This is a genomic window from Erwinia sp. V90_4 (assembly GCF_029967685.1).
GTDB classification, from domain to species: Bacteria; Pseudomonadota; Gammaproteobacteria; order Enterobacterales; family Enterobacteriaceae; genus Erwinia; species Erwinia aphidicola.
Map to the genome: position 1 here is coordinate 341,555 of NZ_JASCAQ010000001.1, position 57,671 is coordinate 399,225.

At 57.3% G+C, this 57,671-nt stretch carries 47 protein-coding genes, 2 tRNA genes and 1 pseudogene (2 of these 50 running past the window's edge); 29 read left to right on the forward strand and 21 right to left on the reverse strand.

All coding sequences use genetic code 11. The features are described 5' to 3' along the window. On the forward strand, nucleotides 1-211 hold the final stretch of the coding sequence (locus QLG07_RS01630; RefSeq protein WP_048915734.1) for an acyltransferase family protein. 884 nt of this gene lie to the left of the window's left edge; only the last 211 of its 1,095 coding nucleotides appear in the window; the start codon falls outside the window, past its left edge; it ends in the stop codon at nucleotides 209-211. A 143-nt stretch (nucleotides 212-354) separates the two neighbouring features. After that, nucleotides 355-1,428 carry an acyltransferase family protein gene (locus QLG07_RS01635; protein ID WP_282468298.1) on the forward strand — a complete coding sequence of 358 codons (1,074 nt, stop codon included), beginning with the start codon at nucleotides 355-357 and terminating at the stop codon, nucleotides 1,426-1,428. A 59-nt stretch (nucleotides 1,429-1,487) separates the two neighbouring features. Here QLG07_RS01635 and pcaD read toward each other — a convergent pair whose 3' ends face one another. The 4 genes from pcaD to QLG07_RS01655 are packed head-to-tail and all read right to left on the reverse strand — an operon-like array spanning nucleotide 1,488 to nucleotide 4,802. Then, the gene (pcaD, locus tag QLG07_RS01640) at nucleotides 1,488-2,243 is read right to left on the reverse strand and encodes a 3-oxoadipate enol-lactonase (RefSeq protein ID WP_282468299.1); all 756 of its coding nucleotides are present in this window, start codon (nucleotides 2,241-2,243) and stop codon (nucleotides 1,488-1,490) included. Nucleotide 2,244: 1 nt separating this feature from the next. Further along, the gene (gene pcaF, locus QLG07_RS01645; RefSeq protein WP_282468300.1) at nucleotides 2,245-3,447 is read right to left on the reverse strand and encodes a 3-oxoadipyl-CoA thiolase; all 1,203 of its coding nucleotides are present in this window, start codon (nucleotides 3,445-3,447) and stop codon (nucleotides 2,245-2,247) included. After that, nucleotides 3,440-4,102, reverse strand: coding sequence for a 3-oxoacid CoA-transferase subunit B (locus tag QLG07_RS01650; protein ID WP_230050333.1), 663 nt, complete (start codon nucleotides 4,100-4,102; stop codon nucleotides 3,440-3,442). The genes pcaF and QLG07_RS01650 overlap by 8 nt, the downstream gene beginning before the upstream one ends. A gap of 4 nt (nucleotides 4,103-4,106) precedes the next feature. Continuing rightward, complete coding sequence (locus QLG07_RS01655) at nucleotides 4,107-4,802, reverse strand: 3-oxoacid CoA-transferase subunit A (RefSeq protein WP_048915739.1); 696 nt, start codon at nucleotides 4,800-4,802, stop codon at nucleotides 4,107-4,109. Nucleotides 4,803-5,011: 209 nt separating this feature from the next. On the opposite strand from QLG07_RS01655, the gene QLG07_RS01660 reads away from it, so the two are divergent. Genes QLG07_RS01660 through catA form a run of 3 tightly spaced genes read left to right on the forward strand, consistent with a single transcriptional unit; the run spans nucleotide 5,012 to nucleotide 7,392 of the window. Next, nucleotides 5,012-6,121 carry a muconate/chloromuconate family cycloisomerase gene (locus tag QLG07_RS01660; RefSeq protein ID WP_282468301.1) on the forward strand — a complete coding sequence of 370 codons (1,110 nt, stop codon included), beginning with the start codon at nucleotides 5,012-5,014 and terminating at the stop codon, nucleotides 6,119-6,121. 17 nt (nucleotides 6,122-6,138) lie between these two features. After that, nucleotides 6,139-6,429, forward strand: a complete 291-nt coding sequence (catC, locus tag QLG07_RS01665; RefSeq protein WP_282468302.1) for a muconolactone Delta-isomerase — start codon at nucleotides 6,139-6,141, stop codon at nucleotides 6,427-6,429. A 42-nt stretch (nucleotides 6,430-6,471) separates the two neighbouring features. Further along, a complete protein-coding gene (catA, locus tag QLG07_RS01670) occupies nucleotides 6,472-7,392 on the forward strand; it encodes a catechol 1,2-dioxygenase (RefSeq protein ID WP_099753909.1) in 921 nt (306 codons plus the stop codon). A 48-nt stretch (nucleotides 7,393-7,440) separates the two neighbouring features. Here catA and putA read toward each other — a convergent pair whose 3' ends face one another. Beyond that, a complete protein-coding gene (putA, locus tag QLG07_RS01675; protein WP_282468303.1) occupies nucleotides 7,441-11,391 on the reverse strand; it encodes a trifunctional transcriptional regulator/proline dehydrogenase/L-glutamate gamma-semialdehyde dehydrogenase in 3,951 nt (1,316 codons plus the stop codon). Nucleotides 11,392-11,823: 432 nt separating this feature from the next. Between putA and putP the strand changes: the two genes are divergently transcribed. The 6 genes from putP to phoH all read left to right on the forward strand — a co-directional run bounded on the left by putP (nucleotide 11,824) and on the right by phoH (nucleotide 18,161). After that, nucleotides 11,824-13,308 (forward strand): sodium/proline symporter PutP, encoded by a 1,485-nt coding sequence (gene putP / locus QLG07_RS01680; RefSeq protein ID WP_048915744.1) that lies wholly within the window; start codon nucleotides 11,824-11,826, stop codon nucleotides 13,306-13,308. A 204-nt stretch (nucleotides 13,309-13,512) separates the two neighbouring features. Continuing rightward, nucleotides 13,513-14,346: an iron uptake transporter permease EfeU gene (gene efeU, locus QLG07_RS01685; protein WP_282468304.1), complete on the forward strand. Its 834-nt coding sequence runs from the start codon at nucleotides 13,513-13,515 to the stop codon at nucleotides 14,344-14,346. Nucleotides 14,347-14,401: 55 nt separating this feature from the next. Further along, on the forward strand, nucleotides 14,402-15,529 hold the full coding sequence (efeO, locus tag QLG07_RS01690) for an iron uptake system protein EfeO (RefSeq protein ID WP_282468305.1): 1,128 nt from the start codon (nucleotides 14,402-14,404) through the stop codon (nucleotides 15,527-15,529). Between the two features lie 6 nt (nucleotides 15,530-15,535). Beyond that, nucleotides 15,536-16,819 carry an iron uptake transporter deferrochelatase/peroxidase subunit gene (efeB, locus tag QLG07_RS01695; protein ID WP_282468306.1) on the forward strand — a complete coding sequence of 428 codons (1,284 nt, stop codon included), beginning with the start codon at nucleotides 15,536-15,538 and terminating at the stop codon, nucleotides 16,817-16,819. A gap of 276 nt (nucleotides 16,820-17,095) precedes the next feature. Further along, nucleotides 17,096-17,308, forward strand: coding sequence for a hypothetical protein (locus QLG07_RS01700; RefSeq protein WP_048915748.1), 213 nt, complete (start codon nucleotides 17,096-17,098; stop codon nucleotides 17,306-17,308). A gap of 64 nt (nucleotides 17,309-17,372) precedes the next feature. Next, nucleotides 17,373-18,161: a phosphate starvation-inducible protein PhoH gene (phoH, locus tag QLG07_RS01705; RefSeq protein WP_048915749.1), complete on the forward strand. Its 789-nt coding sequence runs from the start codon at nucleotides 17,373-17,375 to the stop codon at nucleotides 18,159-18,161. A gap of 50 nt (nucleotides 18,162-18,211) precedes the next feature. Here phoH and QLG07_RS01710 read toward each other — a convergent pair whose 3' ends face one another. Together QLG07_RS01710 and QLG07_RS01715 are read right to left on the reverse strand one after the other, a co-directional pair. After that, complete coding sequence (locus tag QLG07_RS01710) at nucleotides 18,212-18,952, reverse strand: NADPH-dependent oxidoreductase (protein ID WP_282468307.1); 741 nt, start codon at nucleotides 18,950-18,952, stop codon at nucleotides 18,212-18,214. Nucleotides 18,953-19,431: 479 nt separating this feature from the next. After that, nucleotides 19,432-19,519, reverse strand: a tRNA-Ser gene (locus QLG07_RS01715). 364 nt (nucleotides 19,520-19,883) lie between these two features. Between QLG07_RS01715 and phoA the strand changes: the two genes are divergently transcribed. After that, nucleotides 19,884-21,287, forward strand: a complete 1,404-nt coding sequence (gene phoA, locus QLG07_RS01720; RefSeq protein WP_282468308.1) for an alkaline phosphatase — start codon at nucleotides 19,884-19,886, stop codon at nucleotides 21,285-21,287. A 565-nt stretch (nucleotides 21,288-21,852) separates the two neighbouring features. On the opposite strand, the gene QLG07_RS01725 is transcribed toward phoA, so the two are convergent. After that, nucleotides 21,853-21,940, reverse strand: a tRNA-Ser gene (locus QLG07_RS01725). 231 nt (nucleotides 21,941-22,171) lie between these two features. On the opposite strand from QLG07_RS01725, the gene QLG07_RS01730 reads away from it, so the two are divergent. The 4 genes from QLG07_RS01730 to QLG07_RS01745 all read left to right on the forward strand — a co-directional run bounded on the left by QLG07_RS01730 (nucleotide 22,172) and on the right by QLG07_RS01745 (nucleotide 26,005). Beyond that, on the forward strand, nucleotides 22,172-23,638 hold the full coding sequence (locus QLG07_RS01730) for an oligopeptide:H+ symporter (protein WP_253539066.1): 1,467 nt from the start codon (nucleotides 22,172-22,174) through the stop codon (nucleotides 23,636-23,638). A gap of 88 nt (nucleotides 23,639-23,726) precedes the next feature. Then, nucleotides 23,727-24,665: a glyoxylate/hydroxypyruvate reductase GhrA gene (gene ghrA / locus QLG07_RS01735; RefSeq protein WP_048915752.1), complete on the forward strand. Its 939-nt coding sequence runs from the start codon at nucleotides 23,727-23,729 to the stop codon at nucleotides 24,663-24,665. Between the two features lie 14 nt (nucleotides 24,666-24,679). Next, nucleotides 24,680-25,417, forward strand: a complete 738-nt coding sequence (locus tag QLG07_RS01740; RefSeq protein WP_282468309.1) for a phosphatase — start codon at nucleotides 24,680-24,682, stop codon at nucleotides 25,415-25,417. 36 nt (nucleotides 25,418-25,453) lie between these two features. Further along, nucleotides 25,454-26,005, forward strand: a complete 552-nt coding sequence (locus tag QLG07_RS01745) for a molecular chaperone (RefSeq protein ID WP_253539070.1) — start codon at nucleotides 25,454-25,456, stop codon at nucleotides 26,003-26,005. A gap of 36 nt (nucleotides 26,006-26,041) precedes the next feature. Here QLG07_RS01745 and QLG07_RS01750 read toward each other — a convergent pair whose 3' ends face one another. Together QLG07_RS01750 and QLG07_RS01755 are read right to left on the reverse strand one after the other, a co-directional pair. Continuing rightward, nucleotides 26,042-27,415: a CoA transferase gene (locus QLG07_RS01750; RefSeq protein ID WP_282468310.1), complete on the reverse strand. Its 1,374-nt coding sequence runs from the start codon at nucleotides 27,413-27,415 to the stop codon at nucleotides 26,042-26,044. A gap of 19 nt (nucleotides 27,416-27,434) precedes the next feature. Then, a pseudogene (locus QLG07_RS01755) lies at nucleotides 27,435-28,340 on the reverse strand (EamA family transporter). A 241-nt stretch (nucleotides 28,341-28,581) separates the two neighbouring features. Here QLG07_RS01755 and QLG07_RS01760 point away from each other — a divergent pair. From QLG07_RS01760 to QLG07_RS01770, 3 genes are all read left to right on the forward strand, one after another. Then, the gene (locus QLG07_RS01760) at nucleotides 28,582-29,307 is read left to right on the forward strand and encodes a glutamine amidotransferase (RefSeq protein ID WP_282468333.1); all 726 of its coding nucleotides are present in this window, start codon (nucleotides 28,582-28,584) and stop codon (nucleotides 29,305-29,307) included. 210 nt (nucleotides 29,308-29,517) lie between these two features. After that, complete coding sequence (locus QLG07_RS01765; protein WP_282468334.1) at nucleotides 29,518-31,038, forward strand: aldehyde dehydrogenase family protein; 1,521 nt, start codon at nucleotides 29,518-29,520, stop codon at nucleotides 31,036-31,038. A 211-nt stretch (nucleotides 31,039-31,249) separates the two neighbouring features. Next, nucleotides 31,250-32,674, forward strand: coding sequence for a cytosine permease (locus QLG07_RS01770; RefSeq protein WP_282468311.1), 1,425 nt, complete (start codon nucleotides 31,250-31,252; stop codon nucleotides 32,672-32,674). 33 nt (nucleotides 32,675-32,707) lie between these two features. On the opposite strand, the gene betA is transcribed toward QLG07_RS01770, so the two are convergent. Both betA and betB read right to left on the reverse strand, forming a co-directional pair. Continuing rightward, the gene (betA, locus tag QLG07_RS01775) at nucleotides 32,708-34,384 is read right to left on the reverse strand and encodes a choline dehydrogenase (protein WP_282468312.1); all 1,677 of its coding nucleotides are present in this window, start codon (nucleotides 34,382-34,384) and stop codon (nucleotides 32,708-32,710) included. 19 nt (nucleotides 34,385-34,403) lie between these two features. Next, nucleotides 34,404-35,873 (reverse strand): betaine-aldehyde dehydrogenase, encoded by a 1,470-nt coding sequence (gene betB, locus QLG07_RS01780; protein ID WP_282468313.1) that lies wholly within the window; start codon nucleotides 35,871-35,873, stop codon nucleotides 34,404-34,406. 200 nt (nucleotides 35,874-36,073) lie between these two features. Here betB and QLG07_RS01785 point away from each other — a divergent pair, with 200 nt between their 5' ends. The 3 genes from QLG07_RS01785 to QLG07_RS01795 all read left to right on the forward strand — a co-directional run bounded on the left by QLG07_RS01785 (nucleotide 36,074) and on the right by QLG07_RS01795 (nucleotide 40,965). Continuing rightward, nucleotides 36,074-37,657: a BCCT family transporter gene (locus QLG07_RS01785; RefSeq protein WP_282468314.1), complete on the forward strand. Its 1,584-nt coding sequence runs from the start codon at nucleotides 36,074-36,076 to the stop codon at nucleotides 37,655-37,657. 1,022 nt (nucleotides 37,658-38,679) lie between these two features. After that, entirely contained in the window at nucleotides 38,680-39,657 is a 978-nt protein-coding gene (locus QLG07_RS01790; RefSeq protein ID WP_282468315.1) for a glycosyltransferase family 2 protein, read from the forward strand. Nucleotides 39,658-39,663: 6 nt separating this feature from the next. Beyond that, the gene (locus QLG07_RS01795) at nucleotides 39,664-40,965 is read left to right on the forward strand and encodes a flippase (RefSeq protein WP_187498058.1); all 1,302 of its coding nucleotides are present in this window, start codon (nucleotides 39,664-39,666) and stop codon (nucleotides 40,963-40,965) included. 10 nt (nucleotides 40,966-40,975) lie between these two features. On the opposite strand, the gene QLG07_RS01800 is transcribed toward QLG07_RS01795, so the two are convergent. After that, nucleotides 40,976-42,310, reverse strand: coding sequence for a sodium:proton antiporter (locus QLG07_RS01800; RefSeq protein WP_282468335.1), 1,335 nt, complete (start codon nucleotides 42,308-42,310; stop codon nucleotides 40,976-40,978). 86 nt (nucleotides 42,311-42,396) lie between these two features. After that, nucleotides 42,397-42,963: an NADPH-dependent FMN reductase gene (locus tag QLG07_RS01805; RefSeq protein ID WP_282468316.1), complete on the reverse strand. Its 567-nt coding sequence runs from the start codon at nucleotides 42,961-42,963 to the stop codon at nucleotides 42,397-42,399. A gap of 236 nt (nucleotides 42,964-43,199) precedes the next feature. Between QLG07_RS01805 and hemB the strand changes: the two genes are divergently transcribed. Continuing rightward, nucleotides 43,200-44,180, forward strand: coding sequence for a porphobilinogen synthase (gene hemB / locus QLG07_RS01810; protein ID WP_048915774.1), 981 nt, complete (start codon nucleotides 43,200-43,202; stop codon nucleotides 44,178-44,180). A gap of 123 nt (nucleotides 44,181-44,303) precedes the next feature. On the opposite strand, the gene QLG07_RS01815 is transcribed toward hemB, so the two are convergent. After that, nucleotides 44,304-45,767 carry a HAMP domain-containing sensor histidine kinase gene (locus QLG07_RS01815; RefSeq protein ID WP_282468317.1) on the reverse strand — a complete coding sequence of 488 codons (1,464 nt, stop codon included), beginning with the start codon at nucleotides 45,765-45,767 and terminating at the stop codon, nucleotides 44,304-44,306. After that, complete coding sequence (locus tag QLG07_RS01820) at nucleotides 45,764-46,492, reverse strand: response regulator transcription factor (protein WP_282468318.1); 729 nt, start codon at nucleotides 46,490-46,492, stop codon at nucleotides 45,764-45,766. The genes QLG07_RS01815 and QLG07_RS01820 overlap by 4 nt, the downstream gene beginning before the upstream one ends. Before the next feature lie 149 nt (nucleotides 46,493-46,641). Here QLG07_RS01820 and QLG07_RS01825 point away from each other — a divergent pair, with 149 nt between their 5' ends. From QLG07_RS01825 to QLG07_RS01835, 3 genes are read left to right on the forward strand one after another with little or no spacing between them, the layout of a single operon-like run. After that, nucleotides 46,642-47,259 (forward strand): cytochrome b/b6 domain-containing protein, encoded by a 618-nt coding sequence (locus QLG07_RS01825; protein WP_282468319.1) that lies wholly within the window; start codon nucleotides 46,642-46,644, stop codon nucleotides 47,257-47,259. 9 nt (nucleotides 47,260-47,268) lie between these two features. Then, entirely contained in the window at nucleotides 47,269-48,060 is a 792-nt protein-coding gene (locus QLG07_RS01830; RefSeq protein ID WP_282468320.1) for a molybdopterin-dependent oxidoreductase, read from the forward strand. Between the two features lie 60 nt (nucleotides 48,061-48,120). Continuing rightward, complete coding sequence (locus QLG07_RS01835; protein WP_282468321.1) at nucleotides 48,121-48,402, forward strand: pentapeptide MXKDX repeat protein; 282 nt, start codon at nucleotides 48,121-48,123, stop codon at nucleotides 48,400-48,402. Nucleotides 48,403-48,511: 109 nt separating this feature from the next. On the opposite strand, the gene QLG07_RS01840 is transcribed toward QLG07_RS01835, so the two are convergent. From QLG07_RS01840 to QLG07_RS01850, 3 genes are all read right to left on the reverse strand, one after another. Then, the gene (locus QLG07_RS01840) at nucleotides 48,512-49,075 is read right to left on the reverse strand and encodes a pentapeptide repeat-containing protein (protein ID WP_282468322.1); all 564 of its coding nucleotides are present in this window, start codon (nucleotides 49,073-49,075) and stop codon (nucleotides 48,512-48,514) included. Nucleotides 49,076-49,701: 626 nt separating this feature from the next. Beyond that, the gene (locus QLG07_RS01845) at nucleotides 49,702-50,004 is read right to left on the reverse strand and encodes an EthD family reductase (protein WP_048915778.1); all 303 of its coding nucleotides are present in this window, start codon (nucleotides 50,002-50,004) and stop codon (nucleotides 49,702-49,704) included. A 63-nt stretch (nucleotides 50,005-50,067) separates the two neighbouring features. Beyond that, complete coding sequence (locus tag QLG07_RS01850) at nucleotides 50,068-50,892, reverse strand: helix-turn-helix domain-containing protein (RefSeq protein ID WP_282468323.1); 825 nt, start codon at nucleotides 50,890-50,892, stop codon at nucleotides 50,068-50,070. 205 nt (nucleotides 50,893-51,097) lie between these two features. Between QLG07_RS01850 and QLG07_RS01855 the strand changes: the two genes are divergently transcribed. Genes QLG07_RS01855 through QLG07_RS01865 form a run of 3 tightly spaced genes read left to right on the forward strand, consistent with a single transcriptional unit; the run spans nucleotide 51,098 to nucleotide 55,733 of the window. After that, a complete protein-coding gene (locus QLG07_RS01855) occupies nucleotides 51,098-52,672 on the forward strand; it encodes a sugar hydrolase (protein WP_282468324.1) in 1,575 nt (524 codons plus the stop codon). A 39-nt stretch (nucleotides 52,673-52,711) separates the two neighbouring features. After that, nucleotides 52,712-54,106, forward strand: a complete 1,395-nt coding sequence (locus tag QLG07_RS01860) for an MFS transporter (protein ID WP_282468325.1) — start codon at nucleotides 52,712-52,714, stop codon at nucleotides 54,104-54,106. A 25-nt stretch (nucleotides 54,107-54,131) separates the two neighbouring features. Next, on the forward strand, nucleotides 54,132-55,733 hold the full coding sequence (locus tag QLG07_RS01865; RefSeq protein WP_282468326.1) for a carbohydrate porin: 1,602 nt from the start codon (nucleotides 54,132-54,134) through the stop codon (nucleotides 55,731-55,733). Between the two features lie 186 nt (nucleotides 55,734-55,919). On the opposite strand, the gene QLG07_RS01870 is transcribed toward QLG07_RS01865, so the two are convergent. Both QLG07_RS01870 and umuC read right to left on the reverse strand, forming a co-directional pair. Continuing rightward, on the reverse strand, nucleotides 55,920-57,116 hold the full coding sequence (locus QLG07_RS01870) for an MFS transporter (RefSeq protein WP_282468336.1): 1,197 nt from the start codon (nucleotides 57,114-57,116) through the stop codon (nucleotides 55,920-55,922). Nucleotides 57,117-57,229: 113 nt separating this feature from the next. Continuing rightward, on the reverse strand, nucleotides 57,230-57,671 hold the final stretch of the coding sequence (umuC, locus tag QLG07_RS01875; RefSeq protein WP_048915783.1) for a translesion error-prone DNA polymerase V subunit UmuC. The gene runs 821 nt beyond the window's last position; the window shows 442 of its 1,263 coding nt (coding positions 822-1,263); its start codon lies beyond the right edge, outside the window; its stop codon occupies nucleotides 57,230-57,232.

Genomic DNA, 57,671 nt, shown 5'->3' on the forward strand with positions numbered 1-57,671 from the left:
GACGCTGGCAGTGAAGTACAGCTTGTTCGACAACCAGGCCTTCTCACTGGCGTGGGCGCTGGTACTGCCAGTGTTTGCCGTGAGTATCACAACCTGCATTTCGCTGGTCGCCTGGACGCTACTTAATCGTGGTCCTGGCAAGGCGCTGTTTATCTATCCGCGCCTGTTGCGTAAACCGCAGGCGGCGGAAAAAATTGCCAGCAATGGCTGACACTGTTCTCTCTGGCCGATTTATTCGGCCATTTTTTTACCATTAAATAAATATAAAAATAATTAATCAGTATCCATTCTGGCATGACGGAGGATGTACCAGAACCCTTTACCAACATCGGACCACTACAGCTGGAGTATTTAATGAATACACCTCAGAAGAAAGAGATCGCCTGGGTAAATACCCTGAAAGGCGGTTGTATTTTGCTTGTTGTGCTATACCACGTCGTTTTACCCGGTTATGCCGAAATGGTTTCTCATCTTACTGCCGGGCTGTTACCGGCTAAATTATGGGTGGCCTTTAATAACACTTTATCTCCGTTACGAATGCCGGCATTTTTCTTTGTCTCCGGCCTGCTGGCGGCAAATGCTATTTCTAACCGGCCCTGGAAACAGGTGTTCACTTCACGCGTCACCAATCTTTTTTATCTCTATTTTCTCTGGGGCGTGATCCAGTGGCTGATGATTAATGGCGTATCCAACAATATCATGGGCGATCATCTGTCGGATAATATCAACGCCGCCTGGGCCGAAACCCCCTGGCAGTTTCTCAAGCTGATGCTGCTGGCGATGAGCTCCTCCTGGTATCTGTATGCGCTGGGGTTGTTCTTCCTGGCTGCCAAGCTGTTCCGCCAGCAAAAAACGCTGGTGATGCTGGCGGCGGTGCTGCTGAACTATGCGGCAGTTACCAAAGTGATCCCAGGCTGGGGCCCGGAAAGCCTGTCGCAATACTTTATCTTCTTCCTGTTTGGCTCATTTTACAGTGCGATCCTGATCCGCTGGAGCGAATGGCGGCGGGATAACGTGCTGCCGTGGGTGGTACTGCTGGCGCTGTCGCTGGTGCACATCTGGCTGGGCCTGGATAAGAGCCTGTTCCTGTGCGTGCTGGCAATTCTCGGCTGCATCGCCGCCTGCCGCCTCCTTAATCAGTACTTCAGCATGAAGTGGCTCAACTGGGTGGGGAAAAACACGCTGCAAATCTATGTGCTGCACCGCATCTTTATTGAGTTCTTTGGTATGTCGGCGATCCTGTTTGCCGTCAGCCATCAGCTGTTTGCCAGTAAAGCATTTTCCATGCTGTGGGCAATCGCTTTCCCGCTGGTGATGGTGGGGCTGTGCGTCGCCTGTTCGGTGGGGATTTGGACGCTGCTGAACCGCGGCTGGGGTAAATCGCTGTTTATCTACCCGAAGCTGCTGCGCATGAAGTTCGATAGCTAAGTCGCGAAGGGAGCATGCCTGAAGAGGGTCGGGCATGCCGACCCCCTGCGGCCGGTGCGTCACTTACCCAGGAAACTTATCACGCTAGTGTTAAATTCCTCTGGGCAGGCGATGTTGGACAGATGTGCCGCCGGTAGCACCTCCAGACGAGCTTTGGCGATATGCTGATGCAGCCACTGGGCCTGGACCAGTGGGGTAATGGTGTCAAATTCTCCGGCGACAACCAGCAGCGGCAGGTTAATCCGCCCGGCATCAGCATGCAGGTCAGCCTGAGCCAGGACATCGCAGCACGCGGCATAGCCGACGGCACTGCCGTGTGACAGCTGCATCACCAGTCGGCTGACTTGAGGATGCGCATGGCGGATAAATTCTGGGGTAAACCAGCGTGCGGAAGAGCCGGCAGCCACCGCTGACAACCCCTGTTCGCGTACCTGCCGCGCCCGCTGCAGCCAGGCCTCCTCACTGCCGATACGCGCGGCCGTATTGGCCACCACCATTTTTCGGAAACGGGCAGGGTAATGACGCGCCAGCCATAATCCGGTTAATCCTCCCATCGAGATACCGCAGAAGCTGGCATTTTCCACGTCGAGATGATCGAGCAGGGCGATAACGTCGCGCCCGAGGATCTCCAGATTCAGCTCACAGCTGGGTAGCGGTGTGCTGCCGTGCCCGCGTGGGTTATAGCGCAGCACGTTAAAGTCGCGGGTCAGGGCCGCCATTTGCGGCTGCCACATATCCCAGGTGGTGCCTAATGAGTTGGCCAGCACCAGCATCGGAGCTTCTTTCGGGCCATCCAGGCGATAGTCAATATTCATCTCAACTCCTTTCAATGATCAGCGCAATGCCCTGGCCGACACCAATACACATTGCGCAGAGTCCAAAGCGTGCGCCGCTTTTTTGTAGTTGCCAGGCGGCATTCATCACCAGCCGGGCGCCGGATGCGCCCAGCGGGTGGCCGAGGGCGATGGCTCCGCCGTTTGGATTAACGTGCGCAGCGTTATCGGGTAAGCCAAGATCGCGCATCACCGCCAGCACCTGGGCGGCAAAGGCCTCATTCAGTTCGATCACATCCATCTGATCCAGCCTCAGTTTTGCCTGGCTCAGCACCTTACGAATCGCACCGGCGGGGCCAAACCCCATCAGCGCGGGTTCAATGCCGCTCACCGCGCTGGAAACAATCCGCGCCAGCGGCTGCAGCTGATGCTGCTGCACGGCGCGCTCGCTGGCCAGCAGCAGGGCACAGGCGCCGTCATTCAGACCCGAAGCATTGCCGGCGGTGATGCTGCCCTGCGGATGGACCACCGGCTTGAGTTTTGCCAGCATCTCCAGCGTGGTGTGACGTGGATGCTCATCGCGCACCATGTGCAGGGCGGCCCCTTTGCGCTGAGGAATGGTCACGTCCATCAGCTGCGGTTGATAAAATCCGCTCTCCTGAGCGTCGACCGTGCGCTGCTGGCTACGCAGGGCGTAAGCATCCTGATCGGCGCGGCTAATAGTAAACTTCAGCGCGACATTTTCTGCCGTTTGCGGCATCGATTCGACACCGTAAAGGGCGTCCATTTGCGGATTAATCAAGCGCCAGCCCATGGTCGTGTCCTCCAGCTTCATACTGCGGCTGAAGGGGTGCTCTGCTTTGCCCATCACAAAAGGAGCGCGCGACATGCTTTCCACCCCGCCCGCGATCGCCAGTGAGGCTTCGCCGCTTTTGATCGCCCGCGCGGCTATGGCGACCGCATCAAGACTGGACCCGCATAAGCGGTTAATGGTGCAGCCGGGCACAGAAGCGGGTAGCCCGGCCAGCAGCAGCGCCATGCGTGCGACATTGCGGTTATCTTCCCCGGCCTGATTCGCACAGCCGTAAAGCACATCATCCAGCGCCTGCCAGTCCAGACGCGGGTAACGCTCGAACAGGGCCTTCAGCGGCAGGGCAGCAAGATCGTCGGTGCGAACCGTTGCCAGGCTGCCGTTGAGCTTGCCGAACGGGGTACGAACGGCATCACACAGCCATGCACTATTCATCAGGTCCTCCTGGGGCAAACGTCAGCGCCACCGGGGTAATTGCCTGCAGCTGCTGCGGGGTGATATCGGTTAATATCTCCCGCACCCTCAGTCCCTGCGGGCTGACATCCATCACGGCCAGATCGCTGTAAATCCGGCTGATGCAGCCAATGCCGGTCAGCGGATAGCTGCACTGCGCCACGATTTTGCACTGCCCTTTTTTCGTCAGATGTTCAGTCATTACAAATACCTGACGCGCCCCGCTGGCCAGATCCATCGCGCCGCCGACCGCCGGAATCGCGCCGGGTTTACCGGTGCTCCAGTTGGCCAGATCGCCATATTGCGACACCTGGTAAGCGCCAAGCACGCAAATGTCGAGGTGCCCCCCGCGCATCATGGCAAACGAATCCCCGTGATGAAAATAACAGCCGCCTGGCAGCAGCGTGACGGGCTGCTTACCCGCGTTGATCAGGTCTGGGTCCTCATTGCCACTGGCAGGTGCCGGGCCCATGCCAAGGATGCCGTTCTCGCTGTGCAGGAAAATATCTTTATTGGCGGGAAGATAGTTGGCGATTTGCGTTGGCAGGCCGATGCCAAGATTGACGTAGGCTCCGTCCGGGATATCGCGGGCGATGCGCTGCGCCAGCTGGTTATGCGTGAGGCGGATGAGTTGCATTGTGTCACGCTCCTGAGGCGATCGTTGCGGGGCAGAGATTGGCTGAACAGACCACGCGCTGCACAAAAATACCGGGAGTCACCACCGCCTCCGGGTCCAGCTTGCCCAGCGCGACGTGGCGGGAGACTTCAGCGATGGTGCAGCGGGCAGCCATCGCCATAATCGGGTTGAAATTGCGTGCCGCTTTGCGATAGACCAGGTTACCCCAGCGATCGCCGCACTGTGCTTTGATCAGAGCAAAGTCTGCCTTCAGCGCCAGTTCCAGCACGTACTGCCGCCCCTCAATTTCGCGCGTCTCTTTGCCCGCAGCCAGCTCAGTACCGAAACCCGTTGGGGTAAAAATGGCCCCCAGCCCGCTGCCACCCGCCTGAATACGCGCCACAAGATTGCCCTGAGGCACCAGCTCCAGCTCAATCTCTCCGCGGCGGTAGAGGTCGTCAAATACCCATGAGTCACTCTGGCGCGGAAAGGAACAGATCATCTTGCGCACGCACCCCGCTTTGAGCAGTAGCGCCAGACCCGAATCAGCGTTGCCAGCGTTGTTGCTGACCAGCGTGAGGTTCTGCGGCCGCCGCCGAATCAGTGCGTCCAGCAGCGCATAGGGCTGTCCTGCCGGGCCAAATCCGCCAATCATCAGCGTGGCACCATCGTGAATGTCAGCCACGGCTTCATCGGCCAAAAACAGACTTTTGTCGATCATCTCGCTCCTCCTGAGTTTGAGTCATCAGGGTGCTGACTTCACCGGTGAAAAAATAACCTAAAAGTGTCATTGGCACTAAAAGACGGTTTTATCGCAAGTTATGTGAGCTGGGGCGAACAGGCGCGATCTGCGCATCCTGATACCGCGGGTCAATCATTTTCAGCAGGATTTGGCTATCCCCGATCGGCAGGGTTCTATAGCGTGAAGCGATGATCAAAACTATTGAAACGCTACTTCTTGATGTTCCTGCTATCCGTCCACATCGCCTGGCAATGGCCACGCTTCGGGTGCAAACGCTGGTGCTGGTCCATCTGGTGTGTGAGGACGGGTTTGAGGGCTGGGGAGAAGCCACCACCATTGGTGGTCTGAGCTACGGCGACGAAAGCCCCGAGAGCGTCAAAGTCAATATTGACCGCTGGATGACGCCGTTACTGATCGGTCAGGATGCGCGCCGCATCGCCCAGCTGATGGCGCGCCTGAATAAATCAGTGCAGGGCAACCGCTTTGCTAAATGCGCAATTGAAACCGCCTTGCTGGACGCTCAGGCACGGCGCCTGAATATTGCGCTCAGTGAACTGCTGGGAGGACGGGTGCGCGATGCGCTACCGGTGGCCTGGACGTTGGCCAGCGGCAGCACCGATAAAGATATTGCCGAAGCCCGGCAGATGTTAGCCCTGCGCCGTCATCGTATTTTTAAACTCAAAATCGGCCTGCGCGATGTCGATGCGGACGTAGCGCACGCGCTGGCCATCAGGCATGCGTTGGGGGATGAGGTCAGCGTGCGCGTCGACGTTAACCAGGCCTGGAGCGAGCGACAGGCCGAGCGCGGAATGGCCGCACTGGAAGCCGGCGGCATTGAGGCGGTTGAGCAGCCGATTGCGGCAGAAAATCGTGCCGGGCTGGCGCGACTGGCGCGGCGTTTCAGCCTGCCGGTCATCGCTGACGAAGCGCTGAAAGGGCCGCACGATGCCTTCGAGCTTGCCCGCCATGTTGCCGCTGATGTGTTCTCGATAAAAATTACCCAGTCCGGCGGGCTGACGCAGGCGCGCCGGGTTGCCGATATTGCCCAGCTGGCAGATATCGCGCTTTACGGGGGCACTATGCTGGAAGGCGCCGTAGGCACGGCCGCCACGGCACATCTCTGCTCCACCTTCAACGATTTGAGTTTTGGCACTGAGCTGTTTGGCCCGCTGCTGCTAACCGAAGATATTCTCAGTGAACCGCTAGTTTATCGTGATTTTATGCTGCAGGTCCCGACCGGGCCTGGGCTGGGCATTGCCCTCGATCGCGACAAAATCGCGGCGCTGCGGCGCCCTTAACAGGAGGACATATCAGCATGCTGTTTCACGTAACCATGGATGTGAATTTGCCGCAGACGATGGCGGAAAATGTCGCCAGCGAACTTAAGGCACGGGAAAAAGCTTACTCTCAGGCGCTTCAGCGTGGCGGCAAGTGGCGACATATCTGGCGCATTGCCGGGCACTACTCCAACGTTAGCGTTTTTGACGTCGACAGCGTTGAGGAGTTGCACCAGCTGCTGAGTGAGCTGCCGCTTTACCCCTTTATGACGATGCAGATAGTGCCACTGTGCCGCCATCCTTCAGCGGTCCGCGTGGATGACCGTTAAAACTTTTCTCTGCCTGAGCTGTACCTGAAATGGAGCGTCAATATGAACAGCAAAGAGATCGACAACCTGGTTAACCGCTTTATCGTCAAAACCGCGAAAGGCACGGTTAACCCACGTATTCAGCAGGTCACCGTTCGTCTCCTTAGCGATCTGTTTAAGGCGATTGAGGATCTGGACCTGCAGCAAACAGAGATCTGGAAAGGGCTGGAATATCTGGCCGATACCGGTATCGCTCAGGAAATGGGGCTGCTGGCGGCGGGAACCGGACTGGAGCGTTTTATGGATATCCGGGCGGATGAGGCCGAAATCAAGGCGGGGCTGCACGGCGGCACACCGCGCACCATCGAAGGCCCACTCTATGTGGCCGGGGCGCCAGTCTGTCAGGCCTGGGCGCGACTGGACGATGGTTCTGAAGATAACCAGGGCGAAGTGCTGTTTATGCAGGGCACGGTATGGAACGAAAAGGGTCAACCGCTACCCGGCGCCAGCGTTGAAGTCTGGCATGCCAATACCCTCGGTAATTACTCGTTCTTCGATAAAAGTCAGAGCGCGTTTAACCTGCGTCGTACCCTTATTACCGATCGACAAGGGCGCTATCAGTTCCGCAGCATTGTGCCGTCAGGCTATGGCTGCCCCCCTGACGGGCCGGTGCAGCATCTGCTTAATCAGCTGGGGCGGCACGGTCGGCGTCCGGCACATATTCACTTTTTCGTGACTGCCGCCGGCTACCGTAAGTTAACCACCCAGATCAACATTGATGGTGATGAATACCTGTGGGACGACTTTGCTTTTGCCAGCCGCGAAGGCCTGGTGCCTGAAGTCCATAAAGTGAACTCGCCAGAACAGATAGCCAGTAAAAATCTGAGTAAACCCTTCACCTCAATCGACTTCGACTTCACGCTCTATCAGGAGCGCGCTGCCGTGCCTGACTCGGTCGTTGAACGCCGACATGCGCAGGGATAGATGAGACGGGTCGACCGCAGTAACCGGTCGACCCGGGCGATGTGCTGATTAACCAATCGTCATCAGACTGGCATTTCCCCCCGCCGCAGCGGTATTGACGCTCAGCGAACGCTCCAGCAGCAGGCGCTCCAGCAGCAGATTGGTTTCGCCGCGGGCAAAGCCCTGCACCGAAACAATTGCGCCATCGCGGGCCGCTACGGCCTCACACAGGCTGCGCAGCTGATCGGCATCGCCATGATAAATCACCGCATCAAAGGTGGTGCTCTCCAGCGGCTTTGCGGCCAGCGAAATACGCTGCTGCACAATCGCAGGGAGCTGCTGGCGCAGAGTGCGATGCAGATCGTCGTCCGCCCACAGCGCCTGGCTACCGACTGCCGTCACGGCCGCCAGCTGCACCAGCGCGTCCTGCTCGTTATCCGCCAGGCACAGCACCTGTTCGCGCGGCAGCAGGGCAAAGGTGTTGCGCTCGCCGGTTGGGCCAGGCAGCAGGCGCACGGTTCCGCCCTGGCCCAGCGCCTCGTAGCGCGCACAGCAGGCGGCGAGTTCCGGACGATCTTTCGCCCATTCGCTTAGCGCCTGATGCGGCGCCAGCAGAGCAGGGCGCAGAACGGCATCGACCGGGCGCTCTTTATCCTGACGATCGAGCGTCACGCGCAGTGCGCCGTCCGGGCGGTGCGACAGCAGGCGGTAAAGATAGAGCGGGCCACCGGCTTTCGGACCGGTACCGGAGAGACCCTCGCCGCCAAAAGGCTGCACTCCGACCACGGCACCGACCATGTTGCGGTTAACGTACAGGTTGCCAACGTGGGCTTTCTGCGTTACCTGAGCAATGGTCTCATCAATACGCGTGTGTACGCCGAGCGTCAGACCGTAACCGGAGGCGTTAATATGCTCGATAATCTGCGGCAGCGCGTTACGCGCATAGCGCACCACGTGCAGTACCGGGCCAAACACCTCTTTGGTCAGGTCCGTCACGCTGTTCAGCTCAATCAGCGTTGGCATCACAAAGGTGCCGGTCTGCCATTCGTGGCGATCTGCTGCCTGCGGCTGCGCGGCCTGGAACACGCTAAAGCCCTTGCTGCGCATAGTCTGGATATGCTCATCAATATTGCTTTTGGCCTCGGCATCAATCACCGGGCCGATATCGGTTGAGAAGCGCTCCGGGTTGCCCATGCGGCACTCGGCCATGGCACCGCGCAGCATCTGCAGCGTGTGCTCCGCCACGTCATCCTGAATACACAGCAGGCGCAGCGCCGAGCAGCGCTGGCCTGCGCTGTCGAACGCCGAAGCGACGATATCCGTCACCACCTGCTCGGTCAGCGCCGAGGAGTCGACGATCATCGCGTTCATGCCGCCGGTCTCTGCGATCAGCGGAGTCGGGCGGCCCTGCGGATCGAGGCGCCCGGCAAGGTTACGCTGCAGCAGGGTGGCAACGGCGGTAGAGCCGGTAAACATCACGCCGCGCACGCGCTCGTCCTGTACCAGCTGGGCGCCAACGGTTTCGCCGGCGCCCGGCAGCAGTTGTAACGCGCCAACCGGCACGCCAGCCTCATGCATAATGGCCACGGCCTGCGCGGCGATCAGCGGGGTCTGCTCGGCCGGCTTCGCCAGCACGCTGTTACCCGCCGCCAGCGCGGCAGCCACCTGGCCGCTGAAGATCGCCAGCGGGAAGTTCCACGGGCTGATGCAGACCACCGGGCCTAGCGGACGGTGGGTTTCGTTATCAAAATCGTCGCGCACCTGGCCCGCATAGTAGTGCAGGAAGTCTACGGCTTCACGTACTTCGGAGATGGCATTGCTGAAGGTTTTACCGGCTTCACGCACCAGAATGCCGATCAGTTGCTGCATCTGGCCTTCCATCATTACTGCGGCGCGTTCGAGTATCGCGGCGCGCTCCTGCGGCGGGGTGGCAAACCAGATCGCTCCTTCGCTGACGGCGGCATTGAGCGCGGCGGAGACTTCTGCGCGGGTGGCGCTGCGCACATAGCCCACCACATCTTTCGGCTCGGCGGGATTAACCACCGCCACGCTTTCACCGCTTTCCAGTTCGGCATCAATCAGCGGCTCTACCTGCCAGCTCTGGCTGGCGCTGTTCAGCAACGCGCTGGAGAGCGAGGCAAGGCGGTGCTCGTTAGCGAGATCCAGACCGGCGGAGTTCTGACGTTTCTCACCGTACAGATCGCGCGGCAGCGGGATTTTCGGATGCGGCAGACCCAGAGCGCCTTCAGCGTGCGCCAGCTTCTCGACCGCTTCCACCGGGTCGGCGACCAGCTCGTCAAGCGGCAGCGTGGCGTCGGCGATACGGTTAACGAACGAGGTGTTAGCGCCGTTTTCCAGCAGGCGGCGCACCAGGTAGGCCAGCAGGGTTTCATGCGTGCCGACCGGAGCATAGATGCGGCAAGGGCGGTTGAGCTTGCCGTCCGCCACTTTACCGACCACCTGCTCGTACAGCGGTTCACCCATGCCGTGCAGGCACTGGAACTCATACTGGCCAGGATAGTAGTTGTTGCCCGCCAGCTGGTAGATGGCTGCCAGCGTGTGGGCATTGTGGGTGGCGAACTGCGGATAGATCAGGTTTGGCACCGCCAGCAGCTTGCGCGCGCAGGCCAGGTAAGAGATGTCAGTGTAGACCTTGCGGGTGTAGACCGGGTAGCCTTCCAGGCCGTCCATTTGGGCGCGTTTGATTTCGCTGTCCCAGTAGGCGCCTTTCACCAGGCGGATCATCAGGCGGCGACGGCTGCGCTGGGCGAGGTCGGTCAGGTAGTCGATCACCAGCGGGCAGCGTTTCTGATACGCCTGAATCACGAAGCCGATACCGTTCCAGCCTTCCAGCTCCGGTTCGAAGCACAGTTTTTCCAGCAGGTCGAGCGACAGCTCAAGGCGGTCGGCCTCTTCAGCATCGATATTAATGCCGATGTCGTAGGAGCGTGCCAGCAGCGTCAGCGATTTAAGGATTGGGTACAGCTCCTCCATCACGCGCTCGTACTGGGCACGGCTGTAGCGCGGGTGCAGTGCGGAAAGCTTAATTGAAATGCCCGGACCCTCATAAATGCCGCGCCCGTTAGAGGCTTTACCAATCGCGTTGATCGCCTGCTGGTAGGAGAGCAGGTAGGCTTTCGCATCCTGCGCCGTCAGCGCCGCTTCGCCCAGCATATCGTAGGAGTAGCGGAAGCCTTTCTCTTCCAGCTTGCGTGCGTTAGCCAGCGCCTCGGCAATGGTCTCTCCGGTGACGAACTGTTCGCCCATCAGGCGCATCGCCATATCCACGCCTTTGCGGATCAGCGGTTCGCCGCTCTTGCCGATAATGCGGTTCAGTGAACGCGACAGGTTCGCTTCGTTGTGGGTGGAGACCAGGCGGCCGGTGAACAGCAGGCCCCAGGTGGCGGCGTTAACGAACATTGACGGGCTGCGGCCAAGGTGGGAGTGCCAGTTACCGTTGCTGATTTTGTCGCGGATCAGGGCATCGCGCGTTGGCTTGTCGGGAATACGCAGCAGCGCTTCCGCGAGGCACATCAGCGCCACGCCTTCCTGAGAGGATAAAGAGAACTCCTGCAGCAGGCTTTGCACCATTCCGGCGCGCCCCGTTGCACCTTTTTGGTGACGCAGCTTGTCGGCCAGCTGGTAAGCGAGGCGATGCGTGGCTTCCGCCAGCGGCTTCGGTAAACGCGCCTGCTCCAGCAGCATCGGCACTGCTTCGGTCTCCGGGCGGCGCCAGGCGGAAGTGATAGCGGCACGGGCTACGGACTGCGGCAGGATCTGCTCGGCGAAGTCGAGGAACGGCTGATGCTGTGACTCCTCCGGCGGGCGCTCATCGCCCTCTACTTGCTGGCCGTTTGACGGGATCTCCGGCAGCGCGGTGCCCTGTTCCACCTGCTGCAGATAGTTAAATATGGCCTGCTTAATCAGCCAGTGGGGCGTGCGGTCAATCTGCTGCGCTGCCAGTTTAATGCGCTCGCGCGTTGCGTCGTCCAGCTTCACGCCCATAGTGGTTGTGCCCATGCCTTACAGCTCCTGAATCAGTAATCAATATTCGATGAGGTGCAATATCACTGATGTTGCAACTTTGTGCAACCCGGTTAAATGTGACCTCGCCCTCATTCCAGAAAAGCGTCATTTTGTTAACGCGAAAAAAGCGGCATGGATATTGCTGCAAGAATCCGGCCAGTTATGAAATGTGACGTAATACCTGGTTTTAAGCGGGTGATGACCAAGGTGCAACCCGGTTAAATGTGACGCAGTGCAACCTGCTGGCATTTGAACGTAACTAGCAGGTGAAATGGCTGTGGAGGATGTGTTAAATCGTTTGTGCGTCAACGCCGATTACGGCAGGATACCGCCCCCGGCAGAAAGCCCCCTGTAAAACGTGCCCCGTTCCGGCAGTTTCACGAGCGTCTTTCGCCTGAGGATACTGATAATAAGTGGAGAATCTGAATGACTGTAAGTACGCCAATGATGGTGACATTTTGTATTTATATTCTCGGCATGGTTTTGATCGGTTTTATTGCTTACCGCTCAACGAAAAACTTTGACGACTATATTCTGGGCGGCCGCAGCCTGGGCAGCGTGGTTACCGCGCTGTCAGCCGGGGCATCTGATATGAGTGGCTGGCTGCTGATGGGCCTGCCTGGGGCCATTTTCCTGTCCGGCATTTCCGAAAGCTGGATCGCTATTGGTCTGACGATCGGCGCTTACCTAAACTGGAAGATTGTTGCTGGCCGTCTGCGCGTGCAGACCGAGCACCATGACAATGCCCTGACGCTGCCGGACTACTTCTCCAGCCGCTTCGAGGATAAGAGCAAAGTTCTGCGGGTGATTTCCGCCCTGATCATTCTGGTGTTCTTCACCATCTATTGTGCCTCTGGCGTGGTGGCTGGTGCGCGTCTGTTCGAAAGCACTTTCGGTATGAGCTATGAAACGGCCCTGTGGGCCGGTGCCGCAGCGACTATCGTTTACACCTTTGTTGGCGGCTTCCTCGCGGTGAGCTGGACCGACACCGTGCAGGCCAGCCTGATGATTTTCGCGCTGATCCTGACGCCGGTCATCGTTATTCTGGCAGTCGGTGGCCTGGGTGATTCACTGGAGGTGATCCGCGCGAAGAGCGTTGAGAACCTCGACATGCTGAAGAACCTTAACTTTATCGCTATCGTCTCCCTGCTGGGCTGGGGCCTGGGCTATTTTGGCCAGCCGCACATCCTGGCGCGCTTCATGGCTGCTGACTCCCACCGCTCGATTCGTAGCGCACGTCGTATCGGCATGACCTGGATGATCCTGTGCCTTGGCGGTGCCGTGGCGGTGGGCTTCTTCGGGATTGCTTACTTCCAGAACCATCCGGATCAGGCTTCCGGCGTGTCTGAAAACGGTGAGCGTATCTTTATCGAACTGACGCGTATTCTGTTCAACCCGTGGATTGCCGGGATCCTGCTGTCGGCCATTCTGGCGGCGGTGATGTCGACGCTGAGCTGCCAGCTGCTGGTCTGTTCCAGCGCGCTGACGGAAGATCTGTATAAAAACTTCCTGCGCAAAAATGCCACTCAGCGCGAGCTGGTGTGGGTAGGGCGCCTGATGGTGCTGCTGGTGGCGGTGATTGCTATTGCCCTGGCGTCTGACCCGAACAACCGCGTGCTGGGCCTGGTGAGCTACGCCTGGGCGGGCTTTGGTGCTGCCTTTGGCCCGGTGGTGCTGCTGTCGCTGATCTGGAAACGCATGACGCGTAACGGCGCGCTGGCGGGGATGATCGTGGGTGCGGCAACCGTGCTTATCTGGAAGCAGTACGCCTGGTTTGGCCTCTACGAAATTATTCCGGGCTTCCTGTTCGCCTGCATCGCGATTGTGCTGTTCAGCCTGCTGGGCAAAGGCCCGTCGGCGGCGGCGCAGCAGCGCTTTGATGCTGCGGAAGCGGAGTATCAGGCAGACTAACGCTCAAGGGCCAGCCCAGTCTGGCCCTTTTCTTTTACGCCCACCCCCACCGTTACATCTGCTTAATGTTTTCCCCCCTCGCAAATCTCGAAAATATCCCCCGGCTGGCTTGTATTTCTTTGGCCGATAATGATAATCGATATCGTTCGTATTTTACTTATCTTTACTGGATTTGACTGAAGTTAACAGTTAGAGGGTTATGGCATGTTTGTCCCGTTTCTCATCATGTTACGCGAAGGGCTGGAGGCGGCGCTGATTGTCAGCCTGATCGCCAGCTACCTTAAGCGTACTCAGCGCAGCCAGTGGTTCCCCGCAATGTGGATTGGGGTGTTTGCCGCTGCTGCGCTCTGCCTTGCCCTTGGCTGGTTTATCAATGAAACCACCGGTGAATTTCCGCAGAAACAGCAGGAGCTGTTTGAGGGTATCGTTGCCGTGGTCGCGGTGGTGGTGCTCACCTGGATGGTGTTCTGGATGCGTAAAGTGTCACGCAACGTGAAGGCACAGCTGGAAGACGCCGTCGACAGCGCCCTGCAGAAGGGCAATAGCAGCGGCTGGGCATTGGTGTTTATGGTCTTTCTTGCCGTGGCGCGTGAAGGGCTGGAGTCGGTATTCTTCCTGCTGGCGGCTTTTCAGCAGGACGTGGGCTACGCGCCCCCGCTCGGCGCGATGCTTGGCCTCGGCACCGCCGTGGTGCTCGGCATGCTGATCTACTGGGGCGGCGTACGCCTCAACCTGGGCAGTTTCTTCAAATGGACCAGCCTGTTTATCATTTTCGTCGCGGCTGGCCTGGCGGCGGGGGCGATCCGCGCCTTTCATGAAGCCGGTTTGTGGAATCACTTCCAGGACGTGGCATTTGATTTCAGTCACACCCTCACGACGCACAGCGTGTTTGGCACTCTGCTGGAAGGCCTGCTGGGCTACCAGGAAGCGCCGAGCGTCAGCGAAGTGGCGATGTGGTTTATCTACCTTATTCCGGCTCTGCTGCTGTTTGTTATGCCGGGACGTGTTGCAACCTCCACAGCGCCTGGCGTGCGCTGATTCCGCCGGACGGGCCTGGCCCGCCGATGATAATACTTTGACAGGGATTACCTCTATGACCATGCATTTTCGCCGTCATGCGCTGAACGCCGCGCTGCTGGCTGCTATAACGACCTCCGGCGCGGTGCTGGCGGCAGATATTCCCCAGGTTAAGGTCAGCGTAAACGACAAGCAGTGTACCCCGATGACGCTGACGGTGGACGCGGGTAAAACCCAGTTCATCATTAAGAACGACAGCCAGAAAGCGCTGGAGTGGGAGATCCTGAAAGGGGTGATGGTGGTGGAAGAGCGTGAAAACATCGCGCCGTCCTTTACCCAGAAGCTGACCGCCAACCTGGAAGCCGGGGAGTACGATATTACCTGTGGCCTGCTGAGCAACCCGAAAGGTAAGCTGATTGTCAAAGCCAGCGGCAGCAAAGCCAATGATGGCAAGCCGGACGTGCTGCAGCTGGTCGGACCGATTGCCGAGTACAAAGTGTACGTGACCAAAGAAGTCGAGCAGCTGGTTGCCAGTACCAAAGCCTTTACCGATGCGGTGAAAGCCGGAGATCTGGAAAAAGCCAAAGCCCTGTTTGCGCCAACCCGCCAGCACTACGAGCGCATCGAGCCGATCGCCGAGCTGTTCTCCGACCTCGACGGTGCCATTGACGCCCGTGAAGATGACTTCGAGAAGAAAGCGGAGGACCCGAATTTCACCGGTTTCCACCGCCTGGAGAAAGTGTTATTTGCTGATAATACCACCAAAGGGATGGATAAATTTGCCGACCAGCTGTACACAAATGTGCTGGATCTGCAGACCCGCATCAACGAACTGGCCTTCCCGCCGGGTAAAGTGGTGGGCGGGGCTGCCGGTCTGATTGAGGAAGTCGCCTCCAGCAAGATTTCGGGTGAAGAAGACCGCTACAGCCGTACCGACCTGTGGGATTTCCAGGCCAATGTTGATGGCGCGCAGAAAATTGTTAACCTGCTGCGCCCGCTGGTGCAGAAACAGAACCCGCAGCTGCTGGCGAAGGTGGACGGTAACTTTAACAAGGTGGACACCATTCTCGCCAGGTACCGTACCAAAGACGGCTATGAATCCTACGACAAACTGACCGATGCGGACCGTACCGCACTGAAAGGCCCTATCACGGCGCTGGCCGAAGACCTTTCTCTGCTACGTGGCACGCTTGGCCTGGACTAATCAGAAATGGCAAAATCCGTTGACGACGTGGCGCTGACGTCACGCCGTCGTTTACTGAAAGGAATGGGCATCCTCAGCGGTGCCCTGGCCGTGGCGGGCGGTTGCCCGGTTCATGCCGCCGCTGAAGGGGACTCTTTCTCACCGGGGGCGTTATCGCCAAATGCCCGTCAGGAAAGCCAGCCGTTTTACGGCAGGCATCAGGCCGGGATCGTCACCCCGCAGCAGGCGTCGATGATGCTGGTGGCCTTCGACGTGCTGGCGACGGATAAGACGAGCCTGCAGCAGCTGTTCAAGCTGCTGACGGCGCGCATCGCGTTTCTCACCCACGGCGGGAAAGCGCCGCGGGTGACCAACCCGCAGCTGCCGCCGATGGACTCCGGCATTCTCGGTGAGGAGATCTACCCGGATAACCTGACGATTACCGTTTCCGTGGGGCATTCGCTGTTCGATGAGCGCTTTGGGCTGCAGGCGCTGACTCCGCTTAAGCTGCAGCGTATGACCCGGTTCCCCAACGACGCGCTGGATGCCAGCCTGTGTCACGGCGACCTGCTATTACAAATCTGCGCCAATACCAATGACACGGTGATCCACGCGCTGCGCGATATCATCAAGTACACCCCGGACTTGCTCAGCGTACGCTGGCGGCGCGAGGGGTTTATCTCCGACCACGCCGCGCGCAGCAAAGGTAAAGAGACGCCGATTAACCTGCTGGGCTTTAAGGATGGCACGGCGAACCCTGATACGGCAGATACCAGCCTGATGAATTCGATTCTGTGGGTGGGCAAAGGGCAGGGTGAACCGGCATGGACGCTGGGCGGCAGTTATCAGGCGGCACGCATTATTCAGTTCCGCGTGGAGTTCTGGGACCGCACGCCGCTGCGTGAACAGCAGACCATCTTCGGCCGTGAAAAGCACAGCGGCGCACCGCTGGGTATGCACAACGAGCATGATGTGCCGGACTACAGCCAGGATCCGGATGGCGACATTATCCCGCTGGATGCGCATATTCGCCTGGCTAACCCGCGCACGCCGGAAACGCAAAACAACCTGATGCTGCGCCGTGGTTACAGCTATTCGCTGGGCGTTTCCCGTTCCGGCCAGCTGGAAATGGGGCTGCTATTTGTTTGTTATCAGCACGATCTGGAAAAAGGATTTTTAACCGTGCAGAAACGATTAAATGGCGAAGCGCTGGAAGAGTATATAAAACCGATCGGCGGGGGCTATTTCTTTGTCCTACCGGGCGTACCTGATGCACAACACTATCTGGCACAGGGATTGCTGGAAGCCTGACCTAATTAGCGGATTTGACTTAAATCCGCTAATTTTCCTTTTAACTTACGCTCCCTCAAAATGACATCAGACAATCTTAACTGATTATAAAACACCCAGTCGCTGTTTTTACTGACGCCATTGTTAATAAAGTGATATTTATAACCTGATGATTAATAAAGTATTATCGAAAGTGTCATTATACTCGTAAAAAAAGTGTTGCATTTTTTTGGTAAACTGCTGAATATGAAATTGCTGTTGATTTTCGCATATAGTTTCCCACTACGGAGATAGCGAATGCTGAAGTCCTTTAACGGACCACAAGTGAAAAAGTCATACATCGCCTTGATTCGCGAGGAGCTCATTTCCTCGGTAGCTTTCTCTTCTTTTACAATCCAACTGCTGTTCCAACACTCCTTTAAACCTTTTTTGGTGCATAGCCTGCAAGCGTATCGCTATGCATTTTTACCAACGGCTAGACCAGGCTTAAAAGGAAGCCATGACCTCTAAAGCGTTCACGTAATCGCATCGATAATAGGGATGCGGGAAATGAAACCAACTGTAAGGTGCCACTATGGGAAGACAGAAAGCAGTGATCAAAGCTCGTCGTGAAGCAAAACGTGTGCTTCGTAGCGATTCACGCAGTCACCGTCAGCGTGAAGAAGAATCGGTCACCTCGCTGGTGCAGATGGGTGGGCTGGATTCGATTGGCATGGCACGCGATAGCCGCGACCATTCACCGATTGAAGCCAGAAATGAAGCTCAGGCGCACTATCTCAACGCCATAGAAACCAAGCAACTGATCTTCGCTACGGGCGAAGCAGGTTGTGGTAAAACCTGGATCAGCGCCGCAAAAGCGGCCGAGGCCCTGATTCATAAGGATGTTGACAGGATTATAGTGACTCGCCCGGTACTTCAGGCGGATGAGGATTTGGGATTCCTTCCAGGGGATATCTCAGAAAAATTCGCCCCGTATTTCCGGCCGGTATATGACGTTCTGGTTAAACGTCTTGGCTCTTCCTTTATGCAGTACTGCCTGCGTCCCGAAATTGGCAAAGTGGAAATTGCGCCGTTTGCCTATATGCGAGGCCGCACGTTTGAAAACGCCGTGGTGATTCTGGATGAGGCGCAGAACGTCACCGCCGCCCAAATGAAGATGTTCCTGACGCGCCTTGGGGAAAACGTGACCGTCATTGTTAACGGCGATATCACCCAGTGTGATTTACCGTCCCATGTTCAGTCCGGCCTGGCCGACGCGCTGTCGCGCTTCCAGGACGACGAGATGGTGAGCGTGGTCCGTTTCGGAAAAGAGGACTGCGTGCGTTCTCAGCTCTGTCAGCGCACGCTGCTGGCTTACGGTTAATCGCTTAAGCCCTGATGAAAGCCCGGCCAGTTGGCCGGGCTTTTTTATGGCTACTCGTCAGTGCCGAAGCCCTGTTTCAGCACGGCTGGCTGCACCTGCGGGAAATAAATATGGTCGTAATAGCTGGCGGTGTTGTTACCCCAGTTATCGCCATCGGTTCGCCCGGTCTGCTGCCAGTGCGCGACCAGCACCTCGTTATACGCTTTGATCACCTCAGGCAGCATCGCGCTGTTATAGCGCTCCTCGTGGCGGAAGCCCGCCAGCGACATACGTGGTTTCTGAACGGAAGGTTGATCAACATACCCCAGCACCACCCCCGCTACCGGGAAGGTCAGCTCAGGCAGGTTAAGCAGCTCAATCATCGCCTGCGGCTCGCGGCGGATCCCGCCAATTGGCACCACGCCCAGCCCGTGAGAGCGGGCAGCGGTCATCACGGTCGCCAGCGCGATTCCGATATCGGTCGCACCGGAGATCAGGCTTTCCAGGCTCTCATGCGCGATCTGCTGTTTGCCTTCCGCCTCAATTGCCAGCTGGCTTTTGTGCATATCCAGCACAAAGGTGATAAACACCGGGGCTTTCGCGATCCACGGCTGTCCACCGGCAATTTCCGCGATTTTTGCGCGGGTGGCAGCATCTCGCACCACCACCAGCGATACCTGTTGGGAATTTACCGAAGTTGGCGCACGCCAGGCCGTTTCGACAATGTCATCAATAATCGTGTCGGCAATGGGGGTGTCAAGATAGCTGCGATCGCTGCGGTGGCTTTTCAGCAGTTGAGTGATTTCGTTCATGTGATACCTGGTGTTCTGAATATGTAGAGTGTGAAGGTAGTGAAGATCCAGGGGTAACGGCTACGCATTTTGTGCGGCAGATCACATTTTTTGCTGTAGGGGGCGACCGCTTTTCTGGTCGCCCCGCAAAACTTTTAAAGCGGCGCTGGATATTAAACAACATCCCGTTGGTCGCGCATGTGTAGGGGCGGGGCATGCCTCGCCCTCCGCGAATGCGGGTCGGGCATGCCCGACCCCTACGCAAAACGCAAAAAAAATGCCTGAACTTTCGCTCAGGCATTTCTCTTTGAATAGGGTGGTGAGAGAGGGGGACTATACCTTTAAAGCGGCGCTGGATATTAAATAATATCCCGTTGGCCGCGCATGTGTAGGGGCGAGGCACGCCTCGCCCTCCGCGAATGCGGGTCGGGCATGCCCGACCCCTACGCAAAATGCAAAAAAAATGCCTGAACTTTCGCTCAGGCATTTCTCTTTGAATATGGTGGTGAGAGAGGGGTTCGAACCCTCGATACGTTGCCGTATACACACTTTCCAGGCGTGCTCCTTCAGCCACTCGGACACCTCACCATATTTTACTGCCGCTACCCGCAGGGGGTAACGGGGCGCTACTATAGGCAGTCGCGGGTAATGGGTCAAGCAGTATTTTTCCCTGTGCTTCTATTCGCTTAAGTGCTGAGCAACCACGGATAATCTGGTGCAGCCAGTGCGCAATTCGCCATAAACGGCGAAGCTCGCCTTTTATGCCGTTAGAACGGCAGGCCGGGCTTTAAGCCGGGCTGATATCAGCAGCTAAACCCTGTGAAGCGCTCGGCCAGCCATAAGGTAAATTGACATTAATCTGTCACAAATAAGTCGCAAAGCTGAAATAGTTGTATCGCAGACTGACTCCCTGAAATCTTTAGCAAAATTTATTCATGGAGATCGCCGTTTAATGAAACATAAAGCTTTCGCACTTTCCCTGCTGACCTCACTTATCTGCTCCTCTGCCGTCGCCGATATCGCCACTTACCAGCGGGCCGCGCAGGGTGATATTACTCAGCCGGGCGGAGCACGTCGCCTGAGCGGTGACCAGACCGAGGCGATTAAAGCGTCGTTGAGCAACAGCACGGCGAAAAACGTTATTCTGCTGATCGGCGACGGCATGGGCGACTCCGAAATTACGGCGGCGCGAAACTATGCGCAAGGGGCGGGCGGTTTCTTTGAAGGGATTGATGCGCTGCCCCTCACCGGACAGTACACCCACTATGCGCTGGATAAGAAAACCCACAAGCCTGACTATGTGACCGATTCAGCAGCATCTGCCACCGCCTGGGCAACCGGCGTGAAGTCCTATAACGGCGCAATTGGCGTTGATGTAACGGGTAAAGATCATCCCTCGCTGCTGGAGTTGGCGAAAGCCGCCGGTAAAGCGACCGGCAATGTTTCAACCGCAGAGCTGGAAGATGCCACCCCGGCGGCGCAGATTGCCCACGTCACCTCGCGTAAGTGCTACGGCCCGGTCAAAACCAGCGAGCTGTGCGCCAGCAATGCGCTGGAGCAGGGCGGTAAAGGCTCGATTGCTGAGCAGTTGCTAAATGCGCGCGCCGACGTCACCTTTGGCGGCGGCGGGAAGACCTTCAGTGAAACGGCCAAAGCCGGCGAGTGGCAGGGCAAAACGCTGGAAGAGCAGGCGAAGCTACGCGGCTATCAGCTGGTGAACGATCTCGACGGCATGAATGCGCTTACCTCTGCCAGCGACGCGCAGCCGGTGCTGGGGCTGTTCGCTGCCGGGAATATGCCGGTGCGCTGGAAAGGCCCCAAGGCCACTTACCACGGTAATCTTGATGGCAAACCGATTACCTGTGAAGTAAACGCGGAGCGCCCGGCATCGACGCCGACGCTGGCGCAGATGACCGATAAGGCTATTACGCTGCTGAGCAGTAAACCGGAAGGTTTCTTCCTGCAGGTGGAAGGCGCTTCTATTGATAAGCAGGATCACGCGGCTAATCCGTGCGGGCAGATTGGTGAAACCGTCGATCTGGACGAAGCGGTGCAGAAGGCGCTGGAGTTTGCGCGTAAAGAGGGCAATACCCTGGTGATTGTCACTGCCGATCATGCGCACTCCAGCCAGATTATCGCCAACGACAGCAAAGCCCCGGGCCTGACGCAGACGCTGATCACCAAAGATGGCAGCCCGATGACCATCAGCTACGGTAATTCAGAAGAGGATTCGCAGGGCCACACCGGCACCCAGCTGCGCATCGCTGCCTTTGGCCCGCACGCGGCCAATGTCGTCGGCCTGACCGATCAGACCGATCTGTTCTATACCATTAAAGCGGCGCTGGATATTAAATAATCACGCATTTTACGGGCCGATCGAAAAAAAGGATCGGCCCCTACAGCACACAGGAAGATGTAGGGGGCGACCGCTTTTCTGGTCGCCCCGCAAATGCAAAAAAAAAGTCTGAACGTGAGTTCAGACTTTCTCTTTAAATATGGTGGTGAAAGAGGGGGATCACTCGCGCCATCCCTGGCGCTCGCCCTATACCTTTAAAGCGGCGCTGGATATTAAATAGCATCCCGTTGGTCGCGCAGGTGTAGGGGCGGGGCATGCCTCGCCCTCCGTTAATGCGGGTCGGGCATGCCCGACCCCTACGCAAAATGCAAAAAAAAAGTCTGAACGTGAGTTCAGACTTTCTCTTTAAATATGGTGGTGAAAGAGGGGGATCACTCGCGCCATCCCTGGCGCTCGCCCTATACCTTTAAAGCGGCGCTGGATATTAAATAGCATCCCGTTGGTCGCGCAGGTGTAGGGGCGGGGCATGCCTCGCCCTCCGTTAATGCGGGTCGGGCATGCCCGACCCCTACGCAAAATGCAAAAAAAATGCCTGAACTTTCGCTCAGGCATTTCTCTTTAAATATGGTGGTGAGAGAGGGGTTCGAACCCTCGATACGTTGCCGTATACACACTTTCCAGGCGTGCTCCTTCAGCCACTCGGACACCTCACCATATTGTTGCCGCAACCAGGTTGCTGACGGGCGCTAATGTAGGGAAAAGTGCGGTTGCGGTCAACTGCCTTTCGACTATTTTGAGTGCGTTTAGTCAGTTTTAACGCACTTTGCTGGTTTAAACGCCAGCCAGGTTCAGATTAGGCCGCTAAAGCCAAATCGGCGCGCATCGCCAGGCGCAAAAGGTGCATAATAACCGACTTATTTTGGCAGGAAAAACAGAGGTTAGTTGTGGACCACACCAACCGTATCCCCCAACAGCAGGTGCCGGGGGGAACCGGCGCGCTGTTCTTTATTCAAATTTTTGCCACCATGGGCTTCGCGGTGCTTTACTCCAGCCTGGTGCTGTACGCCACCAAAAAACTCGGCTTCAGCGAAGGGCAGGCCAACACCATGATGGGCGTGTTCGGCGCCTTTAACTACGGTCTGCACCTGTTCGGTGGCTACCTTGGCGGTCGCTTCCTCAGCAACCGTAATCTTTTCGTGCTGGGAATGGTGCTGCAGGTTGCTGGCTGCTGGACGCTCTCCGGCCAGAGCGCGGAAGGCCTTTACTGGGGGCTGGCGATGTTCCTGACCGGCAGCGGCCTCAATGTTACCTGCATTAATATGATGCTGACCCAGCGCTTTGCCCCGGAAGATAACCGCCGTGAGAGCGCCTTCCTGTGGAACTACGCCGGGATGAACCTCGGATTCTTCCTCGGCTTTACCGGCGCGGGCTACTTCCAGCTCAGCGAGCACTATGAAGCGCTGTTCCTGTTCGCCACTATCGGTAACGCAGTGGCCATTGTTATCTCGCTGCTGCGCTGGAAGGTGCTGGCCGATATCAGTACCCCGCTGCTGCAGGCAAACCCGCGCCAGTTCCGCTGGCGCATGCTGGCCGGGCTGGTGATTCTGGTGGCGCTGGTGCCGCTGATCCGCCTGATGCTCAATCACGCCGGGTTTACCGGGGCGTTTGTGCTGGCGCTGGGCGCAGCGATCTTCCTGCTGCTGTGCTTTACCACGCTGCGCCATCGCCCGCGTGATGAGCAGCGCCGCATGTGTGCTTATCTGATCCTCGCGCTGGGTGCGCTGGTGTTCTGGACGCTGTACCAGCTGGCGCCGATGGGCCTGATGCTGTTCACCGAGCACAATATTAACCTCCGCGTGTACGGCATTCAGGTGGCCCCGCAGTGGGTGCAGAATATCAACACCCTGGTGATTGTTTTCGGCGGGCCTTTGCTGGCTATCTGGTTCCGCAACCTGCGCGAGCGCGGCTGGCGCATCGATATCCCGCTGCAGTTCTCCGCCTCGCTGTTTATGATCGGGCTGGGTATGCTGGTGCTACCGCTGGGTATCGCGCTGGCGGGCGGGGACGGCATTGTGGCGTTCAAATGGATTGTTATCAGCTACGTATTGCAGAGCATCGCCGAACTGCTGCTGTCGCCAATTGGCTATGCGATGATCGGCAAGCTGGCTCCGGCGCGCTATCAGGGGGTGATGATGGGCTGCTGGATGATGGTGACCGGCGTCGCTTCGGTGCTGTCCGGCTACGTTTCCGCGCTGATGCCGGAAAACAGCGGCAGCACGCCGCTGCTGACTAACCCCGGCTACAGCCATATCTTCAGCCTGCTCGGCTGGGGCAGTGCGGCGGTCGGTTTAGTGCTGATCTGCCTGATCCCGCTGCTGCGCCGACTGATCCAGCAGGTCGACCGGCCATAATTCTTTTCGGGGCAGTTCTCTGCCCCAAATTTTCACTTGCCAGCCGCCGCGTTTTCCCTGAGCCTAAACAAAAAACAGGAGAGAAAACGTGGACATCCTTTTTTATCACCCATCCTTTAAGGCAGAGACCTGGATCAGCGGGTTACAGCAGCGTTTACCCCATGCACGTATTCGTCTTTGGCAGCCCGGCGACGATCGGCCGGCCGATTATGCGCTGGTACGCCAGCCGCCGGTAGAGATGTTAAAAGGGCGGGCGCTGAAGGGCGTCTTTGCGCTCGGCGCCGGCGTGGATGATATCCTCGGCCAGCTGCGCGAGCATCCGGATATGCTGGCACCCGGGGTGCCGCTGTTCCGCCTGGAAGATACCGGCATGGGCCGCCAGATGCAGGAGTATGCGGTTTATCACGTCCTCGGCTGGTTCCGCCGCTTCCCGGAATATCAGAAACAGAAAACCGAAACCCTGTGGCACCACCTGCGCAACTACGCGCGCCGCGACTTCACCATCGGTATTCTCGGTGCGGGCGTGCTGGGCAGCAGCGTCGCCAGCAGCCTGCTGGCGTGGGATTTCCCGGTCAGCTGCTGGAGCCGTTCACCGAAGCAGATTGACGGCGTCACCAGCTTCCATGGTGAAGCGCAGCTTGGCGAGTTTCTTGCCGGAAGCCAGGTGTTAATTAACCTGCTGCCGAACACGCCGCAAACCCGCGGTATTATCAACCGCCAGCTGCTCAGCCAGCTGAAGCCCGGTGCATTCCTGCTTAACCTCGCGCGCGGTGCCCACCTGGTGGAAGCCGATCTGCTGGCCGCGCTGGAAGCGGGCGAAGTGAAAGCAGCGGCGCTCGACGTGTTTAATCACGAACCGCTGCCCGCCGAACACGCGTTCTGGTCGCACCCGGATATCGCTATCACTCCGCATAATGCCGCTGTAACCTTGCCAGATGAAGCTATGGACTACATTGCGCGTTCGATTACCCGGCGCGAGAGCGGTGAAATGCCGGAAGGGCGCGTCGATATCGATCGGGGTTACTAATCAGGAGAGAACAGATGTATCCAGTTGACCTTCACATGCATACCGTTGCCAGCACCCATGCTTACAGCACGCTGCGCGACTACGTATTACAGGCGCAGACCTGCGGCGTTAAGCTGCTGGCGATCACCGATCACGGCCCGGATATGGCCGATGCACCGCACTACTGGCATTTTGTTAATATGAAAGTCTGGCCGCGGGTGATTGACGGCGTGGGCGTGCTGCGCGGCATCGAAGCGAATATCAAAAATGTACAGGGCGAGATCGACTGTAGCGGCCCGATGCTGGGTTCGATTGATATTATCGTTGCCGGGTTCCACGAGCCGGTATTTCCTCCGCAGGATGAAGCGACCCATACCCAGGCGATGATCGCCGCGATGGCCAGCGGGCTGGTGCATATTATCAGCCATCCCGGCAACCCAAATTACCCGATCGATATTCATGCGGTCGCTGAAGCTGCGGCGAAGTATGATGTGGCGCTGGAGCTGAATAACTCCTCATTTACCACCTCGCGCAAGGGCAGTGAACCCAACTGCCGCAAAGTCGCGCAAGCGGTGCGCGATGCAGGGGGCCGCCTGGCATTAGGCTCTGATTCTCACACCGCCTTTACCCTCGGTAATTTTGAGCACTGTCTGCGTATCATGCGCGAGGTGGATTTTCCTGAAGATCGCGTGTTAAATGTCACACCGCGCCGCCTACTGGACTTCCTGCAGCAGCGTACCGGTAAGGAAATAGCCGAATTCGCCGATTTGTGACAGTGTCACGCATAACTTCTTACGGAATTGAAAGACATGAATGAGTTTTCCATCATCTGCCGCATTTTAGGCTCGCTTTACAACCGCCAGCCGCAGGACCCTTTACTGGTGCCGCTGTTCCAGATGCTGCGTGAAGGTAAACTGCAACAGCACTGGCCGCTGGAGCAGGATGAGCTGCTGACCCGTTTGCAGCAGAACTGTGACCCGCAGACGCTGGCGACCGACTACAACGCCCTGTTTGTCGGCAGCGAATGCCGAGTGTCGCCTTTCGGTTCGCAGTGGGAGAATGGCCCGCAGGAAGCGGACGTGCGGGCTTTTCTTACCAGCCGCGGTATGCCGCTTAGCGATGCACCTGCCGACCATATTGGCGCACTGCTGCTGGCGGCATCATGGCTGGAAGATCAGTCCGAAGCGGATGAAATCACTGCACAGATAACCCTGTTTGATGAGTATCTGCTGCCGTGGGTGGGGGCGTTTCTGGGCAAAGTAGAAGCCCATGCGACCACCGCCTTTTACCGCACGCTGGCCGTCATCAGCCGTGAAGCGATTCAGGCGATGCGCGACGAGCTGGAAGACGATATCGCGTAGGGGTCAGGCAAGCCTGACCCGTTCATCACCGGACCATTAATCCTGCCATTCCGCCACCGCTGAACCTAACTTCGACGGCCCGCGCGACCAGTTTAGCGGCGTGCCGGGCAGCCAGAACGGCGAACGCAGCCGCTGGCTCAGGCCAAACGACGATATCAGCGCTTCGGCATCTTCATCTGGCGGCAGGCGCGTGCCCAAACCTGAGGGCTGTGCTTCCTGTGGATAGGGGGCGTCCGTCAGCAGGCAGGCGGTGCGCGCCAGCGACAGGCGAGCAGTGAAGCCGGTATTGTGCAGCAGGCGCTGGCGCAATCCTTCCAGTACCGCTGCCGCCATCATATAACCCGTGGCGTGATCCAGCGCCTGCACCGGCAGCGGGACTGGCGCATCGCTGTGCTGCCACAGGCGGCCGCGCTCGGCAATTCCGCTGGCCATCTGTACCAGGCTGTCAAAGCCGCGGCGGTTGCGCCACGGCCCGGTCCATCCCCATGCATTAAGGCTGACATCGACCAGCCCCGGTTTCAGCGCCTGTAGCGCCTCTGCATCATAGCCCAGATTGCTGAGCGCATCGGCGCGATAGCCGTGCACCAGCACGTCACACTGGCCGAGCAGCTGCTCAAACCGTTTGCGTCCTTCCGCCGATTTCAAATTCAGCCGCGCGCAGCGTTTACCCAGCGTAACTTCCTCCTCCAGCGCAGGTTCCTGCCAGTCTGGCGGATCGAGGCGCAGCACCTCAGCGCCCAGCCCGGCCAGAAAACGCGTGGCGACCGGCCCGGCGATAATACGCGTCAGGTCGAGCACGCGCACGCCCAGCAGCGGGCGTGCCGCAAACAGTCGCCAGGTGGGCGCAGGGCCACAGGCCTGCAGCGTTTGCTCAATCAGTGCTTCACGGCTGACGCTCTGCCCCTGCGGGTGCTGCTGCCACTCGCTGTGGCTGCGCAGCGCGGCGGCACAGCCTCCGGCGTCCACCACGGCCTGCTCCAGCTCCACTTTCTGCCAGCGGGCGACGGCTGCCGCCAGCTGCTGACGATGAGTCTGCTGCCCGAGTACCTGTTCCATCGCTGCACGATGATGCGGCGCATTAGTATGCAGACGCACCCAGCCATCCGCGGTGGCGTAATCCCCGGCAAGCGGATCCCACAGCGAGGGCAGCGGGCGATTAACCGGGCGCAGCGCGTGCTGAAACCAGCGCGCACACAAAGCCGCATCCAGCTCCACCGGTTGCGCGCTACCGATCAGGCTGGCAGTCGCCTGCGCCGCCAGCCCGATGCTGGTGGCCGCCAGTTCGCTGACGGGATAAGCAGAAACCAGCGCCTGTTCACCATTAATTTTCAGCTCGGGCAGCGGCGTGCTGCTGTTGCGAAGTCCCTGCCACAGCTGTTGCCACAGCGCAGCGCTCAGGCGGTTATCCATTCAACTCTCCTTCAATTAATCAGGGGCGATCCGAACGGCGGCGCACAAGGCGAAAACGTGACAGACTGGCGTGCATTTTCAGGTTGCGCAGGTTAATCACCGCGATTGCCGTGCCAATAATCACCAGCAGGCCGCCAGTGACTTTAAAGCTGTTCATGCTGTCGCCCAACACCACCACCCCCATAATCACTGCCAGAACCGGGGTCAGCAGCGAGTAGGGCATGATCAGGTTAACGTTGTAGTTTTTCAGCAGGCTGTACCACAGCGAATAAGCCACAATCGAGGAGCCGATTGCGCTGAACAGGATGCCAAACCAGCCGCGCCATGAAGAGTGTAGCAGCAGGTTAAGCTGGTCGGATTCGGTCAGCCAGGATGCGCTGGCGACGATCGGAATGGCCAGAAATGAGAGCCAGCCGGTCATGGTCAGCGGACTGATGGGCGGTGATTTTTTCACAATCATATTGCTCACCGCCCAGCCGAATGCACTCAGCAGCAGCAGAACCAGCACCTACCAATTAGGGATTGTTGGGCTTCCCGCCAGAACCACCACGCCGCTCAGTGAAATCGTAATGCCCAGCAGCTGCACCAGGCGCAGTTTCTCTTTGAGGATCAGCATCGCCAGCAGCATGGCGATAGGCGTGCCGAGCTGTACGATCACCGCCGCAGTACCGGCATCGGTATGGTTCAGGCTGACAAACAGCAGCGAAAAGTGCATAAAGCCAAACGTGAAGGCAAGCGGCACCAGGTAGCGCAGCTGCTGGCGCGAGACGCGGGTAAACGGCACCAGGATCAGCGCCACCACCACAAAGCGCAGGGTGGTCATCAGCAGCGGGGGCAGGTCATGCAGCCCCCATTTAATAGCGATGTTATTAAATGCCCAGATGGACACCACCATCAGAATCAGAAAAAAATGACGCAGGGCCACCACAAAATCCTTAGTTGAGTGATTGAGTCCCTTTCATCATGGCACGAAATGCGCCAGATGAGGCGCTGCTGACCGTCATTTTTTCAGCAGCAGGTAGTGCATAAGTGACGAAATACCGCTCTGGCTAAGCCGATGCTTTGTTTAAAGATTACCTGAAAATGTTATGAGACAGGCTGGTGACAAACTGCGATGATGATCTGCGGGCTGTTCGGCCCCAATAACATTGCCGATAAGGAGCGAGATAACAGTGAAATTGCCGTTAGCGATTATCCAGCTTGAAAGCCCGCCGCAGGCGGTTAGCCGCCAGGTTGGGGAGCAGAAGCAGTGGTTTATTGAGGCGCTGGAGCTGGCCGATGATGACTATATCGTGGTGCGCCCCGATCTTGGCGATGCACTGCCGGACGTGCAGCAGATTGCCTGCGCCGTGCTCAGCGGTTCGTGGGCGATGGTCACTGACCACGCAGAGTGGAGCGAGCGCACCGCCGCCTGGGTGCGCCATGCGGTGGCCGAAAAGCTGCCGCTGCTGGGCGTCTGCTACGGTCATCAGCTGATGGCTTACGCGCTGGGTGGCGAGGTGGGGGATAATCCTAACGGCTGGGAGCGCGGCGTAAAGCTGCTGCAAACCACCCGCGCGCAGCGTCAGGATCCGCTGCTGGCCTCTGTGCCTGAGCGCTTCACCGCGTGGCTATCACACCGTCAGTCGGTGCTGACGCCGCCGCCGGGTGCGCAGGTGCTGGCCGCCTCCGCGCAGGATGGCTGCCAGATTATTCGCTACTCTGCCAGCGCGCTGTCGCTGCAGTTTCACCCGGAATTCACCCCTGAAATTATGGCCGCCTGCCTGCATAACAGCCTCGCGCCGGGGGAAGTGCAGAAGCTGCTGACGCAACAGCCCGAACCGCACTGGCCGCGCCAGCTGCTGCGTGATTTTTTCCAACAGCCGCAGCCGCAGCAGGCGAAAAGCGCCTGATATGGGGGGCTGCCTGCAGCGGGCAGCTCCGCGCATTAACCGCCTGTGCGCCACTTCACATCACCCCGCGAAATTCCCGTTTTACTGACGTCCTCATCACAGTTTCAGCCTCTACGATCTGGCATCCTGCCGAATATCGACAAGTGTTAACATTCAGTTATCACAGTGTTAATTATTCGCCACGGCGATGACCTCAACAGGAGTACGATGATGCGCTATGCATACCCGGGCACCACAGATTCACTGATTACCCTGAAGCAGGAGTATGGCAACTACATCAACGGCGAGTTTGTCGCTCCGGTCAACGGTAACTATTTTACCAATACCTCGCCGGTTAACGGTTCGGTTATCGGCAAGTTCCCGCGCTCTGATAAAGATGACGTTGAAAAGGCGCTGGATGCCGCCCACGCCGCTGCGGAAGCCTGGGGGAAAACCTCGGTGCAGGCGCGCTCCCTGACGCTGTTGAAAATTGCCGATCGGCTGGAGCAGCATCTGGAAACGCTGGCGGTCAATGAAACCTGGGACAACGGTAAGCCGGTGCGTGAAACCATGGCGGCGGATATGCCGCTGGCGGTCGATCACTTCCGCTACTTCGCTGGCTGCCTGCGTGCGCAGGAGGGTACGGCGGCGGAGATCGATGAGTTTACCGCCGCCTACCACTTCCATGAACCGCTAGGCGTGGTCGCGCAGATTATTCCTTGGAACTTCCCGCTATTAATGGCAGCCTGGAAGCTGGCGCCTGCGCTGGCCGCCGGTAACTGCGTGCTGCTAAAGCCCGCCGAGCAGACGCCGCTGTCGATTACGCTGTTTGTGGAGCTGATTAGTGACCTGCTGCCGAAAGGGGTACTGAACGTGATCCACGGTTTCGGTAAGGAAGCGGGTGAAGCGCTGGCCTCGAACCCGCGCATCGCCAAAGTGGCCTTTACCGGGTCGACCGCGACCGGTGGACATATTCTGGAGCTGGCGGCGAAAAACCTGATCCCATCGACCGTCGAGCTGGGCGGCAAATCGCCCAATATTTTCTTCGAAGATATCATGCAGGCCGAGCCATCCTTTATTGAGAAAGCGGCAGAGGGGGTGGTGCTGGGCTTCCTGAATCAGGGGGAGGTCTGTACCTGTCCGTCGCGTGCGCTGGTACAGGAATCGATCTACGAGCCATTTATGGCGGCGGTGATGGCGCGCGTGAAAACCATTAAGCGCGGCGACCCGATGGACACCGACACCATGGTGGGCGCGCAGGCTTCGCAGCAGCAGTTTGATAAAATCCTTTCATACCTTGAAATTGCGCAGCAGGAGGGGGCTGAAATTCTCACCGGCGGCGGGGTGGAAAAACTGGAGGGCGATCTCTCGAGCGGTTACTACATTCAGCCAACGCTGCTGAAAGGTACCAATAGCATGCGCGTGTTCCAGGAGGAGATCTTCGGGCCGGTGGTCGGCATTACCACCTTTAAGGATGAAGCCGAGGCGATTGCCATTGCCAATGATTCCATTTATGGCCTGGGTGCCGGCGTGTGGACGCGCGATATCAACCGTGCTTACCGCGTGGGACGGGCTATTAAAGCCGGGCGCGTCTGGACCAACTGTTACCACCTCTATCCGGCACATGCGGCGTTTGGCGGTTACAAAAAATCCGGTATTGGCCGCGAAACGCACAAAATGATGCTCGATCACTACCAGCAGACCAAAAATTTGCTGGTCAGCTACAGCGTGCAGCCACTGGGTTTCTTCTGAGTGCTCACCCCCCAGGCCGGATCTCCCGGCCTGGTTCATATCTTAAGACCAGCTCCCATAACTTTTTAATATGACCCAGACGATTGCTGACTAAAGCCAAATATGGCACGGTGTTTTTAAGGTTGTATAGACAAGAATGCACAACCATTTTTCAACATGACGCTGTCGCCGCGCCGTTCCCGCGGTGGTGAGATCACTTCAGGCAAGGAGTTTGGATATGTCCGTCACATCATCGCGCGCGCAGCCTCAGCCACGCCGTCTTATCGAAACCCGCAGTATTGATTATATTCCCGACGCCGAGCGCCATGGCCGGGTGTTCAGCCAGTTCACCCTGTGGTTCGGCGGTAATCTGCAAATTACCGCGATAATCACCGGCGCGCTTACCGTAGTCCTGGGCGGCGATGTCGTCTGGTCGCTGGTGGGGCTGCTGGCAGGACAGGTAATTGGAGCCGCAGTGATGGCGCTGCATGCGGTGCAGGGGCCACGCCTTGGGCTGCCGCAGATGATTACCTGCCGCACCCAGTTTGGCGTTTATGGCGCGGTGATCCCGCTGCTGCTGGTCTGCATGATGTACGTGGGCTTTTCCGCCAGTGGCACCGTGCTGGCCGGGCAGGCGCTGGCGCATCTTGCCGGCGTAGGTGACCGCAGCGGCATGATGCTGTTTGCCGTGATTATCATGGTGGTGGCAACGTTGGGTTACCGTCTTATCCATGGCTTAGGTAAAGTCGCCAGCGTGGTTGGCATCCTGGCATTCTGCTATCTTTTCCTGCGCCTGTTTATGGAAAATGACGTCAGCAGCCTGCTGGCGAACCGCCATTTTTCTCTGCCGATGTTCCTGTTGGCGGTGTCGCTCTCCTCATCGTGGCAGATCGCCTTTTGCCCCTATGTTTCCGACTACTCGCGCTATCTGCCGCGCAGCGTTTCGGCGCGCAGCACCTTTCTGGCGGTGTTCAGCGGCACGGTGCTTGGCACCCAGGCTTCAATGACGCTCGGGGTGATTGCCGCAGCGCTGGCGGGCAGTGCCTTCTCGGGTAATGAGGTGGGTTATATCGTCGGGCTGGGATCGAGCGGCACGATGGCGCTGGTGCTCTATTTCGCCATCTGCTTTGGCAAAATCACCTTTACCACCCTGAATGCCTACGGCAGCTTTATGTCGCTGGCGACAATCGTCTGCGGCTTCCGCAAAAGTGCAGCGATTAGCGAGCGGGCGCGCATGCTGTTTATCATCGCTATGATGCTGGTCTCCTGCGGTATTGCCATACTTAGCGAACCCTCTTTCCTTAAGTCATTCACCCAGTTCCTGCTGTTCCTGCTGGCCTTCTTTGTACCCTGGAGCGCAATGAACCTGACCGACTACTACTTTATTACCCGTGGGCAGATAGATATTCCGGCGCTGAGCGATCCGGATGGCCGCTATGGGCGCTGGAACTGGACAGGCATTTTTACCTATGCGCTGGGCGTGCTGGTGCAGCTGCCGTTTGTCGCCAATGGCTTTTATCAGGGGGCGTTAGTGAGCTGGTTTGACGGCAATGATATTTCGTGGCTGATCGGCTGGGTATTTACCGCGTTGTGCTGGCTGGTAATTAATAGGCTGCGCAATCAGCCGCACCTGTCGGCGACGGTGCTGCCTGACTAAAGAAAAGGGCGAGAGAAATCTCGCCCTCAGTGTTTAACGAGGCTGGCGAACCGGTGCGCCGTTGGCCTGATAGTACGGCACCTCCACCGCTGGCAGCGGGGCACGGCCGCGGATCATATCGGCCATCTTCTCGGCAATCATAATCGTTGGCGCATTCAGGTTGCCGGTGGTGATCTGCGGCATAATCGATGCATCCACCACGCGTAGCCCCTCAATGCCGTGAACTTTGCCATCGTTACCCACCACCGCCATATTGTGATAGCCCATCGCGTTCGAGCAGGAAGGGTGGTAGGCGGTTTCGGCATGATGGCGCACGAAGTCATCCAGCTGCGCATCGCTGACGCACTCTGCGCCCGGGGAGATCTCTTTGCCACGGAATGGATCCAGCGCGCGCTGCTGCATAATCTCGCGCGTGATGCGGATCCCCGCCCGGAACTCGCGCCAGTCCTGTTCGTGCGACATATAATTGAACAGAATGCTCGGATGCGCTTTTGGATCCTTCGATACCACCTGCACGCGGCCACGGCTCGGGGAGCGCATTGAGCCAACGTGTGCCTGGAAGCTGTGGGTGCGGATCGGGTTTGAACCGTTATAGTTCACCGCCACCGGCAGGAAGTGGTACTGAATATTTGGCCAGCTAAACTCTTCGTGGCTGCGGATAAAGCCGCCCGCTTCGAAGTGGTTACTGGCGCCAATTCCCGTGCCGTTCAGCAGCCATTCGGCGCCGATCAGCGGCTGGTTGTGCAGCTTCAGCGCGGGCGACAGTGAAACCGGCTGCGTACATTCGTACTGCAGATACATCTCCAGGTGGTCCTGCAGATTGGCACCCACGCCGGGCAGGTCAAGCACCAGCGGGATGTCCAGCGAAGAGAGCAGTGCGCCGGGGCCGACACCGGAGCGTTGCAGGATCTGCGGGGAGGCAATCGCCCCGGCGCACAGCAGCACTTCGCGTTTCGCATACGCCTGCTGCGGCTGATCTTTCTGCTGCCACAGCACCCCGACGGCGCGCTGCTGCTCGAACAGAATGCGGTCGGTCAGCGCATGGACTTCAATCGTCAGATTGCTGCGCGGACGCGCCTGGTCGAGGTAGCCGCGTGCGGTGCTGGCGCGTCGTCCCTTTGGCGTGACGGTGCGGTCCATCGGACCAAAGCCTTCCTGCTGATAGCCGTTCAGATCCTCGGTGCGCGGATAACCCGCCTGCACGCCCGCCTCAACCATGGCATGGAACAGAATATTGTTATCGCTTTTCGGCGTGGTAACGCTGACCGGCCCGGCATCGCCGTGATAATCATTGCCCCCGATATCGCGCCGCTCGGCAATTTTGAAGTAGGGAAGGCAGTCGAGGTAGCGCCAGTTCTCCAGCCCCTCCTGCTGCGCCCAGTTGTCGTAATCCATCGCGTTGCCGCGGATGTAGCACATGCCGTTGATCAGCGATGAGCCGCCCAGCCCTTTGCCGCGCCCGCACTCCATGCGGCGGTTGTTCATATGCGGTTCCGGGTCGGTCAGATACGCCCAGTTATAGCGGCGGCCCTGTAACGGGTAAGCCAGCGCCGCCGGCATCTGGGTGCGGAAATCCTGACGGTAGTCGGGGCCGCCAGCTTCCAGCAGCAGCACCGTCACCTCAGGATCTTCGGTCAGGCGGGTGGCCAGTACGTTGCCGGCAGAACCTGCGCCAATAATGATGTAGTCATATTCCCTGCGATTGCTCATGGTCACTTCCCTTTACTCATTAAAAAATTGACTGATAACGTTCCATCGAGACCTGCACCGACTTGATGCGGGTGTAATGGTGGAGAGCGGTTAAGCCGTTCTCACGACCAACGCCAGACTGCTTGTAGCCACCTACCGGCATCTGCGCGGGGGATTCTCCCCAGCTGTTAATCCAGCAAATCCCCGCCTCCAGCTGGTGGATAATCTGGTGAGCTTTCGCCAGGTCGGGCGTGACCACCCCAGCGGCCAGGCCATAGACGGTATCGTTGGCACGCTGAATCGCTTCCTGCTCGCTGTCATAGCTGAGAAGGCTCATCACCGGGCCAAAGATCTCTTCGCGCACGATGGTGTGGCTGTCTTCACAGTCGGTGAAGATGGTGGGCTGCACCCAGGCACCGGCATCGAACATCCCACCGGTTATCGCCGCGCCGCCGCTCAGCAGGCGCGCGCCTTCACGCAGGCCGGAAGCGATATACCCGAGCACCTTGTCACGATGCGCGAAGCTGGCCAGCGGGCCAAAGTTGGTGTCCATTTCCAGCGGATCACCCGGGCGAATACGCTGCACGCGTTCGAGCAGTGCCGCTTCCAGCTCCGCTTTGCGCGCGCGCGGGACAAATACGCGGGTGCCGTTGGTGCACACCTGTCCCGAACTGTAGAAGTTCGCCATCATCGCGATGTCGGCGGCCAGTTCGATATCGGCATCGGCGAGGATAATCAGCGGCGATTTACCGCCCAGTTCCATGGTGACCTCTTTCAATGAGGACTCCGCAGCAGCGGCCATCACTTTCTTGCCGGTCGGCACGCCGCCGGTGAAGGAGATTTTTTCAATGCGCGGATGAACGGTCAGCGCCTGGCCAGTGCTGCCGCTACCCTGCAACACGTTGAATACGCCGTCCGGCACGCCCGCTTCGCTGTAAATCGCCGCCAGCTTCAGCGCGCTGAGCGGGGTGATCTCACTCGGTTTGAAGATCATCGCGTTACCCGCAGCCAGCGCCGGGGCCGACTTCCACAGGGCGATCTGAATGGGGTAGTTCCACGCGCCGATCCCGGCCGTGACGCCCAGCGGTTCGCGGCGGGTATAGAAGAAGCTGCCGCTGCGCAGCGGATACTGCTCGCCTTCAATGGCACTCGCCAGCCCGGCGTAATACTCCAGCACGTCTGCGCCGGTAACGATATCCACGGCCGTGGTCTCCGACAGCGGTTTCCCGGTGTCCAGGCTCTCAAGCAGAGCAAGTTCGGCATTGCGCTCGCGCAGCAGCGCCACGGCGTTGAGCAGAATACGCCCGCGCTCCGTGCCGGTCATGGCGGCCCAGATACGCTGGCCGCGTTCGGCGCTCTCCACCGCACGTTCAACGTCGGCGGCAGTGGCAATTTGCACCTGCGCCAGGCTTTCCCCCGTGGCGGGATTGATGGTTTCGAAGGTCTCTGTGCCGCTGGCATCCGTCAGGCGGCCATCGATATACAGTTTCTGAATGGGAAGTTGAGCCATATGACTTGTCCTTAAGTTGGGGCTTACGTGCTGCCCGGTGCTCCCAATCTGTGATGCAGATTACGGGAAAGAATCGGCTGTTTTATTATTGATTGAACGTTCAATTAAAATACTATAGGCTCACCCAATGTCAATGAGATGATGTTCAATTGATAATGAGATGTTGCAAAATGGTTTGTGAGATGAACAAGGAATGATGGATGACAGTGGAAAATCGCAATACGCATCAAGATGAATCGGTGAGCCTCAATCGGCCGGTTTTTGTCAGTTCATCGCTGGTGATTTTAGTTCTCGGCATCCTGCTGGTGCTGTTCCCGACAGGCAGCGAGCAGTGGCTGAGCCACGCGCAACTGTGGATAACCGATGTGTTTGGCTGGTACTACATGCTGCTGATGGTGCTGTGCATGGGGTTTGTTTTCTGGCTGGCCTGTTCACGCCACGGTAACATCCGGCTCGGTAAAGAGGGGGAACCCCCGCAGTTCAGCTATCCGTCATGGGTGGCGATGCTGTTCTCTTCTGGCATCGGTATCGCGCTGGTGTACTACGGCGCTTATGAACCACTCGACCATTTCCTGCAGCCCCCGGAAGGGGCAGGCGGCACCGTGGAAGCGGCGCGACAGGCGATGGCGATCACCTTCCTGCACTGGGGGCTACACGGCTGGGCGCTGTATGCGCTGATTGGCGTGGCGCTGGCCTATTTCGCCTATTGCCGCGGTCAGCCGCTGGCGCTGCGCTCTGCACTCTATCCGCTGTTTGGCGAGCGCACTCACGGCTGGCCCGGGCATCTGGTGGACAGTTTTGGCATCCTGGTCACGGTGATTTCGATGGTCACCAATCTCGGGATCGGCGCGCTGCTGGTCAACTCTGGCCTCAACTATCTGTTTGGCGTGCCGCAAACGCCGGGTGTGCTGCTGGGGTTGATCGTGGTGATGATGATCGTGGCAACCTTTGCAGCGGTCAGCGGCGTAGAGAAGGGCATCGCCATGCTGTCGAATATTAACGTCGGCTTCCTCTGCCTGCTGCTGCTGTTTGTCTTCCTGAGCGGGCCAACGCTCAGCCTGCTGAACGGCATGCTGCAAAACGTGGGTGACTATCTCTCCACCATTGTCAGCCGCAGCTTTGATGTTTACCTGTATGGTAAGGCGGAGAAGTGGCAGGGCGCATGGACGCTGTTTTACTGGGCGTGGTGGGTGGCATGGGCGCCGTTTGTCGGGCTGTTTATTGCCCGTATCTCAAAAGGCCGTACCATTCGTGAACTGATCCTCGGTGTGCTGCTAATCCCGCTCGGTTTTACCCTGGCGTGGCTCTCCATTTTCGGCAATACCGCCATCAGCCTGGTGCTGGAGCACGGCGATGCGATTTTAGGAAAGGTGGCGCTGACCGACCCGCCGATGTCGATATTCAAACTGTTTGAGAATCTGCCGTTCACGCACATTGTGTCTGGCTTTACCGTGGTGATCAGCTTCCTGCTGTTCCTGACGCCGGTCGATTCCGGCACGCTGATGATCGCCAACCTCTCCAGCAAGGGTGGAACCTCCAGCGATGATGCGCCGGCCTGGTTACGTATTTTCTGGGCGGCGGTGACCACTCTGGTCTGCGCCGGGCTGCTGTATGCCGGGAACTTCAATGCGATGCAGACGGCGGTGGTGATTTGCGGCGTACCGTTCTCCGTGGTGATCCTGCTGTATATGGTCAGCCTGCATAAAGACCTGATGCGCAAGAGCCGGGAAGCGCAGCCGCAAAAGCTGTCGCCGCCACCGGCTGATGCCAACGTTAGCCACTAAACTTCGCGTCACACTCATCTGACCGCTGATTTCCCCTCTTTCAGCGGTCACCTTCTGTTCCATCATACTGGCCACCTTCCCACCGATCCCAGCGCGAAAAGCCATAAGGTCGGCCAGTGGCTGCCTTTACGTCAGGCCAGCATCAACCGGCAATAACGCGCCTCTGCAGTGGGTTGACCGTCAGTTGGTCGCGATTTCTCGATGATTAATTTGTTAACCCGGAGTTCACTGATTAAAGGAATTTATCTTTGACGCGAGTTTTGTCGCCTGAACGCGAGGAAATGTTGTCGTCATCGGGTTTTACTAATGAGAATCAGCGTGGGGAAACCGTAACCGGGTGTGACTTTGTGGCTGATGATGTCGCCGCTTTACGCTGAAAGTGTGATTTACATCGCGCTGGCTGATGCTTTTTTTGGCTGAAAAGTGGCGAATCTATCAGAATTATCTGTTTTAAACGGTTCTGAATTGCCCGGGTTTGTTACCGCGGTGGTTTGCCGTTCTCCCCTCTAAGCTAAAAAGAGTGTAAATATTACACCAGGATGAATTTAGAACGGTCAGGAGGCGAGGGGAGCAGTCAGGAGGCTAAGCTACAGATTTTATAGGAAACCTCGGTTTTGACCTTCTGCCACTTAACGTGTGAAATAAGAATATCCTCATCCTACGCTTACGGTTGGCAATAAATTTACACTAAGAATATTCCTGGTGGCACTTTTGGTTTATTGACCGTTAATATTAAAAACCACGTCCATTTTTTTCTTAAGTTAACCTTAATGTAATCATTAGCGATAAATTACGTTTTAAATAATTGGATTTAATTATCCCCGCATCGTTTAACCTTTGTTTATTTGATTTCCAACTAATGATTTCACTGAAGATGTTTCAGGGTTTCTTATCTGATTCTTAAGTGATTTCTTTGGCAATGTCGGCTTTATCCGAAACCCCGCGCAGGAATTAATATGGCGTTGATATTTTATTTTATCTGGTGTTAATTAAATTAACTTCGAGCTTAAGAGATTTACGTGATGACTCAAAAATTGCTGTCAGTGATCATCCCTGCGTATAACGTGGCTAACTATATTGTTGAGTGCGTTGATTCATTACTGACACAAATTCCGGCACCGAACGAACTGATTATCGTTAACGATGGTTCAACCGACGACACCCTGGCGCGCGTCGAAGCCCACTATGCGACAGAATCCCGCGTCCGAGTGGTGACGATTGCCAACGGCGGATTAGGGCATGCACGCGACTATGGGATAGCCATGGCTGAAGGGCAGTTTATCTTCTGCTGCGACCCGGATGATGTTGTTTGTGAAGGGTTTTATGACGAGCTCGCCGCAACCTTTAAACGCTACCCCGAGCTGGAACTGTTCTGCTTTAACTCGCTGATGTTTGAAGATGACGACTCTGGCCGCACCTATCCAAAAGTTCAGCACCACCAGTTCGGCCTGCTGCGCCCGCAGGAAGTGTTTACCGGGCTGCTGCGCAGCGGAGCCTACACTTCAGCGACCTGGAACTATGTGCTGAAAAAAGAGATCATCGATAGATTTAATATGAAATATATTAAGCGCCTGCATGAAGACCACTGCTTTACGCTGGAAGCCTTTATGCGCTGTCGCGTCGCGTATGTTAGTAAAAATCTTTATTACAAACAGCGTATTCGTAGCGGTTCGCTGACTAACAGCAGCAAAGGGGAAAGTTTCTTCCGCCAGCGCTACGATGCATTTATTTGTTCCTATGAAAAACTGCTCAAGCTGTCGGAAGGATTACCCGAGCGCGCAGAATTACGTCGGCTCTATTTAATTCATTCATTCAGGTTAATGATAAATCTGTCACTGGCGGCGGGCCAGCGGATGCCGGACTACGTTAAAAACTCGATTCATTATCTCGGGAAAAGTCTGAAACCGGGCTGTACGGGCAACTGGCTATTGTTAAGACAGCCCGAACTGTACTCTAATCTGGTTAAAATAAAGCGAGGACTTCGCAAGGCACAAGGTTAGAGACTGATGGCAAAAGTAATTGATAAAAGCTTGTTAATAAATGTTCTCTCACTGCTGGCCTATCGTGGCGCTTCATTTATCATCCCGCTGGTCACATTGCCGTATCTGGCACGTATCCTCGGGGTTGAACATATGGGGTTACTGGCGCTGGGCCTGGCCTGCGTGATGTACTGCAGTACCATCTCCGACTGGGGGTTTAACGTCTATACCACCAAAGATATCGCGCAGCATCGCGATGATAAGCTGAAGGTGACGCAGCTGTTCTGGTCCACCTTCAACGCTAAACTGGTGATGGGCTGCGCGACGCTGGCGATCCTGCTGCTGGTAACCTGGTTTAATCCCGCCTGGCATGCGCTGTTCTTTATTGTGCTGGCTAACTCCACGGTGCTCTTCGGTCAACTGCTGTCATTTGGCTGGTTAATGCAGGGGTTCGAGAAGCTGGGCAAAACGGCGGTGATCTCCACTGTGGGCCAGCTCTGCTCCATCCCGCTGACTTTCCTGCTGGTGAAATCCCCGGAAGATACCTGGCTGGCGGCGCTGATCCCAGGCGTTGTGGCGTTTATTACCGCAATTATCACGTTGACCTTCGTAGTGAAGATGCGGGTTATTGGATTCTATCGCTTTGAGCCGAAAGAGATTATGCAGCGCATCAAGGACAGCCTGCATGTGTTTCTGGCCATTTTCGGCGCTAACATGTTTAACAACATCAACGTGCTTATTCTTGCCAGCATGACCAGCACCTATATGGTCGGTTTATACAACGGGGCGGACCGCCTGAAGAAAGCGGCGAACTCGGTGCCGGAGCAGATTGGCAATGCATTCTTCCCGCGCGTCAGCCACCTGTTCCACAAGGACCGTGCAGCAGCGATTGCCGCCACGCGTAAAAGCATCAGCCTGTCATTTTTGCTCAGCGTTTTCATCGTGGTATTCACCTTTTTCTTCGCTGATTTTATCGTGCGCATCCTGCTGGGCGCCGACTTCCATAACTCGGCTGACGTGCTGCGCGTGGCAGTGTGTGGCTTTATTTTCGGCAACGTAAGCTACCCGGCTGGCTTGCAAATCCTGATCCCGCACGGGCTGGCGAAGCAGCGTATGCACGTAATGTTTATCGTCGGACTGATCAACATTCCTATCTGCTGCCTGCTTGCCTGGCAGTTTGGGGCGGTCGGTGCGGCCAGCTCGCTGGTACTCTCCGAGTTCCTGGTGTTCGTCGGCATCCTGCGCATCATGATTAAGCACGATATCCTGAAGACCTATCTCGCCCGGCCAGCGGTTTTTAAACAGCCTGGTAACGAGCACGCAGGCTGAGTTACTGGCGTCAGTGGCGATCGATACGTGACTGACGCCAGTTCAACCACGGCGTTACCGAGATGCCGTGTACCACCACGCTGGCGACGATCAGCGTAAACGCCATATCCGCCATCCGCGTCACTTCCTCCCCCGACAGTCCGTGGGTATAGGCCCAGGCAATATAGTTAATGCTGCCAATTCCGCGAATGCCCAGCCAGCCAATCGTGGCGCGCTGCAGGCGCGGTGTGTGCATGCCCAGCGTGGCAATCCAAACCGACAGCGGGCGAATAATCAGGAACAGCAGCGCGGCCAGCACCAGCCCGTCCACGTTCCAGTGCTGCGCCAGCGTCACCCCAAGCACGATAATTATCACCGCGGCAAACAGCCGCTCGATGGTATCGCCGAAGGAGAGCGCATCGCTGACCACCAGCCCGGCAGAGCTGGCCGGATTGGTGCCCTCAATCATATGGCGGGCGTTGGGGTTAATCAGCTCTTCAGCCGGTGGATGACAGTCGCTATCCTGGAACTCTTCGGTCGGGAAATGGCGCACCACGCGCATTTCGGCGCGGCGCAGCCCAACCCCGGCGGCGAAAGCGGCGAGAAAACCGGAAGCATCCAGCGCCTGCGCTGCGCTGTAACTCAGGGCAATCAGCGCCAGCGCCAGGAAATCATTCGGGGCAACATCCTGATGCGTGTGGCGCAGGTGCGCGGCATACTGCCCAATCAGCTTGCCGAGCACAAAGCCGATAGCGCTCCCGCCGACCACCGCCCACAGCACGTCGACCAGCGCCCAGTGGCTGAGGTAAGCCCAGGACATTTCTCCGCTGCCGGTCAGCAGCGCCACCGCCAGCATCAGCAGCGGCAGGGCGGTGCCGTCATTCATTCCGGCCTCGCTGGAGAGCGAAACGCGCAGATTATCGTTATCGCGTGCGTCGTTGACTGAAATCAGGCTGGCGAGCACCGGGTCAGTGGGGGCGACGATAGCGCCAAACGCCAGCGCCAGCGGCCAGGAGAATCCGGCCAGCCAGTGTGCGGCCAGCGTCACGCCTGCCACCGTCAGCAGCATGCCTGGAAACGCCAGACGCAGCCCCATATGCCAGCCGGGGCTTTTGATCGGCAGCCGTAGCTTCAGCCCGGTGATAAACAGCGAGGCGGCCATGGCAATCTCAGTCAGGTTTTTGGCCAGCGTGGCGTGGGCAGCAATATCCACACGCAGCAGGTCCAGCACCCACGGGCCGCAGAGGATACCGGCAATCAAATAGAGAGCAAACGCCGTCACCGGGCCGCGCGTAATCCAGCCCGATGCCAGCGACATCAGTAATAACAGACCGCCGGTGGCGGCGGTCCAGCCAAGAAATCCCATCATCACTCCTGAATCGATTTTGCAATCTATTCAGTATGGACGGAATATGGCGAAGCGGCACAAACGACTGCCGCATTTGCGCGCAGTCAGTTGTTGCGACGTGCCAGCAGGGCGAGCGCTTCCAGCTGTGCGCTGAGATGATGACGCGTGCTTTCGTCAGTCACGGTGCCGCTTTCCACATCAATACGCGTGGCGGCCTGGCCAATCATAATTTCCGGCTTATTCAGCACCTGAGCGTTAAGAAACACCATGGATTGACGCAGATGATACTGCGCACGCGCACCGCCAATGGCCCCCGGCGACGCGGTCTGGATCGCCACCGGTTTCCCTGCCAGCGGGTTATCCGGCAGGCGCGACAGCCAGTCGATGGCATTTTTCAGCGCGCCCGGCACCGAATAGTTATATTCCGGCATCACAATGACCACGCCGTCTGCCGCCGCAATGGCGGCCCCCATCGCCAGCACGGCGTCAGGGAAACCTTCCGCCTGGATATCGGCGTCATAGTGGGGGAAGTCGGCAATCGACCCCAGCGGGCTGATCTCTACCCCGGCCGGAGCCAGCTGCGGCAGGCTGTTAGCGACAACGGCATTCAGTGATGCGGCCCGCAGGCTGCCGAGCAAAGTAACAAACTTCAGGGGAGCGTTCTGACTCATGGTGGTTTCCCTATATTGACGGTAGGTTGCTCAATAAAAGCGCTAACCCGTTAATTTTACAAGCGCTATTATGAAATATCTGTAAATACTTATGCGCATTCTGTGCCGTTGTGAGGTTCAGAAAAGCCCGCAAAGATTGTCATCCGGCGCCCGGAAGTATACTGTTAGCACACTATTCATCTTTCTCTCCACGGAGTTCTCTTATCCGCTGGATGACCCGCTAAACTGAGGTTGTTGTGTCCACTTACTCTCCCGCTCAGCGCCCAAGACGCCTTCGTCAAACCGCTTCTCTTCGCTCCCTGTTCCAGGAAAATACTCTTAGCCTGAACGATCTGGCGCTGCCGATCTTCGTTGAGGAAGAGATTGACGACTATAAGCCGATTATGGCGATGCCGGGCGTGATGCGTATTCCTGAAAAACGCCTGGCGTATGAGATTGAGCGCATTGCCAAAGCGGGCGTGCGGTCGATCATGACCTTTGGTATCTCTCACCATACCGATGCTGACGGCAGCGATGCCTGGAATGAAAACGGGCTGGTGGCGCGCATGTCGCGTATCTGTAAAGAGACCGTGCCGGAAATGATCGTGATGTCCGATACCTGCTTCTGCGAATACACCAGCCACGGCCACTGCGGCGTGCTGCACGATCATGGCGTGGACAATGACGCGACGCTGATTAACCTCGGCAAGCAGGCGGTAGTTGCGGCAGCAGCCGGAGCGGACTTTATTGCTCCTTCTGCAGCAATGGACGGCCAGGTGGGCGCGATCCGCCAGGCGCTGGATGCGGCAGGCTTTACCGATACTGCCATCATGTCCTACTCCACCAAGTTTGCCTCATCCTTCTACGGCCCGTTCCGTGAAGCGGCGGGCACCTCGCTGAAAGGTGACCGTAAAACTTACCAAATGAACCCGATGAACCGCCGTGAAGCGATCCGCGAATCGCTGATCGACGAAGCGGAAGGCGCGGATGCACTGATGGTGAAACCGGCGGGTGCCTATCTGGATATCCTGCGCGACGTGCGTGAACATACCCGGCTGCCGCTGGCGGCGTATCAGGTAAGCGGTGAGTACGCGATGATTAAGTTCGGCGCGCAGGCGGGGGCCATCAGCGAGATCGATGTGACGCTGGAAAGCCTGGGGGCGATTAAACGCGCCGGTGCCGATATTATTTTCAGCTACTTCGCGCTTGATCTTGCCGAGAAGAAAATCCTTTCCTGAAAATTAAGGTAGGGGCCAGGCATGCCTGACCCCTTTTCCGGGCGAGGCATGCCATCGCCCCTACGGCCACCTTTGTAGGGGCTGACCCTCTTTTTCGTTCAGCCCACCTGCCTGACCCGTCTTTCATACCGGCACAAAAAACTGGAAACAGGCGCCGCGTTGCGGGCGATCGACCAGCTTAATATCGCTATCATGCAGCTGCAAAATGCGTCGCACGATCATCAATCCCAGCCCGCCAGCGCGATGCTTGCGCGCATTCAGCAGCGAAGGGCGCACAAACAAATCTTCACGCAGCTCGGCGGCTATCCCCGGGCCACTGTCGTTGACCTGCACCTGTACTTTACCTGTCTGCTGCATCATCTCAATCTCAATCAGCCCATGCTCTGGCGTATGCCGTAAGGCGTTATCCAGCAGGTTGGTCAGCACCCGTTCCATCATGCCGAGGTCGGCCGTTACCAGCGGAATCCCCGGCGCGCTACTTACCCGGATTTGCTGGTGGCGGGATTCCGCCGTCAGCTCAAACTTTTGCATCACATCCTGCACCAGCTCGCTCAGGCAGAATCTCTCCTTTTGCGGTTTCACCACGCCATATTCCAGCCGCGCCAGTTCGAACAGCTCTTGCGCCAGGCGGCCCACTTTCTTACTCTGCGCCAGCGCGATGCCAAGGTAGCGCTGGCGATCCTCAACGCTGAGCGTATCGGCTTTCACCGATAGCGTTTCCAGATAGCCGTGCAGTGAAGTGAGTGGGGTGCGCAGATCGTGGGAGATATTCGCAACAAACTCTCGCCGCATCTGGTCCTGCTGCGTCAGGCTCTGCCACTGCTGGTCGATACGCTGCGCCAGCTGGATAAACGCCTGCTGCAGCTGTGCGACTTCATCCTGCGGCTTGCCCGGTGGCGGGGCGTGTGCCAGCGCGCGGATGGCATCAATGCCGTCGTCATCCAGCCCGGACACCTGCCTGGTCAGCCTGCGCACCGGGCGCGTGACCCAGCGGAAGGCAAAGAAGCCGGCAATGCCGCCCAGTAGCAGCACCAGCCCCATCGAGCGCAGCGCCATCAGTACCGCCGTGTGGCGTTGCGCGGCGGCGGCCAGCAGTGAATACTCCTCGCCCTGCAGCACGATATAGATGTACCCCTGCACGCGGTCGCCCATTTTTAACGGCGCGGCGCTGAACACCTGCGGCCGTGCCGGGTCGCGCGGGTTATCGCCGTAAACCGGCATCGCCGCACCCGCCTGCAGCTGGTTCACTGGTGCCAAATCAACCTGCTGGATTTGCAGTTTTCCCGGCGGGGCAGCATTGGCAATGATCTTGCCGCTGCTGTCCAGCAGATACACTTCCACGCTCGGGTTAACCGCCATCAGCTGATCGAACAGCTTGTGGACCGCGCCCCGATCCAGCCCCTGCGCGCTGAGCAGCGGGTTATTAGCGACAATCTGGCTGGCGAGGTTAACCGACAGCCGCTGCGTCACGGCCTGACTGTACTGGCTGGCGGAACGCACCTGCAGCCAGCCAGAGATGGCGCAGCAGGCGATTAACAGCAGGATAAACACCAGCATCAGGCGCTGCGAGAGCGTGAGTCGTTTCATATATTTTCCCGGGCGTCGTGCGCCTCAGCGACAAATTTATAACCCTTGCCCCAGACGGTAAGTATGCGCTGCGGCTCGGCGGGGTTAGCTTCGATTTTGATACGCAACCGGTTGATGTGTGTATTCACCGTATGCTCATACCCTTCGTGCTCGTAGCCCCATACCTGATTCAGCAGGTTCAGGCGCGAAAACACTTTGCCGGGGCTTTTGGCAAAGAAGTAGAGCAGGTCGAACTCGCGTGGGGTGAGCTCAACGGGATGCCGATCGAGCATCACCTCGCGTGAAATCGGGTCGATAACCAGCCCGGAGAAGCTCAGCGTTCCGGCATCCATTTTCAAATTGCGGCTCATCGCCTCCTGGCGGCGAAACAGCGCCTTAACCCGGGCCACCAGCTCCAGCATCGAAAACGGCTTGGCGAGATAATCGTCGGCCCCCAGCTCTAGCCCAAGCACGCGGTGTACTTCGCTCGAGCGGGCGCTAATAATGACGATCGGCGTGTAGCGCGTCATGTTGCGCGCGCGGCGGCAGATCTCAAGCCCGTCAACACCCGGCAGCATCAGGTCGAGGATCAGCGCGTCCCAGCCGCCTTTTTCCAGCAGTGCCGCCCCCCGATCCCCGTCGGCGGCGTGGGTGATTTCATAGCCCTCATCGCGCAGATGCAGCGCCAGCAGATCGGCGATATCGCCATCATCCTCCACGATTAAAATACGTTTGCCGTTTTCCATTCTGCCCACCGCTGTCAGCCTTAATACATTCAGTTTACACACCCGACTGCCGCGGAGTTATCACATTTTGTTTAACTCTGCGTGAGGTCTTCGGGAACTTATCCGGGCAATACTGCTTCATCGCAACGGAGTCGCTGAGGGTAAACATCATGAACGTGTCAACCGGGGAAGCAGGCAGCCGGCCTGAGATTATCCATCCACTGTGGCTGCGGCTGACGCACTGGCTCAATCTGCTGGCGGTGCTGATGATGATCACCAGCGGCTGGCGCATCTATAACGCCTCACCGCTGTTTGATTTCAGCTTTCCCGCTGAAATCACCCTTGGCGGTTGGCTCGGCGGCGCGCTGCAGTGGCACTTTGCCGCCATGTGGCTGTTCGGGTTCAACGGCCTGTTTTACCTGGTAATGAACGTGGCCAGCGGGCGGATAAAGCGAAAATTTTGGCCGCTTAATCTGCGCGGGCTGCTGGCGGACCTCGGCGCGGCGCTGCGCGGTAAATTGCAGCACAGCGATCCGTACCACTACAACATGGTGCAGCGGCTGGCTTATCTGTTCGTGATGTTTGACGGCGTGATCCTGGTGCTTTCCGGGCTGGTGTTGTGGAAGTCGGTGCAGTTTCCGCTGCTACGAGAGCTGCTGGGCGGCTATGAGACGGCGCGCTATGTGCACTTTCTGGCAATGGCCTCGCTGCTGGGATTTGTGTTGCTGCACGTCGTGATGGTGGCCGTGGTGCCGAAAACGCTGCTGGCCATGCTGCGCGGACGTTAAGGAGAGACGATGAAAAAGATCATAAGCACGATATTCAGCCCTGCAGAGACGCAGGACGTGGTTAAAGAAGCGCAGCGGCTGATTGCCCGCCAGCTTGAGTCCTCTTCACGCCGCCGCTTTCTGCGCCAGGGGTTAACCCTCGGCGGCATGGCGATGCTGACCGGCTGTGACATCAGCGATAACGCGGGAGTCGAGAAGGCGCTGAACTCGGTTTCCGGCTTTAACGACCGCGTGCAGCACTGGCTGTTTGGCAGTGACCGCCTGGCACCGGAATATCCTGAATCGGCCATCACGCGCCCGTTTCCTTTCAACGCCTTTTATGGCGAAGAGGATATTCCGCAGGTTAGCGGCGCGGAGTATCGCCTGAACATCGCCGGAAAGGTGCTGGATAAGCGCAGCTGGTCGCTGCCCGAGCTGTACAACATGGCGCAGGTCAGCCAGGTGACGCGCCATATCTGCGTCGAGGGCTGGAGCGCGATTGGTAAATGGGGCGGGGTACCGTTTGCCGACTTCCTGCGGCTGATCGGCGCTGACCTCAGCGCGCACTATATCAGCTTCAAATGTGCCGACGACTACTACACCAGCATCGATATGAAAACGGCGCTGCACCCGCAAACGCTGCTGGCGCTGACTTATGACGGGCAGATCCTGCCACCAAAGTACGGTTATCCCATGAAGCTGAGGATGCCGACCAAGCTGGGATATAAGAATCCCAAGCATATTCAGGTTATCGAAGTGACGAATACCTTCCCGGGCGGTTACTGGGAAGATCAGGGCTACAACTGGTTTGGCGGCAGCTAACGCCGCGAATCGCAACTCTGTACCTGCACACTCTGTGCAATTCACTATTAAGGAAATACCATGAAAAAGTTAATCAATGCAGTCGTAATCTCCGGCGTGATGATGATGGGGCTAAGCGGGGCGGTACACGCAGCGGACAGCATGAAGAAAGATAGCATGAGCCATATGTCCCACGACTGCATGGGCAAGGATTCAATGGGCAAAGATAAGATGGGCCATGACTGTATGAAAAAAGACGGCATGAAAAAAGGCGCAATGTCGAAGGATGCGATGAAGAAAGACGCAATGAGCAAGGATTCTATGGGTAAAGATGGCATGAAAAAGGATGCCATGAGCCAGTAATAGGCTGAACGCGGGTGGCTAGATGCTGTACCATCCGCGTTACCCCCTACCCGAATGCTTCGATGCTGTTGCGTAGAGATGCCAGACGGTAACATGATGTCGTCCAGCATTAAGAAATGGAAATACCCATTCTCTTAAGGATTTTATTCCCTGCAATTTGAGGCAACTTTATATTATTGATAATATTTATCTCATGATTGATATCGAGACCTTCCGTATCCGAAAAGTCACAGTCGGAAAGATCTGTTCGGCGAAACTCGCAGTATGAAAAGGCAGAATTTGTAAAGCAGCTTTTCTTGAGATTGCAATCCTCAAAGGAACACTCCTTAAAGGAGCAGTTGCTGAAAGCACTATTTTGCAACGCCAGATTAATAAAATCGACTAAGCTGAGTCGGCAATCGTAAAAAGAGAGTGAGTGCGGAATGGTCAAACCATTAAGCGAAACCCCTTGAATAAAACAATTGCGGAAAATGACATCGTTCATTCTCATAAATGACTGAGTTATCAGCCCGATTGAACTATCTGTAAACCTGCAGTTTTCGAACTCAAACTGACGCAAACGAACTTTTTCAAAGCTGCACCCGATGAAATCACAGTCAATGAAAGTACAGTTTTCTTGAGCTACGTCCCTGACCTGCAGCCCTGTGTAGGTTTGATGTAGGTACTCAATCATTTATTCTCCTGGGCATAATCGCACTAATAAATGCCTGCTCAGGAGTCTGAGCGTGCCCAGCCACCGCAATGCCCGCGCCACCTAATCCTATTCCAATGTTAGCTAAAGGTGACTGTCGTGAAATTCTAAGTACATCAGTAGATAGCATCGTGTCAAACTCACGTATTCCTGAAATATTCCTATTCATAAATATCCTTATTAGTCTAAATGAATCCTGTGCATGTTTGCTAGCCAGCGTTTACACATTACTTTTTCTGGTTTTTATGTCAATTGATATTTTTAATGTTTTCTGGTCTGAGGGGTGTTCAATTTTTTATTGTCTATTTTTTTTGAGCTTTCTATTTTTCAGATAAGTTCGTTATGTTATTGGGTCGCTTCGGATGTAGCCCTTAGCGTGTTAACAAAAGGTCCGACAGATAGATGGAGTTTAATGCTGTATTTTTATGATAATTGAAGTTCTATGCGTGGCACCGATCACATTTTTTAATACTACGGCGCAACCAAATATCAAGAGAACATGTGCCATCCGTCCACGATTGGACTGCAGCAGAAATAAAGTATCGGCAAGCAGCAATAAGCCGCAGCGTAAGTGCGTGGGCGAGGGAAGTTCCGCCGCCCACGGGGTTTTACCCGACGTGCAATACCTCGGAGACCATCTTCTGCGACTCAACGTTAGTAAAATTTTTCACATCCGCGACAAACTCCGCACCATGCGCATCAATCACCTGCTGGAACTCCTCAATGCTGTTGCAGTAAACATGGCAGGCGGCAATAAACGGCGCGCTGCTGTCCAGCGGCGTATCAATCTCATAGGCGACACACTTATCGCCCATGCGCGCTTTAAGCAGCGGCAGATGTACATCACGGTAATAGTCGTGGTCGAAGTGGGCATCGGGCTTACGCGGGTAAAGTACGCTGAATTTAATCACACTAGATTCCTTTTGAAGGGGGTGGCGAAGAGAAGGATTATAACCAGCCGACGGCGCAGCGGGTTAGCGCATTGAGCGCTGCTGGCTGGGCGTCTGACCGAAGACCTGCTTATAGCAGGTGGAGAAGTGGTTGCTGTTGGCAAAACCACACAGGTAGGCAATATGGGTGATGGTCTCTTCGGTATTGATGATCCTCTCCCGGGCAGAAACCAGCCGCAGGCGCTTAATATAGTTGTCCGGCGTCAGGCCTGTGGTCTCCTTAATCTGGCGTTGCAGCGTGCGCTTACTGAGGTAGAACTGGTCACCCAACGCTTGCCAATCGATCTCCTCAAAGCAGTGCTGCTGCAGAAATCCGAGCAGCTTATGCAGCTTATATTTGGTATGGCTCTGCGTATGTTCATCCTGCTGGCAGGCCATATTCATTAACAGCTGGAAAAAACAGGCTTCCTGCCAGCCGCTGCCGAACGCCATACCGCGTGCGGGCTGTGCATTGAAAAGCTGTTGGATCAAGGTTTTGCACTGCTCTTTAGTCTGCGGCAGTAGCCAGTGATAGCTACCGGGGTGTGTCGCGTCAAAACGCGCCAGTAAGGTCTCAACGTTGTTAAGCCAGCTAAAAGAGTGCTGGCGATTGATCAGCACGTTAATCAGACGCAGGGTGCCCAGCTCATCATAAAAGTGATAATCACGATCCTTAATAAAGAAAACGTCCCCTTCCTGGATAAAGTGCGGCTTGCCGTTGATCACGTGCAGACCGTGGCCGCTCTCGACAATCACCAGCTCGTTAAATTCATGGCGATGTTCGCAGTTGTTGTCTTCCGGGTCACTGGTATACAGGGAGAACTGGTCGCGCTCTGAAGCAAAATACTGGTCAAGCTGCAGGTTGTTCATGGTTCTGATTCTCACGCTCTCTAATGCCGCCACGTTAAGGGATTTCTGCGTCCTGAGCGAACCGGCTTTACCATTTTGTGATCGCAGTCGGCACCACCTTTCCGACAGTGCCAGAACGCCATTTTGCCTGGCGGTTTCAGAATAGCTCCACTGGCTTGCTGCGCCCTAAACTCGCTGCTCTTTCGTCAGTAACAGGAGCCTCACCGTGGCCGTTACCATCCAGAAACATAGCGAATTCCGCACCCGCACCGATCTGTCGCTGCTGGCGACAGCCGATGCGGCCAAACCCGAGATTTACCGCACGGCGCTCGACCCGCAGGCCGTGGTTACCATGCAGCCTGACGCGGTCAATATTCATGGCTGGCAAAGCGTGCCGCGCTGCACACCCGCGCAGCTTTATCAGCAGAGCTTCAGCGCGGGTGACGAGTTTATTATCGATTTCGGTCAGCACTGCGTCGGCTATTTCTCATTTTGCTGTGAAGCCAGCGGCAGCCCGCCTGATGCCCCGGCACATCTGCAGTTTATATTTGGCGAAATCGCCGCCGAAGTGGCCGAACCGTTTTCTGGCTACAGCGGCTGGCTGAGCAGCAGCTGGCTTCAGCAGGAAGATCGCTATCTGGACGTGCTGCCAGCCGCGGTTACCCTGCCGCGCCGCTACTGCTGCCGCTACGTTAAAGTGCGGGTGATAGCCACCTCGCCGAAATACGCGCTGCGCTTTTCCTCGCTGCGGCTGGAGACCGTCAGTTCGGCCTGTGACAGCATGCTGCAATCCGCCGCTATTCGCGATCCGCTGCTGCGGGAGATCGACGCGGTCAGCGTGCGCACGCTGAAAAACTGCATGCAGGATGTGTTCGAAGATGGTCCAAAGCGCGATCGTCGTCTGTGGCTCGGCGACCTGCATTTACAGGCGCTGGTTAACTACCCGACCTTCGCTCACAACGCGCTGGTGAAACGCTGCCTGTATCTGTTCGCCGGAGTGACGCGGGAGGATGGGCTGGTCTCTGCCAATCTGTTTATGCAGCCGCAGGTGATAGCCGACGATACTTTCCTGTTTGACTATGCGCTGCTGTTTATCGCCACGCTGGAGGATTACGTTGCCGCCACCCACGATTTGACCACTCTGCATGAGCTGTGGCCAACTGCCCTGCGTCAGATTGAGCTGTCGCTACAGCGCCTCGACTCGCGCCACATCCTGCGCGACAGCGAAGAGTGGTGGGCATTTATTGACTGGCATGAAGCGTTGAACAAGCAGGCAGCGGCGCAGGGCGTGCTGCTGTTTGCCCTGCGTAAAGGGCTGCTGCTGGCGCAGCGCTGCGACAGCGGAAAAACCGGCTGGCTTGAGCAGACGATCGTGCAGGTCAGTCAGGCCGCGATGACCCATTTATGGGATGAGCAGCAGGGCTTTTTCATCAGCGGCGCGCAGCGCCAGGTCTCCTGGGCTGCGCAGGTGTGGCTGATGCTGGGTGAGGTGGGTGACCGCGCCTTCCGCCAGCAGCTGATCGCCCGGCTGCGCAGCCACCCCCCGGCGATCAAAATGCATACCCCGTATATGATGCATCACTTTATTGAGGCGCTGCTGGTCAACGGCGAGCGTGAGCAGGCCGTGGCTGAAATCAAACGCTACTGGGGTGGGATGGTGCAGGCCGGGGCGGATACCTTCTGGGAGCTGTATGACCCGGATAATCCGGACTACTCGCCGTATGGCAGCAAGCTGATCAATAGCTATTGCCATGCCTGGAGCTGCACGCCGGCATGGTTAATTCGTCACTTTGAACTCTGAAACAGACAACCTATAACTTATAAATTCTGAGAGATCATTATGTCCACTCCACTTTTTGCTCTATGGCGTCAGCGGCTGGGATACGGGGTTGCCGACCTTTCCTGTAACCTGGTCTGGCAGTTAATCTCACTCTACCTGATGTTTTTCTACACCGATATTATGGGCCTGCCTGCGTATTATGCCGGACTTATGTTTCTGGTCACCCGGCTGGTGGATGGCGTAGCCGATGTGCTGATGGGCTTGGTGATCGACAATACTGCTACCCGCTGGGGCCGCTGTCGCCCTTATCTGCTGATGGGCGCGGTGCCGTTTGGTGTGCTCTGCGTGCTGGCATTCTACTCGCCGGAGCTGACGATGACCGGTAGGCTGATTTACGCCTTCGTCACCTATCTGTGCCTGTCGTTCCTCTACACCTTCGTCAATATTCCTTATAGCGCCATGCTGCCGTTTATCACTAACGACTCAAAAGAGCGCACCACACTGTCGGCGGTGCGCATTGTGATGGGCTCGCTGGGCTCAACGCTGGTGGCGGTGCTGACGCTGCCCTTAGTTAACAGCCTCGGCCAGGGCAATCAGGCGCACGGTTTTCTCTACACGGCGATGATTTTTGGCGGCATTGCGGCCTTCTTCCTGCTGCTGAGTTTTCGCAGCGTGGAAGAGCGTATTCAGGTACAGCAGGAGCGCATGACGCTGCCGCGTGCCTGGCAGGGGCTGAAAAATAACCGGCCATGGGGCGTGTTCGCGCTGAATATCTTCCTGATGTGGGGGGCGTTCTTCTTTCAGACCGGCTCACTGGTCTACTTCTTTACCTACTATGTCCAGGACGCCAGCATTACCGCGATTGCTGCGGGCATCTCAACCTTTGTGCCGCTGCTGGGCACCCTGACGGTGCCGCTGCTCGCCGCGCGCATGAAAAAATGCCATGTCTACCTGCTCTCCAGCGCCATCAATGTGCTGGGGATGCTGGTGATGATTGTGGCGGATACCCAGATTATCGGCCTGCTGGCGGGTGCCACTATCCTGTCAATTGGTGCGGGCCAGCGCACCGCAATCTACTTCTCAATGCAGGCTGACCCGGTCGACTACGGCGAGTGGAAAACCGGTATCAATACCGCCGGGATCCTGACATCGGTCAATGGGTTCCTCGGTAAAGTGGCGATGGCCGGGGCGGGGGCGGTCACCGGGATCCTGCTGTCGCTCGGCGGCTACAGTGCGAATCATGCACAATCGGCCAGCGCGCTGTTGGCGATTAAAACCTGCTATCTCTATATCCCGCTGGCGCTGATTGTTATTTCGATGCTGTGGATGGGCAAATATTACCGGCTGGATAACGACTACGAGAAAATTCGTGCGGAATTAGACCGACGCAAAAAAGTCCTTTCGCCGGAAAATAATGCGCTAGAAGCGATCGCGCAGCCGACAACCCAACGCTAAGAATAATAAATTAACAGGAATCATCATGCGTAAAAGTCCTCTTTACGTGGCGTTATGCTGCGCGCTATTTACCTCCGGGATGGCTCAGGCGGCGGGATTAACCATTGAACAACGTCTGGCACTGCTGGAACAGCGGCTGGAGAAGACCGAAGCGGAGGCCAGCGCCGCTCGCGTCAGCGCGCAGCAGGCCAGTGCCAGAACGGCGAAGGCCGAAGCACGAGCCGAGCGTGCCGAGCGCCAACTGGCGGCAATGCAAGCGCCCGTCGCGGTGCCAGCAGCCACGACCCCGGCAGCCGGCAACGCGGCCGTGCCGGAGAAAGATAACGGCTTTGAGTTCTCGGGCTATGCCCGCTCAGGTGCGCTGCTCAGCGGCAGCGGGCGGGGTGCGCACGGCGGACCGGGTGTCTCACCTGCCAGTTCGATCGGCGGCGATGCGCACGTTGGCCGTCTTGGTAATGAAAAAGATAACTATGTTGAGCTGAGCTTTATTAAACATCTGCAGTTTGATGACGGGTCCAGCGCCCGGTTCAAAGCGATGCTGGCGGACGGCGCCAATAATCCCGATCCGTGGGTGCAGGATAATGACAGCCACCATATGAATATTCGCCAGCTGTATGTGGAGATGAATAACCTCGCCGATTTCAGCGGCCCGCTGGAAAATGCCACGCTGTGGGCCGGTAAACGTTTCGATCGCGATAACTTTGATATTCACTTTACCGACAGCGATATTGTTTTCCTTGGTGGCACCGGGGGCGGGATCAATGACGTGCAGTGGGCGCCGGATCTCCACAGTAATTTCTCACTCTATGCGCGCAACTTTGGGGACCTCGGCAGCGACCGCTATAACGATAATGACGTGCAAAACGTGATGCTTACCGCCAACAACTTCTACGGCAATTTGCAGTGGATGCTGACCGGCATGAGTGCGCAGGGCAACGATGACCTGAAAGGCAACACCTCGACCACGGGCAGTTATGCGCTGCGCAGCGATGATACGGCGAAAAACGGGGTTTACACCATGCTGGCCTGGCACGATAAGCAGCGCTTCTATGGCCTGCTGCCCGGCAGCTCCGAAAGCGCGATTCAGTATGGCAGGGGGCTGGGGGCGGAAGCCCGCCAGCCGGGCAGCGATGGCGACCTGACGCGCAATGCGCAGTCGGTGCGCTTTGCCTCTTACGGCATTGTGCCAGTCAGTCAAAACTGGGAGCTGGCGCCGTCGTTGATCGCCCAACACAGTGAGGACCGCTACCGTGCCGGCGATCGCTACGACTGGGCGACCTTTAATCTGCGCGCCTCACAGGCGATAAGCCACAACTTCGCTCTGCTGTATGAAGCCTCCTGGCAGTATATGGACCTTGACCCGAACGGGCGTAGCTACCTCAGCGGGGGGGCGCTGAACCGCTATCAGGCGGTGAAAGGGGATTTCTACAAGCTTACGTTTGCACCGACCTTTAAAGTTGGCGAAGTGTTCGATATCAAAGCTCGCCCGGAAATTCGTGTCTTTGCCACCTACATGAACTGGTCAAAAGACCTCGATCGTTACGCGGTAAATGACGATTTCGGCAGCGCCGGGTTTAGCGCAGGTGGTAACTGGAGCTTCGGCGTGCAGAGCGAAATCTGGTTCTGATTGGGCAGCAGATGGGAGGGGCAAGCCTTACCCGGATCCCAGCGCGATGGCCGGGTGGAAGACTATCTTCTGACGGCAAAAATGCCATCGTACAACAGGCGGCCAGGGTGCCGCCTGTTGTACGATGGGAATCTGGCTATTTTACCGCACGGATAACCGTCATCTGGTTAAACTGTACCGAAAACGTCAGGCATGAAAGACCCGTTTGCTAAAAATCAGCCAGAGTAACAGCGCACACAGGGCTATCCCGCCCAGCGCCATATAAGCATGGCTATACGTTGAATCACTGACAATGGCACCGGCCAGTGCCGGGCTGAGTGAGGCGCCCAGCCCCTGGAATAACATCACCAAACCCAGCGCGGCGTTAATATGGCCCGAGCCGTTGAACAACCAGGCAATCAGTCCGGGCACGGCAACCCCCAGAATTCCCGCAGCGACACCGTCCAGAACCTGAACGGGAAACAACACCCACTCATTCCCCCAAAAAGAGGCAATAGCGGCGCGTAATGGCAGCACCACGAGGGCAATCAGGATAAGCCTGGCGTAACCGCACCGGGCGGCATAGCGTGCGGTCAGCAGTGCGGCGGGGATCATCACCACCTGCGAGATTGCCACCGTTAATGCGGCATAGGTGCCTGGCGTGAACATCGCTTTCGCGCCCGAGGAGGCGATCTGCATGCTCAACATCGGCAGCTGGGCCGCATTAGCCAGATGGAAGAGCAAGAGAGTGGATCCTGTTACCAGCAATTCTGGCCGTTTTAGCAATGCTAACAAAGAGGGAGAAACGGTCGCACCTGCCTGTTCATGACTCCCCCTTGCCACATTATGGTCGATATCATCTTTGTTGATGGCCGAGGTGCAAATGAGGGTGCATACGGCCATCGCCGTCATCAGTAAGAACACGGACCCGGTGCCCCAAATCCAGCAGGTGAAAGCGGCCAGGAGGGCTATCGTCATATTACCAGCATGGTTGAAGGCTTCATTGCGCCCCATCTGCTGCACAAAAATTTTCTGACCGCCGATCCCCAGGGTGATACCGGCAATCGCGGGGGCAACGACTGCGGCGGCTAAGCCTGTGACGATCTGCGATGCAATCACGATGGTGGGCGTCGGAAAATACCAGAGCATCAGCGTGCTGAAGGTGATGAGCAGGGATGAGACGATAATTAACAGGCGCTTGTGACGCGTGGCGTCGACGATGATCCCAGAGGGGAAGGTGGCCAGCAATCCCGCCAGGCTGCCGGCGGTCATCACCAGGCCTATATCATCCGCCTGCCAGTGATGAGAGACCAGAAATATCCCCAGGAATGGCCCCAGCCCGTCGCGAACGTCGGCAATAAAAAAGTTGAGCAAACAGAGCACTTGCAGTGAACGTAATTTCATACACAACCTCAGGTAAAGCAAGAACTCGCCATAACGTGAGAGATGACAATAGGTTGTGTCGGTGAATTTTTCCACTGCAACTTACACCAGGCAATCTGCGCCATTGAATCCGCTTATTTTGCCAGCGGAAAATCGGCGTAGCGCGTGGTATACGCGGGTGACAGCATCTCACGCTTCATCGCCCAGGCTTTCTCAATCCCCTGACCGGCAAACCACACTTTGCCTTTCCCCGAACTGTTCAGCGTGTCGATCGCCGCCATCAGCGCCGCGCTGTCAGGCCTGGGCTGACAGTCGTCAAACAGGTTCAGCTGCGCCACGCCGCTGCTGAAAAAATCCGCCAGCATCACGCCCGCCTTCATATAGCGGTGGCCGTCGCGCCAGATGTGGTCCAGCGCCTTGGTGGCGGCCTGAATAATATCGCGCGTGTCGTTCGACGGGGTGAGCAGCTTGCTGGCGGCCTGGTTGCCGTAAAACACCTCATCCTGCGCGTGCGGGCTGGTGCGCAGAAAGACGCTGATAAAGCGGCAGAACTGCTTTTCCTGACGCAGTTTTTCG

Excerpts from the sequence above, each read along its gene's own strand:
- QLG07_RS01635 (WP_282468298.1), top strand. The coding sequence starts at position 355 with ATGAATACACCTCAGAAGAAAGAGATCGCCTGGGTAAATACCCTGAAA.
- pcaD (WP_282468299.1), bottom strand. The coding sequence starts at position 2,243 with ATGAATATTGACTATCGCCTGGATGGCCCGAAAGAAGCTCCGATGCTG.
- pcaF (WP_282468300.1), bottom strand. The coding sequence starts at position 3,447 with ATGAATAGTGCATGGCTGTGTGATGCCGTTCGTACCCCGTTCGGCAAG.
- QLG07_RS01650 (WP_230050333.1), bottom strand. The coding sequence starts at position 4,102 with ATGCAACTCATCCGCCTCACGCATAACCAGCTGGCGCAGCGCATCGCC.
- QLG07_RS01655 (WP_048915739.1), bottom strand. The coding sequence starts at position 4,802 with ATGATCGACAAAAGTCTGTTTTTGGCCGATGAAGCCGTGGCTGACATT.
- QLG07_RS01660 (WP_282468301.1), top strand. The coding sequence starts at position 5,012 with ATGATCAAAACTATTGAAACGCTACTTCTTGATGTTCCTGCTATCCGT.
- catC (WP_282468302.1), top strand. The coding sequence starts at position 6,139 with ATGCTGTTTCACGTAACCATGGATGTGAATTTGCCGCAGACGATGGCG.
- catA (WP_099753909.1), top strand. The coding sequence starts at position 6,472 with ATGAACAGCAAAGAGATCGACAACCTGGTTAACCGCTTTATCGTCAAA.
- putA (WP_282468303.1), bottom strand. The coding sequence starts at position 11,391 with ATGGGCACAACCACTATGGGCGTGAAGCTGGACGACGCAACGCGCGAG.
- putP (WP_048915744.1), top strand. The coding sequence starts at position 11,824 with ATGACTGTAAGTACGCCAATGATGGTGACATTTTGTATTTATATTCTC.
- efeU (WP_282468304.1), top strand. The coding sequence starts at position 13,513 with ATGTTTGTCCCGTTTCTCATCATGTTACGCGAAGGGCTGGAGGCGGCG.
- efeO (WP_282468305.1), top strand. The coding sequence starts at position 14,402 with ATGACCATGCATTTTCGCCGTCATGCGCTGAACGCCGCGCTGCTGGCT.
- efeB (WP_282468306.1), top strand. The coding sequence starts at position 15,536 with ATGGCAAAATCCGTTGACGACGTGGCGCTGACGTCACGCCGTCGTTTA.
- QLG07_RS01700 (WP_048915748.1), top strand. The coding sequence starts at position 17,096 with ATGCTGAAGTCCTTTAACGGACCACAAGTGAAAAAGTCATACATCGCC.
- phoH (WP_048915749.1), top strand. The coding sequence starts at position 17,373 with ATGGGAAGACAGAAAGCAGTGATCAAAGCTCGTCGTGAAGCAAAACGT.
- QLG07_RS01710 (WP_282468307.1), bottom strand. The coding sequence starts at position 18,952 with ATGAACGAAATCACTCAACTGCTGAAAAGCCACCGCAGCGATCGCAGC.
- phoA (WP_282468308.1), top strand. The coding sequence starts at position 19,884 with ATGAAACATAAAGCTTTCGCACTTTCCCTGCTGACCTCACTTATCTGC.
- QLG07_RS01740 (WP_282468309.1), top strand. The coding sequence starts at position 24,680 with ATGTATCCAGTTGACCTTCACATGCATACCGTTGCCAGCACCCATGCT.
- QLG07_RS01745 (WP_253539070.1), top strand. The coding sequence starts at position 25,454 with ATGAATGAGTTTTCCATCATCTGCCGCATTTTAGGCTCGCTTTACAAC.
- QLG07_RS01750 (WP_282468310.1), bottom strand. The coding sequence starts at position 27,415 with ATGGATAACCGCCTGAGCGCTGCGCTGTGGCAACAGCTGTGGCAGGGA.
- QLG07_RS01765 (WP_282468334.1), top strand. The coding sequence starts at position 29,518 with ATGCGCTATGCATACCCGGGCACCACAGATTCACTGATTACCCTGAAG.
- betA (WP_282468312.1), bottom strand. The coding sequence starts at position 34,384 with ATGAGCAATCGCAGGGAATATGACTACATCATTATTGGCGCAGGTTCT.
- betB (WP_282468313.1), bottom strand. The coding sequence starts at position 35,873 with ATGGCTCAACTTCCCATTCAGAAACTGTATATCGATGGCCGCCTGACG.
- QLG07_RS01785 (WP_282468314.1), top strand. The coding sequence starts at position 36,074 with ATGACAGTGGAAAATCGCAATACGCATCAAGATGAATCGGTGAGCCTC.
- QLG07_RS01790 (WP_282468315.1), top strand. The coding sequence starts at position 38,680 with ATGACTCAAAAATTGCTGTCAGTGATCATCCCTGCGTATAACGTGGCT.
- QLG07_RS01795 (WP_187498058.1), top strand. The coding sequence starts at position 39,664 with ATGGCAAAAGTAATTGATAAAAGCTTGTTAATAAATGTTCTCTCACTG.
- QLG07_RS01800 (WP_282468335.1), bottom strand. The coding sequence starts at position 42,310 with ATGGGATTTCTTGGCTGGACCGCCGCCACCGGCGGTCTGTTATTACTG.
- QLG07_RS01805 (WP_282468316.1), bottom strand. The coding sequence starts at position 42,963 with ATGAGTCAGAACGCTCCCCTGAAGTTTGTTACTTTGCTCGGCAGCCTG.
- QLG07_RS01815 (WP_282468317.1), bottom strand. The coding sequence starts at position 45,767 with ATGAAACGACTCACGCTCTCGCAGCGCCTGATGCTGGTGTTTATCCTG.
- QLG07_RS01820 (WP_282468318.1), bottom strand. The coding sequence starts at position 46,492 with ATGGAAAACGGCAAACGTATTTTAATCGTGGAGGATGATGGCGATATC.
- QLG07_RS01825 (WP_282468319.1), top strand. The coding sequence starts at position 46,642 with ATGAACGTGTCAACCGGGGAAGCAGGCAGCCGGCCTGAGATTATCCAT.
- QLG07_RS01830 (WP_282468320.1), top strand. The coding sequence starts at position 47,269 with ATGAAAAAGATCATAAGCACGATATTCAGCCCTGCAGAGACGCAGGAC.
- QLG07_RS01835 (WP_282468321.1), top strand. The coding sequence starts at position 48,121 with ATGAAAAAGTTAATCAATGCAGTCGTAATCTCCGGCGTGATGATGATG.
- QLG07_RS01840 (WP_282468322.1), bottom strand. The coding sequence starts at position 49,075 with ATGATTGAGTACCTACATCAAACCTACACAGGGCTGCAGGTCAGGGAC.
- QLG07_RS01850 (WP_282468323.1), bottom strand. The coding sequence starts at position 50,892 with ATGAACAACCTGCAGCTTGACCAGTATTTTGCTTCAGAGCGCGACCAG.
- QLG07_RS01860 (WP_282468325.1), top strand. The coding sequence starts at position 52,712 with ATGTCCACTCCACTTTTTGCTCTATGGCGTCAGCGGCTGGGATACGGG.
- QLG07_RS01865 (WP_282468326.1), top strand. The coding sequence starts at position 54,132 with ATGCGTAAAAGTCCTCTTTACGTGGCGTTATGCTGCGCGCTATTTACC.
- QLG07_RS01870 (WP_282468336.1), bottom strand. The coding sequence starts at position 57,116 with ATGAAATTACGTTCACTGCAAGTGCTCTGTTTGCTCAACTTTTTTATT.